The following is a 41,692-nucleotide window of genomic DNA, read 5'->3' on the forward strand; positions in this document are numbered from 1 at the left end:
TAACGAGAAATAACCGCCTCAGGCTTGAGGATTTTGTAGCTGCTAAAATCCTGTGCAGCTGTAAGGCCTGTACCCGTCAAAATATCGAGTTGTGTGGTGATTCTCACGAACTTATCCGTATAAATACGTTTTTCGATGTGGTTGAATTTAAGCTCTTCACTTTCAAGTTTTTGCTTTTCCACAAAGTTTTCCACAACTACATTTCCTGTGGCAAAATAAATACCTGCTTGCTTGTCGTAGCGGGCATAATTGGCCGTTAAATGGGTAGTTTCCACACCTTTTGGGTCAAAAAAATCTATTTCGATACCTTTGTTAAACTCGCGGTCGCCTGTCTGAAACTCGGTTTGCAACGGAGCTTTCACAATAAGTTTGAGACGCGCCGAATCCGAATACACCGTTTCTACATTTTCGGCAATAGCCACAGGCCCCGTATAAATTTTAATTTCATCTAATTGCTTGGTTTTGTGTTCGTTACACGCCCCAAAAGCCACAGCCAACAGCATTACGCCCAGCCCACGCCCCAAATAATTCATGCGATATTTTTTATAAAATGAAATACAATGTCTTAGCAGTAGTCCCGCGAACGGTGGGCAAAGTTACAACCTTGATGCCAAAGTTTGCACAAAGGATACATTTTTAATGCTAAAGAATAAGGCTTCAGGCCAAACGCTGCCGCTTATCCGCTAAAAATAGCATTAGTAACATAATAAATTGTTGGCTACCAAAACTTTTTCGTAAATTTTCCGTTGGTAATAAAAAGGCACAAACAAAGGCCTTCGTTGCCAAAAGGTTTTTTATCAACAACATAAATATTTGATTATGAGCAAAAAAGCCGCCGCCGCAGAGGAAACTTCCCTACGCGACAAAATCCGTGACAATTACATTGACTTCATACTCACCAACGGCCAACGCCCCGCTTCGGTGTACGCTTTTGCCAAGCAATTGGGCATTTCGGAGGCTGATTTTTACACAGAATTTGCCACTTTCGAGGCCATCGAAAACAGCGTTTGGGCAGATTTGTTTCAGACCACCCTCACGCGCTTGGAAGGCGATGCGCAGTACCAACAATATGGCGCACGCGAAAAACTGCTGGCCTTTTACTTTACTTGGATAGAAAGTCTCAAAACGCGCCGCAGCTATGTTACGCATTTGCTTGACTCCCAAAACTTGCTTATTACCAAAGATTTAGGTTTCAAAAAACGTTTTGTGGCCTACGTGCAGGAAATCGTCAATACAGGCGTAGAAAGCGGCGAAGTACAAAAACGTGCTTTTCTGGCCGACAAATACGCCGATGCGCTTTGGTTGCAACTGCTTTTTGTGCTAAATTTTTGGGTAAAAGACAATTCTACCAATTTTGAACAAACCGATGCGGCCATCGAAAAAGCAGTAAATCTTTCGTTTGACCTGATGGGACACAACGCTTTAGATACGGTTTTCGATTTTGCTAAATTTCTGGTACAGAGTAAATAGTATTTTCGTTATAAATTCTCAATAATTCTCCACTATGTAAAAAGTCTGTCGGCAATTTCGGCAGACTTTTTTATTGAGGGAATAATGGCTGTGTTATTGGTTTTTTGCTACATTTGAAACATTCGGTATTTTTATAACAAAGTATTTGGCTTTTCTAAAATCTTTACCCTAACCCCCAATAACAAAACTTATGAAAGCTATTCTCAATTATCTTTTTGGATATAAAAGCCTTTCGCGCGAGCAGGCACAAGACGTACTGACGCGCATGGGGCGTGGCGAGTTCAACGCCTCTCAAATGGCCGCTTTTATGACCGTGTACATGATGCGTAACATTACGGTTGAGGAATTGGAAGGTTTCAGAGCCGCCATGCTGGATTTGTGTTTGCCCGTGGAGCTTTCCGAATACGACCCAATGGACGTGTGTGGCACTGGCGGCGACGGCAAAGACACTTTCAACATTTCCACAACTTCTTCTTTTGTGATTGCTGCCGCAGGCCAACGCGTAGCCAAACACGGCAACTATGGCGTTTCGTCGGCTTGTGGGTCTTCTACGGTGATGGAATTTTTGGGGCATCAGTTTACCAACGACACGGACAAGTTGCGCCACAACATGGACGAAGCAGGCATTTGCTTTCTACACGCGCCACTTTTTCACCCAACCATGAAAAACGTTGCGCCGATTCGGAAAGAATTAGGGGTAAAAACTTTTTTCAATATGCTTGGCCCAATGGTAAATCCTGCCAAGCCGCGCAAACAATTTGTGGGCGTTTTTAGCTTAGAATTAGCGCGACTATACGCATATTTGTACCAACAAACAGACAAGCAATTCGGGATTGTGTATGGTTTGGACGGCTACGATGAAATTTCGCTCACAGGCGATTTCAAACTCATTCGCGCCACCGAAGAGCAAATTATTTCGCCCGAATCGTTGGGGTTTGACCTGCTCAATGCCAATGAGTTGGCGGGCGGGGCTACCGTAAAAGAGTCGGCGGACATTATGCTCAATGTGCTACAAAACAAGGCCACACCCGCCCAAAAAGCGGCAGTAGAAGCCAATGCGGCGGCGGCACTTTATACGGCATCAGACAAAAACATCTCGTTTGAAGAAGCACTATCGCAAAGCCGCGAGGCACTGGAAAGCGGCAAGGCTTGGGCTTGTTTTCAAAAAATGATGGCTAACTGATATTTTTATTTTATTGAAAATCAAATCATTATATTTTTTTATGCTGCTGGCCGTAGCTACGCTGGCGGTGCTGTATGTGGGGCTTCATGTCGGAAGTTTTAGTACGGATTTTCGTACGCTTTGGCAGATTGTGCAGCACTACGACAGCACCGACTCGGCACAATTGGCCATCATCGAACTGCGGTTGCCGCGTATGCTCATGGCTTTGCTTTCGGGTGGTACGCTGGCTTTGAGCGGCTATTTACTCCAAATTCTTATTAACAATCCCCTGACCGATTCTTATACATTGGGCGCATCGTCAGGCGCGTCCTTGGGTATAAACATTGCTTACTTGGGAGCTATTCCCATGAGCTTTGCAGGGCTTTATTTGCCTATTTTGGCGGCCTTTGTGGGAGCTTTGGGCGTAACACTTTTGGTGGTGGCTATTGCTCGCAATCATCAATCTGTCAGCCAATTACTTTTGGCAGGTATCACCATTTCGGCCTTGGCCAACTCCTTTATTAGTCTGATTTCTTACCTTTCGGATAGCGATGGAAAAATCCGTAACATTATTTACTGGACAATGGGCAGTTTTGAAAATGCGCGTTGGTCGTATCTTCCTTCGTTGGCAATTGCGCTGGCAGTAAGCATTGTTTTATTTATTATTTACCAAAAACATTTGTTTGTACTCATGCTGGGGCAGAGTAGGGCAGGGCATTTAGGTTTGTCGGTTAGGCAACTACGGCGTATTATTTTAATTTCAGCCACGCTGCTCACAGCCTTGGCGGTGGCTTTTTCGGGAACGATTGGATTTGTTGGCTTAATTATTCCGCATTTTATACGCAGTTTGTTGGGCGCAAATGGCAAATACAACGCCCTTTGGGTGGCTTGGACGGGCGGCCTGTTCCTGATGGCCTGCGACGTAATTTCCAGAATGTTATATCCGCCTGCGGGTTTGCCGATTGGCATCATCACTTCCTTTGTGGGAATACCTTTCTTTGTATATTTGCTGCTGAAAAGGAAAAGTAGTTTCTAAAAAATGGTTGCCGCGAAGCACTGAAAATCAGATTTTTTGTTTTTAGATAACATTCCTTTATTACACAAAAAAGAATACAAAAATAATGGTTTACGTTTGCCGAAAAGAGCATTTTAATGCTGCTCACAAATTATATAACCCGAACTGGTCGGAAGAAAAAAACCGCGAAATGTTCGGCCCTTGCGCCAACCACAACTGGCACGGCCACAACTTTGTACTGACGGTTTACGTAAAAGGCGTACCGCACCCAGAAACAGGTTTTGTCATTGATTTAAAAGTACTTAGCAAATTGATTAACGAGTTGGTAATCGAAAAACTCGACCATAAAAACTTAAATATGGACGTGGATTTTATGATTGGCAAAATGGCCAGTTGCGAGATTTTGGTAATGGAAATCTGGAAAATATTAGCTCCAGCCATCAGCGCAGCCGCACCAAATGCCCAATTGCACAAACTAGTGTTGGACGAGACTCCGCGCAATTTTGTGGAATACTACGGCGAATAATCAATACACCATCACACAACCCAAACATTAAATGAAATACTACATCATTGCAGGCGAACGATCAGGCGATTTGCACGCTTCTAACCTCATCAAAAGCCTTAAACAAGAAGACCCAAACGCACAAGTGCGTGCGTGGGGCGGCGAACTCTCCGAGCAAGCAGGCGCAGAAATCGCGATGCACTACGAGAAAATGGCTTTTATGGGATTTTTGGAAGTAGTCCAAAACCTAAACACCATCCGAAAGGCGTTGCAGTTCTGCAAAGATGATATTTTGGCCTACAAACCCGACGTGGTGATTTTGGTGGACTATGCTGGTTTTAACATGAAAGTCGCCAAATTCACCAAGTCGCAAGGCATACGCACGTATTATTACATCTCTCCAAAAATCTGGGCTTGGAATCAGGGCAGAGCCAACAACATCAAAAAATATGTGGATAAGATGTTCGTGATTTTGCCTTTTGAAAAAGATTTTTACAAAAAATTTGACTACGAAGTTGATTATGTGGGCAATCCAATAAACGATTCGGTCGCTGCATTTTCACCCAATCCGAATTTTAGGAAAGAAAACGGACTGGACGAACGTCCGATTATTGCCATTTTGCCAGGCAGCCGCAAGCAAGAAATTGAGCAGATGTTGCACTACATGGTAAGCATTGTTCCGAGCTTCGGAGATTACCAGTTTGTAGTGGCGGCCGTACCCAATTTTCCCAAAAAATACTACGAACAATTCCGTCGCAACATCATTACTATTGTCTATGACCAAACTTATGACCTACTACAAGAAGCTAAAGCTGCGTTAGTTACATCAGGTACGGCGACGTTGGAAACGGCCTTGTTTGAAGTACCGCAAGTAGTTTGTTACAAAGGAAGTGTCATTACCTATTGGATAGCTCGCAGCCTGATCAAAGTCCGTTTTATTTCTTTAGTAAATCTAATTGCAGATAAAGAAGTCGTAAAAGAACTTATTCAAGATGACTTTACCCCGAATAACCTACTTGCCGAGTTAAAAAAATTGCTTAGTGGAAGCCCTGCCAGAACACAGCAATTAACTGAATACAAAAAAATTAAAGAGACAATAGGGCAGGCTGGCGCATCTGAAAAAACAGCCAAACTGATTATAAAATACTTAAAGGAAAGTGGCGCGACCAACTGATATTGCATTTGAAATACAAATGTAATATATTTGTACTTTATGTGTCAAAAATAATCTCTTATCAAAGATTAAGACCTAAAAACAGCATTACAAGCCAGAAATTTAATATTATTATATATAACCACTTATTTATTTTCGGTCATTTTTTGGAAAAGATGTATTTTCCTGACTATAATTATGCGCTAATTCTACAAAAGCAGGTATATGAAACATTATAATTCTACCCAATTTTTCATCATGTTGGCCTTTTCGGGCACGATGCTACTAAGCAATTGGCAGCATGCAGTAGCCCAACAAAAACCCAACGACCAAAAAAAAACAGCTACACCAGCCACAACACTAGGCAAACCTTCGGGAGCAATTGTAGCTGCTTTTGGGTCTATTAAGATAGATAATGGGGCTAAGTTTACAACTAATAAGGATAAAAAAGTAAACTTAATCATCAGCCTCCAACGCCCAGATCCTACACGCTACAAAATGATGGTAAGCAACGAACCAAGTTTTGCAGGTAAAGACTGGGAGCATTATTTACAAATGAAGCCATGGGTACTTGACGGAGAAGATGGCGTAAAAAATGTTTTCGTGAAGTTTTTAGACCCAGCGGGTAACGAGTCGGAAGCTATATCATCATCTATTACTTTGGATAGAATACCTCCTTCAGACCTTTCCATTGTCATCAATGAAGATGCACAATACTGCATCGACCCCGCCTTGCGTGTAAAGCTCAAAATTAATGCAAAAGATGCCAAAACAATGCGCATCTCTAATAGCCCAAACTTTGCGGGAAATCCTAATTTTGAAAATTACTCTCCAAGCAAAGATTTTGTTTTAGCTCCACCTACCCCCCCAGAAGGTCGGAGAACAGTTTATGCACAATTCAAAGATGAGGCTGGTAATATTTCAGAATCGGTACAAGATACAATTCGTTTAGATATTAAAGAACCATCAATAGGTTCGGTAAAAATTGCTATTGGCAATGGTGTTAAGCAAGATATAAGCCGACTTGTTTGTAATTCAAAAGACAAAAAAATAACGCTGAATATCAGTTCCGTTGGTGCAACAAAAATGATAGTAGTGCAAGGTTCTGCTGCACCTCCAGCTCTTGTAGCACCCACAACACCACAAACTGGCACAAACAAAGGCAAAACAACTACGCCTGCTGTTGCTACTAAAAAAGTAGAAGGAGTAGAAGCATACGCAACTGTAAAAGAAATTACACTTGATGGAGAAGACGGAGAGAAAACAATTCAAGTTTATTTTGGCGACGAGGCAGGCAACCGTACTAAAATCCCTGCAATAACCAAAATTATCCTTGATAGACAAGGCCCTACAAATGGTCTTTTAAAAATTGATGATAATAAAGAATATACAATTAACCCACAACACAAAGTTAATCTGAAGCTAGAAGCCAAAGGCGAGCCATTTCAGATGATGATTAGCAACAAGCCTGATTTTGCAGGTGCTAGTTGGGAGGGTTATACGACGATCAAAAATCAATGGACATTAGAGGGAGAAGACGGAGAAAAGACAGTCTATGTCAAATTTAAAGATCGTGCAGACAATGAATCTGAGATTTTCTCTGATAAAATCATCCAAGATACAAAGCCACCTATCGTTAATAAATTCGTAATAGATAATGATTCTGCTTATACAACTAATCCTGCTGGTAAAGTAAATATTCAGATAGATGTTACAGAAGCAGAAACTATGATATTGAGCAATACTCCACTCAACCCATTATCTTACTTAAATCAACCAGCAACCAATAGCGGAGCTTGGAAAAAGTACAATACATCCGAATCTAATTATCAATTAGATATGTATGAAGGGGAAAAAACTATTTACGCATTATTTAAAGACAAAGCGGGAAATATAAGCAAACTAGCCTTCGACAAAATTACATTTGATAAAATAGCGCCAAGCTCACCGAAAATTATCATAGAAGATAATGCGCCTTGGATTATCAATGCAGATAAAAAAGTAAAACTAACTCTTTCGGCTGATCAAAGCCCTGCATATGTAATGGTTAGCAATAACGATAAATTCACAGGTGCAAGCTGGGAACATTTTGCTCCAGTAAAAAAAGACTGGGTACTTGATGGCGAAGACGGTGAAAAAACGGTTTATGTAAAATATAAAGACAAAGCTGGTAACATTTCTGCGGTAGCTAATGCCAAAACTAAAATGGACAGAAAAGCACCTACCGAACCGAAGATTATTATTAACAGCGACTCCGTTTATACTCGTTCGATAGAAAAGAAAGTAAACTTAAAAATTTCGGCGAAAGATGCCACACAAATGCGTATTAGCCAGAATCCGAGCTTCCCTCCAGGCTTACAAGGCTGGGAAACTTTTATCACAACTAAACCCCTCATATTAGAAGGAGGAGACGGAAATAAGTCTGTTTATATTCAGTTCAAAGACCAAGCTGGAAATATCTCTGCTACGGCAAGCGATTCTATTCGCCTTGACCGCACAGCTCCAATCCCAGGAACTTTGGTAATTGATGACGGCGCAGAGTTTAGCAACAACAAAGAGAAAAAAGTTAATTTAAAATTCTCTGCAAATGGTGCTAAAGAAATGATGATTTCAGGTTCGGCTGCATTCACTGGAGCTAAATGGGAACCATATTCTCCAACTAAAGCAAATTATGTTTTGGAAGGAAATGAAGATGGTCCTCGTATTATTTATGCTAAATTCCGTGATGATGCAGGCAATGTTTCAAACCCTCCTATTCAAGGTAATATCAAATTAAAGCGTAAGTTTTAACAAATACAGTAATATTTTCCGAAAGGTGGCTTACATTCGTAGTAAACCACCTTTTTTTATGCTAAAAATTATTTAATTTTAATTTTAATTTAATACATTCGCATAAGATAAACGCATTATTGTGTTCTATATAGATATAATGTATGAAATACAAAATATTTACGACCATTTTAATCTTCCTAACCTGCACAACCAATCTTCAGGCACAAAATACAAGTTTGAGTTTGGCACATGCCTTCATGCAAAAAGGTGAACTGGACAACGCCATGCAAGCTGTTGAAGTAGCAGCAGTTCACCCAGAAACTGCCAATAATCCCAAAACTTGGTATTATAAAGGCTGGATTTTGAAAGAGAAATTCAAAAAACAAGGCATGAAAGACGATAATTTTTCTATCAGAAGAACAGGGTCTGAAGCATTTGCAAAATCTATTAGCTTAGATACAAAAGCAGAATATAAATCTGATTGCGCTAAACTTATCATGTACCTGACAGCCAGTCTCTACAACGAAGGAACGGATAATTTTAACGACAAAAAATATAAAGAAGCCATTCCTTTTTTTGATGAGTATATCAAAGAAGTTAGTCTTTTAAGTACCGATTCTCTGGATAATTCAGCGTATTTTTATTTGGGATATTCGTACTATCACGAAAAAAATGAGGCGCAAGCCAAAAAGTATTTGGAAAAATGCCGCCAGTTAAAATACCCTGATGCCGTAGTCTATGATTTCTTAGGTCATATTTATGACAATGAAAAAAAATCAGCAGAAGCACTCAAAACCTTAGAAGAAGGAACAGCGAAATATCCAAAAGACAAGCCGCTGGCTATTACACACGTGAACGTGTTAATGAAAAATCAAAAAAACAAGGAAGCCGTAACGCGTATAGAAAAAGCACTACAATCTGACAGTAAAAACTTAGACTTATATTTAGTATTGGGCACAGCTTGCGAAAGAGCCTCAGCCAAAGACTCTGTGCAGAAAATGATGTACCTTGAAAAAGCACAAAATGCTTATAAAAAAGCCTTAGACTTGGATAGCACCAATTTCATGGCTAATTACAACTATGGTATCATCTCTTACAACAAAGGTGTTGATCAAATCAATAACCAAAGCTACGATATTGATTTATTAGACTTAGATAAAGTTCTGAATCAGAGTACAGATTTGTTCAAAAAAGCGTTACCATATTTAGAAAGAGCAAGCAGACTCAAGCCCGAAAATAAAAATACATTGATGGCCTTAGAAGGTATTTATGTACATATTCAGGCGGAAGACAAACTCGCACAGGTACGAACTAAACTCCAGAAATAATATTATTTTATAGTATTCTAAGAAGTCTAAAATAAGTGACTTCTTTTTTCATGCAAGCAAGAAACTTTTGAATATAAAATTCGTTTCCGTAGTTTTGCATATTCAAACGCACTTACTTTAAAAATAGCTTGTTCTATTATTAAGTTTTTTTTACTTGTTTGGAATTTGGAGACTACGGAGAAAATATTGAGAGGCGCAGAGGAACTATTCATGCGCTACGGGATTAAGAGTATTACAATGGACGAAATTGCCAAGCATTTGGGAATTTCTAAGAAAACTATATACCAATTTTTTGAGGATAAAGACGAAATCGTCTTTATGAGTTGCAAAAAGCATTTGTGTAGCGATGCCGAATGCCTACAAGTTATTAGTAGAGGTGCAGCCAATGCCGTCGAGGAAATCTTTAATTTATCCGAATTTCTGAGAAATACCGTTGTGCGAACGCATCCATCGGTTCTGTTCGATTTGCAGAAATACCACAAAAGCTCTTGGGATTTGTATTTATCACACAAAGAAACGGTGATAGAAAAATATATTAGCTCCAATATCCGACGCGGTATTGAAGAGGGTTTGTATCGGGCAGAAATCAATGTGTCGATTATCTCACATATACGATTGGATATGATTCAGATGGCCTTCAACCCAGACATTTTTCCACCAACACGTTACAACCTCATGGAAGTGCACATGCAGCTGATGGAGCATTTTATTTATGGCTTGCTTTCGCCAAAAGGCTATGAAACTTTACAAGAATTAAAAAACAAAGCACGCAATTTGGCCAATTAACATTCAATTTGCAGGCCTTCGGGTTGGTTTATTTCCACAAAATCGCCTAATTGCATTTTTTCTAAGAGACAACAATTTTCTAATGAGAGGGATTACTATTTGCTATTTGTTGATGTTTTGGGTTGGAATAAATTGCGCCCAAGCACAAACGCCGAACACTTATTCTTTAAAAGAAGCGATTGATTTTGCTATAAAAAATAACATGTCGGTGCAGTCTGCCCAAACAGATAATGCAATAGCAAAGGCCAAAGTAAAAGAAACTGTCGGCATTGGCTTGCCGCAAATCAACGCAGAAGCTAAAATGACGCATCATTTCCAGTTACAGCCTAATTTCTTTACGCCTAACAGTCCATTTTTGAATAAAATGGGCGTTCCGTTTACGGTTAATGATGGGGTTGTAACATTCCCAAATATATTTCAGTTACAAAATAGCGGTACGGCCACAGCCACACTCAACCAACTTATTTTTGATGGTTCGTATTTGGTGGGATTGAAAGCGGCCAAAACTTATACCGAACTTTCGGAACGCAACATTACTGCTTCCAAAATTACGGTAGCCGAAAACGTAAGTAAAGCCTATTACAGCGTGTTGGTAGCCGAAGAAAGAAGCCAACTTTTAGACAAAAATTTGGCACGTCTCGATTCCATGTACAAGCAAACCAAAGCGATGCTAAAAAACGGTTTGGTTGAAAAAATAGACGTGGACAGAATTGAAGTTTCTTTGAATAATATAAAAATTGAACAGCAAAAAACGGCGCGTTTGGTACAGTTGAGTCGCGAATTATTGGCCTTCCAAATGGGACTTCCGTCTGCAAAAGATTTAGTGCTTACCGAGAAACTCGACAAAACTAATTTGGATAAAACAGTAGTTGTAAATAATGAAATTGACTACACACAACGTATTGAATTTCAGACAATAAATACACAAAAAGCACTGAATCAGTTAGAACAGCGCAACATCGTGGCGGGCTATTATCCCAAACTTTATGGCTTTGCTTCTTACGGATACGTTACGGCCAATCCTAAATTTGGGCGTATGTTCGATGTGTCTAACAACTGGTCGGATTACAGCTCGGCAGGTTTAAATTTGCAGATTCCAATTTTTGATGGATTCCAGAAAAAATACAAATATCAGCAATCACGCCTAACCGCCAAAAAATTGGAATTAGGCACGGAGCAACTCAAACAAAGTATCAGTTTGCAAGCCAAACAATCTGAAGCCAATTGGCTTAATAGCTTAGAAACGCTTTCCATTCAGCAACGAAATATGGAGCTTGCCCAGCAAGTCGTGAAAGTTACAAAGTCCAAATATCAACAAGGCGTAGGCTCTAACATTGAAGTTGTAAATGCGGAAACCTCTCTGAAAGAGGCACATACGAATTATTACGGCGCACTGTATGATGCGCTTATTGCCAAAATTGATTTGGATAAAGCATTAGGCAAACTCTATACGGAGCAATAATTTATCGTTTGGCCAGTTCCAAAATATCAGGCACTTCCAACGGCGTATCTTTATCGACTTGGTAAAGCGTCGCGTTTATCATGGCTTGGCCAAGCTGCTGAAGCGTAGAAACATATTTGCCCAAAAACAATCTCAGGGCAGGAAACAGCCAACCCAAATATTTATACATAGGCAGTGTATTTTTTAGGCCCGCTGTTGGTTGCAAATAGCCTGGTCTGAAATTATACACTTTTTTAAACGGCAATTTTTTCAAATCATTTTCCGTGCAGCCTTTCACTCGCGCCCACATTGAGCTACCTTTTTCGCTGCTGTCCGTGCCTGCACCAGAAATATAACTAAATGATATAGAAGGATTTAGTCGTAAAATGGTTTGTGCAAAATTCAGCGTAAGCGTATGTGTAAGTTTTGTATATTCTGGTTCTTTCATGCCCACAGACGAAACGCCCAAACAAAAAAAGCAAGCATCGTAACCAACTAAATAAGGTTCGACATCTTTTAAATCAAAAAAATTGGAGTGCAAAACTTCTTTAAGTTTGGGGTGCGTAACGCCACAAGTTTTACGACCAACTACCAAAACTTGTTCGATGGCTGGATGTTGTAAACATTCGTGTAGCACGCCTTCGCCTACCATACCCGAGGCACCCGTAATTATAACTTTCATAGTGTAAAATGTTTTTGATTGATTGATAATCAATAGGTTTAACAAAAATACACTCAAAATAATTGCAATGTGCAAAAAATCAACTTATTTAAAAGTCTTTCTAAGAGAATGAACTAAAAGCAAGCAAAATGGTGTTTTGTCTATAAAATCTATAAACAACACTATTTTAAATTATGGCTACTGAATATCAAAACGCAATTAATCAAAAGCTCAACGAAGTCGTTTCTCATTCTTCACCCGAAGCTCTTACGCAATATGGCCGCCTTGATGGGGAACTTAAAGAGCGCGACATCAAAAATACCTGCTTTAAAACAGGCGACTATATTCCCGATTTTAGTTTGCCTGATGCCACAGGCAAGTTACAGAATATCAAAAAGTTACATGATAGACAATGGCTTGTTTTGACATTTTATCGCGGACAATGGTGCCCGTTTTGTAACATTCAACTTCGTGCTTTGCAAAAACACATCGTTGATATAGAAAATATTCCTGCGCGTTTGGTAGCCGTTTCGCCACAGTTGCCTGACAAATCGCTTTCGATGGTAGAAAAACATCAACTAAAATACCCTGTGCTCAGCGATGCGGGCAATAAAGTAGGCAAACAATTTGGCTTGGTTTATAAAGTCCCCGAATATTTGCAAAAAGTATATGAAAAAGACGGCTTGCATTTGGAATACTACAATGGAAACGGAAATATAGAATTGCCACTTCCTGCCACTTACATTATTAACAAAGAAGGCAAAATTGTGTATCACTACGTGGAAGTAAGCCCTTCGGACAGACTAGACCCAGAACTTTTGGTTGCAGAACTAAAAAAATTGATGGCCAGTCAGCCTGCTTAATGAACAAAAAAGGAGTAGCACTAAAAATTGCTACTCCTTTTTTGTTATTGGCTATTTTGAAAACTGTTTTGCTTTTTCCCAATACTCATTCATTTCATCTAATGTCATGGTAGAAAGTTGCTTGCCGTCGGCTTTCGATTCGGTTTCTAAATAACTAAAACGCTGAATAAATTTTTTGTTGGTACGCTCTAAGGCTTCTTCGGGGTTTACGTTGATAAAACGCGAATAATTGATAAGAGAAAAAAGCAGGTCGCCAAATTCGCCTTCTACTTTTTTGCTGTCCACAATTTCCGCTTTCGTTTCGGCCTGAAACTCGCCGAGTTCTTCTTGCACTTTTTCCCAAACTTGGTCTTTTTCGTCCCAATCAAAACCCGCGCCTCTGGCTTTTTCCTGAATGCGCATCGCCTTAATCAGGGCGGGCAAAGAACTGGGCACACCAGAAAGCACGCCTTTATTTCCCTTTTCTTTGAGTTTCAAACTTTCCCAATTTTTCTTTACCTGCTCTTCGGTGTCGGCTTGAGCCTCTCCGTAAATGTGCGGGTGTCGGCTCACCAATTTATCGCAAAGGCCATTTAGCACATCAGCAATATCAAAAGTGTTGGTTTCTGAAGCGATACGCGCATAAAAAACTAAATGCAACATAATATCTCCGATTTCTTTCCGAATTTCGGCAAGGTCATTATTCAAAATCGCATCGCCCAACTCATACGTTTCCTCAATGGTCAGGTGTCGCAAACTTTCCATTGTTTGTTTTTTGTCCCAAGGACAATTTTCGCGCAACTCGTCCATAATGGTCAGGAGTCTGTCGAAAGCCGCCAATTTTTCGGCGCGACGCGGGTCTGGAGTACTGATGATTTGAGGCATAATTTTTTTATTCGGGCAGTTCCGAATGGTCTGCGTTTTTATATAAATTTCGGTAATACAATCTTTTTTGCTCTCGTTTGAGCATTTCGGTTGCCAGCAACTCTGGCCAAAGTTCCGAAGGTTGCGTTTTGAAAATTCGCTGCACAATTATTTCACTTACATCAAGTCTATAAAAAATTTGCATGAGCCGCTCCAACTCGCCTTGCTGTAACAAAGCTCCGATGCTTTGCGAAAGATGCAAGTGCAATTTTTCCCAATTTTCTTGGTCAATGCGGTCGGGTAGAGGAGAAGGAAGCAGCGTTTCCATAAATTTTACGATTTTACTTTGATGTCGTGATAAAATTCTTGCGGCTGATAATCTTTGCGAAGCGGAAAACCTTGCCAATCTTCGGGCATCAGGATTCGGCGCAAATCAGGGTGATTTTCAAAAACAATGCCTAACAAATCGTAGGCTTCGCGTTCGTGCCAATCTGCCGTACGCCAAACTTGCACCACCGACGGCACGTGCGGTTTTTCGCGGGGCAATGTTACTTTCAAAGACAAAAAACGATGCAATGGAATTGAGTACAACTGATAAACGACTTCCATTGTGGCGGCTTGCGTGCCATTGTCCAAACCAGTCAGGCAACTGAGCGAATCAAAATAAAAATCGGGACTCGTCCGAAGCCACGCGCAAATTTCCACAATCGCCGTAGGGACAACTTCTACACAAAGCTGATTTTCTGGGAAAATTTGCCAGCGTAACACTTTTTCTCCAAACTGATTTTGAAGCCGCGAAACCATTTCGTCTATATTCATAACACCAAAAGTCTTTGTATCAAAAACTGGGGCAAAGTTACGGAAAAGCCGTAGGGTTTTCAGCAAAAAAATAGCCGAAAATCTGTATTTGTTTTGTAGGTTTGTCTATTCAAAAAAGGACAAGAATTTTGAGTATGACAGAGCAAAAACAATATCAATTTCCCAACAAAGGAAAACGTTTTTTTCATTTGGTTTTCGACGAACTACTTTGCATGGGCATTACTTTCGCAGTTTTCAAATCGCTGCAAATCAATCTTGAGCAAAACGACCCGACAAAGATAGACATCAAAAATACGCTTATCAGCTACGCCATTTCATTTGTATTTTATACTTTTTTTGAATTAATTTTCAAGAAAACACCTGCCAAATTCATTACGCGCACACACGTAGTCAGCGACGACGGCAGCACACCAAGCTTTTTACAAATCGCCACACGCAGTATTTGCCGACTCATTCCACTGGAAGAAATTTCTTTTCTGTTCAATGAGTATCAAGGTTGGCACGACCGTTTTTCCAACACGGTAGTTATAGAAGACGAAATCTCCGAAAAAATAGAATATTAACCTTATCCCCAAAAATAACGTGTCTTTGTATTCGCTCATTCGCCCGATTTTGTTTCGCTTTTCGCCCGAAAAAGCCCATCATCTTACCTTTGGTTTGTTATCCAATTTTTTGGGAAGTGATTTTGCTCGAAAAATGGTCAAACAAAATTTGAAAGTAGCGTCGCCAGCTTTGCGGCGCACCATAGCAGGATTAGAGTTTGAAAATCCAGTTGGGTTGGCTGCAGGACTTGACAAAGATGCCAAACTGACTGACGAGCTGGAAGCCTTGGGCTTCGGCTTTATCGAAATCGGGACACTTACCCCACGACCGCAGGCAGGCAATCCGCAACCGCGTTTGTTCCGACTTCCAACCGACCAAGCCCTTATCAATCGCATGGGTTTCAACAACGAAGGGGTAGAGGTGGCCGCCCAAAGACTCAAGCAACGAAAAGGCAAAATAATTATTGGCGGCAACATTGGTAAAAATAAAGATACGCCCAACGAAAACGCCGTAGAAGATTATTTAATCTGTTTTGATGCGCTATATGAAGTGGTTGATTATTTCGTAGTCAATGTGAGTTCGCCCAACACGCCCAATTTACGCGCGTTGCAAGACAAAGAGCCACTTAAAGCATTACTTGAAACACTCCAACAACACAACGAGCAAAAACCCAAAGCCAAACCCATCTTTTTGAAAATCGCACCAGACCTTACCGAAGGCCAATTAGACGACATCGTAGAAATAGTGTTATCCACAAAAATAGCAGGCGTAGTAGCCACCAACACGACACTTTCGCGCGAAAACCTACAAACTTCCACTTCAGAAGTGGAAAAAATAGGCAATGGAGGACTTAGCGGAAAGCCATTAACCCAACATTCGACCGAAATAATCCGTTATTTGCACCAAAAATCAGGCGGAGCGTTTCCAATCGTTGGGGTAGGGGGGGTGATGACCGCACAAGACGCACTCGACAAGTTAGCCGCAGGAGCAAGTTTAATACAAATTTATACTGGGTTTATTTATAAAGGGCCAGACCTTATCAGAGAAATAAACCAAGCCATTTTGCAGCAAAGCCAACAAAAAAGCCCGCGTTCTTAAAACACGGGCTTTCATTTTTATCACAAGAAATAGTAATTATTTGCTTTGGTTCAAGAAATGGTTGAAGGTATCACCGCGCAAACCAAGACGAATTGTTTCCAAAGGAATCACCTCGTGCGGAGCAATATTGCCCAAGTTCACATTTGCACCCAACAATTTAATGAAGAAAACTTGTTGCGATTTTTGAGGAGCTTCCCAAATAATTTTTTCAAAAGGCACTTGTGTAAGAATTTCTTCTACTAAGCCTTCGCGCACTTCGCCGCTCGAACGGAACAAACCAACGTTGCCACCTTCTCTGGCTTCGCCGATTACCTTCCAAGCTCCCGCCTGAAGCTCATCATTCATCAACTTAATCCATTTATAAGGTGGGATAATTTTCTCCGCATCCTTAGAGCCTACTTCCGAAAGCACGGTTACTTGCTCAGAAAGCAAACGGATATATTCACATTTTTTGTCGTGGTCAAGTTCAATAGAACCGTCCGAAACTTCCGCATAAGTCATTTTATACTTATCCAACACACGGCGGTAATCGTCAAATTGATTACGAATAATAAAAGCCTCGAAAAGTGTTCCACCAAAATAAGTAGGAACGCCAGCTTCGCGGTAAGCAGCTAATTTTGCTTCCAAATTAGGGGTTACGTAGGACGTAGCCCAACCCAATTTCATTACATCAATATAACCCGAAGCAATAGACATCAAATCTTCCACTTCTCTAACGCTAAGACCTTTGTCCATAGCCATCGTAACACCGAAAGGGCGAGGCTTTTCGGTACGTTCGGGTAAGTTATTCAATACGTAATTCTTCATCGAATCATTTATAGTAAAATACAAGAATAAACTATTAGAGTAGCTACATTTTATTTTTGCTATATAAAAATTAAAAGCTACAAAGGTTAAGTGTGCGCTAACAAATGAGGCCACAATTTACAAACAAAATTGCAGTAAATATATTTTCTTTCTACTATTTTTTTAATTAAAGCGACAAAAAGAAGCCAAAAATAAAAATTTAACAAAAATTAATAGGTTTTTCCGAAAACATAGCAACGCTTTTATTTATACTTTTGCAAAACAAATCCAAGACCCACCCAAAGGCAATATGGCAACAACTAAAATTCATTTTTTTGCGGAGGAAATAGAATTTACACTTCCTCAAAAGCAAAAGCACCGCGAATGGCTACTAAACTTAGCCAAAGAAGAAGGCTTTCAGGTCAGAGAGCTTAATTATATTTTTTGCGACGATGAGTATTTGCACAAAATAAACGTGGAGTATCTTGACCACGACACACTAACCGATATCATTACATTTGATAACTCGGAGGTAAAAGGCAAAATCGAGGGAGACATTTTCATAAGCGTGGACAGAGTAAAAGAAAATGCAGGGCTTTTTCAGGGGACATTTGAAAACGAAATGAGGCGCATTTTAGCACATGGGCTTCTTCATCTTTGTGGATACAAAGACAAAAGCGAACAAGAAGAGCAATTAATGCGCCAAAAAGAGAGTCATTATATCGAAAAAATTTCCACGTGGAACACTTGATTTATGATTTAATATCCACGTTTCACAGTACTTGATACGTGAAATTTTAATGATAATCAGCGAAAAAGGCTTTTTTGTATTACCTTTGTAGAAAGAAAAGGCGTACAATTAAAGCCTTTTTTACGTTTATATACTGTAATCATTTTACGGTACCAGTACAATCAGAAACAATTTTCATTTCGCAGATATATGTTTAAAGAATATGATGTAATTGTGGTAGGGGCAGGCCACGCGGGTTGTGAAGCCGCAGCCGCAGCCGCTACGATGGGTTCGTCGGTGTTGCTTATCACCATGAACATGAATACAATTGCTCAAATGTCCTGCAACCCTGCAATGGGTGGCGTGGCCAAAGGGCAAATTGTGAGAGAAATAGATGCTTTGGGCGGGCTTTCTGGAATCATCACGGACAAATCCATGATACAATTCCGTATGCTCAATCTGTCCAAAGGCCCTGCCATGTGGAGTCCACGTGCTCAAAGCGACCGTATGCGCTTTACAGAAGAATGGCGTTTGGCTTTAGAACGCAACCCAAATGTAGATTTTTGGCAAGAAATGGCCGCAGGTTTGGTGGTCAAAAACAATAAAGTAGTTGGGGTTCGGACGTCAATGGGAATAGAGATTTCAGGAAAATCGGTCGTTTTAACTAACGGTACATTCCTGAATGGCGTGATTCATATCGGAGAAAAACAGTTTGGTGGAGGTCGTGCAGCCGAAAAGGCAGCATCGGGAATCACCGAACAACTTGTTGAATTGGGCTTTGAAAGCGGAAGAATGAAGACAGGAACACCGCCGCGCGTAGATGGGAGAAGCCTGCATTACGACCGAATGGAAGAACAATTTGGCGATGAAAACCCTTCTAAGTTCTCTTATTCGGACGAAACAAGCCCGCTAAAGGAGCAAAGAAGTTGCTTTATCACTTATACCAATCACCAAGTACATGAGGTTTTGCGTACAGGGTTTGAAAAATCACCGATGTTTGCAGGCCGTATTCAGGGCAGAGGGCCTCGTTATTGCCCTTCGGTAGAAGATAAAATCAACCGTTTTGCAGACAAAGACCGTCATCAAATCTTCGTAGAACCCGAAGGCTGGAACACAGTAGAGATTTATGTAAATGGATTTTCGACTTCATTGCCCGAAGATGTGCAGTACAAAGCCCTTCGTTTGATACCAGGTTTTGAAGATGCGCGTATGTTTAGGCCAGGTTATGCCATCGAATACGATTATTTTCCGCCGACCCAACTCAAAAATACGTTGGAAACGCACCTTATCGAAAACCTTTATTTCGCTGGGCAAATCAACGGAACGACAGGTTACGAAGAAGCGGCGTGTCAAGGTTTGATGGCGGGCATCAATGCACACAACAAAGTACACGAAAAAGAAGCCTTTGTTTTGAGTCGTTCAGAAGCATATATCGGCGTTTTGATAGACGATTTGATTAATAAAGGCACGGAAGAACCTTACCGAATGTTCACGTCGAGAGCAGAATATCGTATTTTATTGCGCCAAGACAACGCAGATTTGAGGCTAACACCTCGCGGATATGAGTTAGGATTAGCCTCTGAGCAGCGTTTGGAGAAAGTAAAAGCCAAAGAAGCCAATACCGAAAAGCTAAAAAATGCGCTTTCTCAATACAAATTCAGTCCTGAAAGTATCAATCCGCTGTTAGAAGAGCTTGGTTCGGCCAGTATTCGGGAGAAAGCAAGTGTGTATAACTTGCTCAAACGCCCAGATATTGAACTGCAATATCTCTCCAATTTTAATGATGAGTTTGCACAAATGCTCCAAACTTATTCGGCAGACGAGATAGAGCAAGCCTCTGTACTTATCAAGTACGAAAATTATATCGAAAAAGAACAACAAATGGCACAAAAGCTAACCGATTTGGATAGTATGCGCATCAGAGATAATATAGATTATTTCCAGTTGGGTTCGATTTCTAAAGAAGCACGCGAAAAATTGTCCAAAATTCGCCCTGCAACCATCGGCCAAGCCAGCAGAATAAGCGGGGTTTCGCCTTCGGACATATCAATACTTATGGTTTATCTTCAAAAATAATTTCGATTTTCGATGGAATATCTGATTGCCTGCCCCGTGTGCAAGCACCAACACTTTACCAAAGCCTTAGTTTGTAAAGATTTTACGGTTTCAAAAGAAGATTTTGAACTGGTAGATTGCCAAAAATGTGGTTTTAGATTCACCAATCCACGCCCAGAAGCCGACAAAATAGGCCGTTATTATCAGTCAGAAGAATATATTTCGCATTCTGACACGAACAAAGGCTTAATCAGTAAGGCTTATCGCACCGTAAGACAGATTACTTTACGTTCAAAACTCAAATTAATCACTGAAATAAACGATGGAAAAACGGGTAGTTTGTTGGATATTGGCTGCGGAACAGGCTATTTTTTACAAACTTGCCAACAAGCAGGCTGGAAAATAAGTGGGGTAGAACCCGATGCAGGCGCGAGAGCATTAGGCCAACAACAAACAAATATTAAGATTGAGCCAGATTTTTTGGCAGCCAACTACACAGAAAAGTTTGATGTCATTACACTTTGGCACGTGTTGGAGCATATTCATCGCTTAGATGAGAGCATCGCAAAGCTAAAAAACCTTATCGGAGCAACAGGAAAGTTAGTAATCGCAGTGCCAAATCATGCTTCAGGAGATGCGCAACATTACCAAGAATATTGGGCAGCTTACGACGTGCCGCGCCATTTGTATCATTTCACGCCACAAACCATGCAAACTTTGGCTGAAAAAAATGGAATGAAGATTTTGCGCAAAGAAGGCATGAAATTTGATTCATTTTATGTGGCCATGTTGAGCGAAAGATACAAAACAGGAAGTAATAACTACTTATCTGCAATGAGTACAGGGCTACAATCCAACCAAAAAGCCGATTCTACAGGTTTATATTCAAGTGTAATTTATATACTCCAAAATATTTAGGGTAAAATGAAGTATCAGAAAGCTATTTTATTAACAATTTTGTGGATAACCTTCTTTTATAAACAAAGTTATCCACAAACTGATACTGTAATGCACAAAATACCTGTGGAAAACGTGGTTATAACGGTGGATAGTACCCAAAATGCTGTACAACAGCCACAGGATTTGCCTAACAAAAAAGAAAATAAACGTATTCTAATCGGTATAGCACTGCTTACCCTCACTATTTTTCTGATTTACAATGTACGTTCCAATTAAAAAACACTTATCCACAGCCCTCCTGTCGGGGGCTTTATTGTCGGGTTGTGCCAGTGTAAAGCCCCCGACAGGAGGGCCAAAAGACGAAAAAGCCCCCGTATTAACCGAAAGTAACCCCGCCAACAATAGTACCAACTTCAAAGGCAAGGTTGTAAAATTGGAGTTTGATGAAGATGTAGAGCTGAATAATCTCAACACACAGTTGCTCATCACGCCATACATGAACAATAATTACACCACTCACATCAAACGCAACGTTCTGACGCTTACGTTTGAAAAGGAGTTGCCGCCCAATACGACCATTAGTTTGAATTTTAGGGAAGGAATAAAAGATATTCACGAAGCCACCAACAAAACAAAAGACTTGAAATTGGCTTTCAGTACGGGAAATAGCATTGATTCTTTGCAGTGGAATGGTCAAATCTTGGATTTTCAGACCCAAAAACCACAAGCTAATACGTTGGTGGCCTTGTACAAACTATCCGATACGCTCAATATTCGCAAACAAGCACCTTATTATATAGGCAGGAGCAATGACGCAGGCCAGTTTGATATTGCCAATATTGCGGCTGGCGAGTATTTTGCTTGTGCTTTCGACGATAAAAATAATAACTACAAGTACGATGAGCGAACAGAATCCATTGGTTTTTTGAGTGAAAATCTCAAAATCCAGAAAAATGAAAGCTCGGAAATCAGTCTTTTTATGAACGACAATACCGCCCCAAGATTTTTACGCACGAGAAATGTGGGAAAATCGGTTGTATTTTCGTTTAGCGAGGGTTTGACATACATACAAGCAGCAGCCAATCCAAATACTGTATTTGATCAAAGCGAGGATAAAGCAGATATTCGTATGTATCCACAAAATGTGGATAAGTTATCCAAAGATTCGGTAGAAATAGGCTTTACTGTTCGTGATTCTTCTGATAATCAATTAGTTGTCAAAAAAAGAGTGCTGTTTGACGTAAACGGAAATGTGGATAAAACAACTACGTTATCCACAAAACCAGAAAGGAATAGCGTTATAACACCGTATCAGACAATAGAAATAGCCTACGCAAGCCCTATAACGGACAGTAGTTTTTTACAAAAAGTAACTGTTAATCCTGATTCGGCGGGCTGGAAAGCAACTAAAGCAAGGCTTTCAGGAAGCAAAAATACACTCATAATCAGTAACTTACCCGTATTTAAGAAGGATATAAGCCTGATTGTTCCGCCTGTAAAATTGATTAAAGGAAATAGCACAAAGGCTGATACACTGCATTATACGCCAGCCATCGAAACTAATTTCGGAATAATCGGCGGACAAGTTACTTCTGCGGACAAAGATTTTATATTGGAATTGGTGAGCGAAGATTTCAAAGTAGTGCAGTCGGTGCGCAATGCCAAGAAGTTTCGGTTCACTTATGTGCCTGCGGGCAAATATCGTTTGAGACTTATTGTAGATAAAAATCAGAACGGAAGATGGGACGCAGGTAGTTTGGATAAGAAAACCCAGCCCGAAAAAGTAGTTATCCACAAAGAAGTGATTAACCTCAAAGCCAATTGGGAGTTAGAAGACTTCAAATTATAGCTGATTTTCAGTACTTTACAATAAATTTTACGAAGTATAAACATACTAAATGTGGATAAGTGGAGTAAATCACACATTTATCCACATTTTTTTTATACTAATTCATTCAGAATGAGTTTATCCCCTTCCAAAAATATTTTCCAAAAGCTCAAAAAAGTTATCAACAAGCCCTATTTTGGTAACACTGAAAATCAGCAAGTTAAGAATGTCGTTTATGCACACTTTCTGTGTATAAAAAAGAATTTATACACAAACAATACCCCAAAACCAGTGTATAAACCCATGTCTTTAGACACATTCGGGCACATGTGTGTATAACCCACCATAAGATACACACATTATGACCAAAGTTATACACGACCCAAAATGCACATTAAAAGTTATGCACATTTTACAAAAAAAGTGTATATCTTTATAAAAAGCTCAAAATCAATAAATATTGATGTTCATAAGTTCGTTTATAAAAGTGGATAATCATAACACTTATTCACACACCTAAAAAATAGACTTGATTATCCACATATCCACAGCATAATAAAAGCAACAAGCTTTTTATTTAAAAAAAAGATAATTAAGATTAATTAGGGTTGTGAACAATTGGGCTCATAATTGGCCGACAGTTGAATTTATGATTTCTATGATTAAATTTGCCCCCGAAACCAAGAAAGCATTACTAATGCAGAAAAAGACGCTATTAGGCGCAGGTTTGATATTTGTTGGTTCTGTCTTTATTCCGATGGCTGGGTATTCACAAACCCAATCTAAAGATATTGATTTGGCCAATGAGTACTACACACGCCATGATTTTGAAAAATCATTGGAACTTTATGATAAGCTGGCAAAAGACCCTGCTAATGGCAAGGCTATTTATGCCAACTACTTGGCGGTATTGTCCGAACTCAAGCAAGATGAAAAGACTGAGCGTTTTCTCAAGAAAATGGCAAAGGCTTATCCGCAGCAGTTTGAGTATAAGATAGACCTTGCCTTGCTGTACCAGAAACAAAAAAAGGATGATAAAGCGAATAAAATTTTTAGTCGGCTTTTTGAGGACATAGAAAAAAAATCAAACATAGTCGAATATACTGCCGACTATCTCGTGAAAGTGGGTTTGTTGGATAAAGCCGAGCTGCTCTACAAGGAATCGCGCAAAGCCATGTTCGACCCTTACGCCTACAACTTCAAGTTGGCCGAAATTCACAAACGGCGCGGTGAGACTTCGCAAATGATTGATGAACTTTTGTTGTATCTGGACAAAGACCCTTCGGCTATTTTCTTGATAGAAAATTCGTTGCAAACGCAACTGACCAAACCCGAAGAATTGGACATGCTCCAAAAAACGCTTTACGAAAGAGTACAAACCGATGCCAGTAATCTGATTTACAACGAATTGTTGATGTGGTTGTTTTTGCAACGCAAAGATTTTGACGGCGCGTTCATTCAGGCCAAAGCCATTGACAAACGCGGAAAACTGCCCGCAACGAAAGTGTTGGAAGTCGGGACGCTGAGTATGAGCAACAAAGATTACAAATCGGCGGTTTCGATTTTTGAGTATGTGGTGCAAGAGTACGCGGCAGTTCCGTCGGTGTATGCTCCCGCCCAACGGCAACTCATCGAAGCCAGAGAGCAGGCCATAAAAAATGTATATCCTATTGACAAACAGGCGATTAAGGCTTTAGTTGAGGATTATAAAAAATTGATGAAAATTTTGCCAGACCCTTACAGCATGGCCGAAAGCCAACGGAGTATCGCGCTGTTGTATGGTCATTATTTGGGACAACCCGATACGGCAATTTTTTATTTGAACAAAGCCGTAACCGTTCCGCGCTACAATCGGCAATTTGTGTCGAAGTGCAAATTAGATTTGGGCGATATGTATTTGCTCAAAAATGAACCTTGGGAAGCAACTTTGTTGTATTCGCAAGTGGAAAAAGATGAAAAAGACCAACCGTTAGGTTATGAAGCCAAACTCCGAAATGCCAAATTGTCATATTACAAGGGCGAGTTTGATTTGGCGCAAGACCATTTGGATGTTTTGAAATTGGCGACCTCGCGCGAGATAGCCAACGATGCACTGGATTTGAGTTTAATGATTCAGGATAACACGGCTTTCGATTCGACGGGTGCGGCTTTGGCCGAATATTCAAAAATCGAACTTCTTTTATTTGAAAATAAAGATGAAGAGGCTTTGGCCAAATGTGATGAGCTTTTGAAAAAATATCCGAAAAGCAGCCTCGACGATGAAGTGTATTGGTTGCGTGCGAAGGTGTATCGGCGCATGAAAAAATTTGATAAAGCCATTGAAAATCTGGATGTTATTTCCAAAGATTATGCTTCAGATATTTTTGCCGACGACGCTCTTTTCATGAAAGGTGTGATTTATGAAGAAGATTTGCAGGACAAAGAAAAAGCGATGGAAACGTATCAAAACTTGATGAAAACTTTCCCTGCAAGTATTTTTACGGCAGAAGCAAGAAAAAAATATCGTATTTTACGTGGAGATTTTGTAAATTGACCACTGTAAATATAATACTACTTTCAACACTTGAATATATTTGATAGTTAGATACTTATGATATTTTCAACTTGATTAAACCAAATTAACTGATGGAAATCAAACGCATTTTTGAACTGCTGCCGCACCAGCAAGCCCATACTCCGAAGAGTGATATTTTGGCTTATAAAGTAAAAGGCCAATGGGTAAAATACAGTACAGACGAACTTATTCGCAAGGCCAATAGCGTAAGTTTGGGTCTTTTGAAAATTGGCATCAAACGCAACGATAAGGTTGCGATTATTTCCCCGAACCGCCCAGAATGGAATTTTGTGGATTTCGGGATTCAGCAAATTGGAGCTGTGAGCGTACCGATGTATCCGACAATTACGGAAGAAGAATATGCTTATATTTTCAGAGATTCGGGCGTGAAAGTGGTGTTTGTGGCAGACGAAAAACTGTATGCAAAAGCAAGCAAAGTAGCTGCTCAAATACCTGAAATTCAGGTGATTTATACTTTTGATAGAATCGAAGGTGCGAATTTTTGGACAGACCTTACGGACTTGGCCAAAGACGATGACCCCGCGCTTTTGGAACAACACAAAGCCGCCATTCAACCAGAAGATTTGCTGACGTTGATTTATACTTCTGGCACGACTGGCAACCCGAAAGGTGTAATGATTACTCATAACAACTTGGTGGCCAACATAGAAGGTTCGATGCCAGCCGTACCCGTAACCTCGACTTCTATCGCTTTGAGCTTTCTGCCACTTTGTCACGTGTATGAGCGAATGGTACATTATCTTTATATGTACGTGGGTGTTTCGGTTTATTATGCCGAAAGTATGGACACCATCGCCGACAACCTCAAAGAAATTAAGCCAAATATTTTTGTAACTGTTCCGCGTTTGCTCGAAAAAGTTTATGACAAAATCGTGATAAAAGGTTATGAGCTGACAGGTATCAAAAGAGCGTTGTTCTTTTGGGCTTTGGAACTTGGCTTACAGTATGAAGTAGGAACGGACAAAGGTTGGTGGTATAACTTTCAGCTAAAACTTGCCAACAAAATTATTTTTAATAAATGGCGTGAGGCTTTGGGCGGAAACGTCGTGGCGATTGTGTCGGGTGGAGCGGCTTTGCAACCCCGTTTAGCAAGAGTTTTCTGGGCTGCTCAAGTGAAGGTAATCGAAGGTTATGGACTTACTGAAACATCGCCAGTAATCGCCGTAAACCGTGTAGAACCTGAAAATGCACGCGTTGGGACGGTCGGAACGATTATTAATAATGTACAAGTTTCATTTGCTACTGACGGCGAAATTTTGGTAAAAGGTCCTTCTATTATGAAAGGCTATTACAACAAACCAGAACTTACAGCCGAAGCCATTGATGCAGAAGGTTGGTTCCATACAGGCGACATAGGAGAGTTGGTAGAAGGCCGTTTCTTGAAAATTACAGACCGTAAGAAAGAAATGTTCAAAACTTCGGGTGGCAAGTACGTTGCACCACAGCCAATCGAAAACAGCTTGAAGGAATCCGTTATCATTGAGCAAGTTATGGTAGTAGGCGAGGGGCAAAAATTCCCTGCGGCTTTAGTTGTTCCGTCGGTGCAAGGCTTAAAAGATTGGTGTGAGGTAAAACATATTCCTTTTAACTCGTTGGCTGAAGTACTTAAAAATGAACAAGTTGTCTCTAAATTTAATAAAGAGGTACAAAAATGCAATGAGCATTTGGCGCAATACGAACAAATCAAGAAAATTGTAGTGTTGCCTGATGCGTGGGGAGTTGATTCAGGCGAAATGACACCAACACTTAAACTCAAACGCAAATTCATTTCTAACAAATACAAGAAAGAAATTGAAAGTATTTACGAAAATGTTTAAAGTATAGTTTCTTTAAAAAATACAAAAGCCGCTTCTTTCGGGAAGCGGCTTTTCTTATGCCGTAATGACTGTCTGTTCTTGTATTTTCTGTCGGCTAATGTGATTGAAGCGGAGTGTAAGTAAGGTGGCTGCAATAGCAAGGCCAAGCAGTAAGCCGTACCAAATTCCTTGTACGCCCATGTTGGCATATACGGCTAAGGCATAACCAATCGGCAAACCCAATACCCAATAGGCCACGAGTGTAATGGCGGTTGGGATTTTTACGTCCGAAAGTCCGCGCAACGCACCCAAACAAACCACCTGTACGCCATCCGAAATCTGGAAAATAGCCGCAATAATCAGCAGCGAAGAAGCTACTTTAATTACTTCTGTATTGTCTATATAAAATGTTGGTAGCCAGAATCTTCCGATAGTAAATACAATCCCCATCAGTCCCATAAAAGCAACGACGATATGTAGCGCACTAAAGCCCGCCATTCGGCTACTGTGCAAATCGCCACTGCCTACGCCATTGCCGACCCGAACCGTAGCGGCTGCGCCTAAACCGCTGGCCATCATGTAGGTTACGGCGGCCATGTTCAGCGCGATTTGGTGTGCGGCCAACTCATTAGAGCCAAGTTGCCCCACCAACACGGCTGCTGTACTGAAAGCGGCTACTTCAAAAGTCATTTGCATACTCACAGGCACGCCTATATATAATAGGTGTTTGATTTTTGCCCAAGAAATAAATTCCATGTTCCAGCCGAAGCGGTACGGACGGAATTTTTTAGCAAACCAAACATAACCAAACATCGCGACAGCCATCAGGCAACGCGCCGTAAAAGTGGCCAGTCCAGAGCCTTTTATTCCCATTGGTTCAAAACCCCAATGTCCATAAACCCACGTATAATTAAGTAAAATATTGATAGCGTTGGCGGCCAAAGTGATGTACATGGCCGTAACCGTGTCGGAAAGCCCTTCGGCAAATTGCTTGAACGCCGAAAAAAACATAAGCGGCAGCAACGACAATACCAACAGTTGCATAAACGGAATGGCTTGCTCGATTACTTCGGGTTTTTGCTTGAGCAGGTGCATGAGCGGCAACATTTGCCAAAATACAATGACTAAAACTGTTGCTAATAACACATTGATTAACAAGCTATTTTTCAACAAAACACTGCTTTCGCGTTGGTCGTGGCGACCGTCGGCAGCGGCTACCAATGGCGTAAGCCCGTAGGCAAATCCTAAGCCAATCACGAGCATGATACTAAACAAACCCGTAGCCAGCGAAACAGCCGCCAACGGAATTGCGCCCGTGCGGCCAACCATCATGCTATCGGCTACGCTTACGGTAATGTGGCCAGCTTGCCCCAACACAACGGGCATGGCCAATTTGAATGTTTGGCGATAATGCGCCATATACTTTTTCATAAAATCTGGGTACGTTCTGATTTTGGGCTGCAAGTTATCGAAACAAAACGGATTCTGATATTTTGTAGGTAAACGTCTGATTATTTAATACTTTTGTGGCGTTTTGAGCGGTTGAGGATTTTCTGCCGCTTTTTATTTTTTCAATTAATCAAAGCCATGCAAAACAAACCCGTAAGAGTAGGGTTGGTGCAAACAAGCTGCACAGCCAACCCGAAAGAGAATATGGACAAAACCATTGTTCGTATTCGCGAGGCCGCCGCTAAAGGGGCGCAAATTGTTTTTTTACAAGAATTGTTTTTGTCTTTGTATTTCTGCGACGTAGAAGACTACGAGAATTTTAAGTTGGCGGAAGCAATACCCGGCCCTTCTACCCAAACGCTTAGTGCGTTGGCGAAAGAGTTGGGCGTAGTGATTGTTGCTTCGCTTTTCGAGAAACGCGCAGAAGGTTTGTATCATAACACTACTGCCGTTTTGGATGCCGACGGCACGTATTTGGGCAAATACCGCAAAATGCACATTCCCGACGACCCAGGTTATTACGAAAAATTTTATTTCACCCCTGGCGATTTGGGCTACAAAGTATTTGAAACCAAGTTCGCTAAAATTGGCGTGTTGATTTGCTGGGACCAATGGTATCCAGAAGCAGCGCGTATTACTTCGCTGATGGGCGCGGAATTGTTGTTCTACCCGACTGCTATCGGTTGGGCAAAAAGCCAAGACGAAGAAACCAACAAAGAACAGTATAATGGTTGGCAAACCGTACAACGTGGCCACGCCGTAGCCAATGGCTTACACGTGATTGCCGTAAACCGTACAGGTGAAGAAGCCGAAATGCAGTTTTGGGGTGGTTCGTTTATCTCAAACCCAATGGGCAAAATTATGTACCAAGCACCTCATTTAGAGGAAGATGTAACGGTTCATGAAATTAATTTGGCGTTGAGTGATTATTACCGCACACACTGGCCATTTTTGCGCGACCGTCGTATAGATTCGTACCAACCCATTACCAAACGTTTTATAGACAACGACTAAAACACATAAAAACGCCGCATAGCTCAATTGGTTATGCGGCGTTTTTGGTTAATTTATTTGTGCTCTCAATTGCTGGATTTGCTGTGTTGTCAAACCCGTGTAGCTGGCGATTTCTTCGTCGGACAATGGACTTTTCAGTAGGTTTTGGGCAATAGCTAACTTACTTTCTTGTATTCCTTCCAGCTTTCCCTCTAATTTCCCTTCGTCGAAAGCGGTATCAATCACGCCTTTTAAATCTCTGTAAACTTTCAAACTGCTTTCGTATTTGTCCAACTCGGTTTGCCCCAAATTGGCTAATTCAGTCTCAGTTTTGAAAATTTCAGTGTACGGATTAATATATTTAGCCTTCATATCTTTTTTGATAAATCATTTATCAGCTTTTAATAATCGTATTTGTTCAACTGTCAAACCCGTGTAGCTGGCGATTTCTTCGTCGGACAATGGACTTTTCAGTAGTTTTCTTGCAATTTCTAACTTTCCTTCTAACTTTCCTTCGTCGAAAGCGGTATCAATCACGCCTTTTAAGTCTCTGTAAACTTTCAAACTGCTTTCGTATTTGTCCAACTCGGTTTGTCCCAAATTGGCTAATTCTGCTTTGTTGAAGGCTTCTTTGAAAATTTCGTCATTGAAAATCGTGGGAATCTGTTGGAAATCTTCTAAATGTTTGATGAAATACAACCATTTGTCCAAACGCGTTTGTAATTCATATTCTTGCTTGGCAAAATTTGGCATTTCTAAGTAAATGAAATGTAGCTTTTCATAAAAAACTTTATTGTGCTGATTTTTGAGTTTGATGCTGTGTACTACGTCGTTTTGGTTGGGGCTGCTGTCATGGTCATCAAATGTAAAATCAAGAATACCAATACAATAGACTGCCTTTAAGTTATAATTCCAATTCCCTTTTTCGGCCTGCTCACGAATGGGAAAGGTAGAATAATAAACCGTTCTTTCTTTAAAATAATTTTGTTTGGCCTTTTGTAGCTCTACGATAAATTTTTCGCCTTTGTCGTTTTCGCAATAAATATCGTAAATGGCTTTTCTGTCCAAATCGGTAAGGCCGAGTTGTTCGGTATTTTTGAAAGTGAGGTCTGTAATTTTGTGTTGTTCGGGCAAAAGGGCATTGAGAAAGTCAATCAGTAATGGTTTACTGGCTTCCTCCCCAAAAATCTTTTTAAATCCAAAATCAGTGTACGGATTAATATATTTTGCCTTCATGTCTTTTTCGGAAATTGATGTGTAAATATACAAACTTCTTTATTGGCCATAAACATCACATTACAAAGAGTTTTTGAGATTGACTTGTAAGAAAGTTTTGCCAATGAGAGCAGGAGGGAACTTATAATTTCGTTAGTTTTGTAGTACATATATATACTATGTGCGCAACGCCGCCATATATTTGCATTTCCCCCTAATAACTCAAATTAAGATGATAGAATTACCAATTATATCCGCAGATGCCAACAAAAAACCGCGCAAACCAGATTGGTTGCGTGTAAAATTACCTGTTGGGCAGGCTTATGCCAATGTTCGTAAGTTGGTAGATGAATACAAATTGCATACTATCTGCGAAAGCGGCAATTGTCCGAACATGGGCGAGTGCTGGGGAGCGGGTACGGCTACGTTTATGATTTTGGGTAATGTGTGTACGCGTAGTTGCTCGTTTTGTGCGGTGGCTACGGGTCGCCCAAACGAATACGACACCGACGAACCGCGCCGCGTGGCCGAAGCCGTAAAATTGATGGGCGTGAAACATGCTGTTATTACGTCCGTGAATCGCGATGAACTAAAAGACAGAGGTGCGGAAATTTGGTATCAGACCGTGAAAGCCGTGAAAGAACTTTCGCCGAATACCACTATCGAAACGCTTATCCCTGACGTAAAAGGAAATTGGGATGCGCTGGAGCGTATGATTAGCGCAGGGCAAGAGGTTGTTTCGCATAATATGGAGACGGTCGCGCCACTTTACAGAAAAGTGAGACCGCAGGCACGTTACGAACGTAGTTTGGAGCAAATCCAACGTACGAAAGATTACGGCAAACGTACTAAAACGGGTATCATGCTCGGACTTGGCGAAACCAAAGAAGACGTATATAAAGCAATGGACGATTTGGTAGCGCATGGTTTGGACGTACTCACGCTCGGCCAATACCTCCAACCAACCAAAATGCACTTGGAAGTTGCAGAGTTTATTCACCCAGATTTGTTTGCACACTACAAAGAAGTTGGCTTGGCCAAAGGCTTGCCTTATGTGGAGTCTGGTCCGTTGGTGCGCTCTTCGTACCACGCCGAGAAGCACGTATAAAGTCATTTTATAATAAAATTTCATTTAGCGTAAATTTGTTGTACTGATAATCAGTGCTTAACAGATTTACGCTATTTTTTTTCAAAATAAAATTTGCTTTGTAATAAAGAGTTCTTACCTTTGCATCACAAAATCGCGGGATGGAGCAGTTGGTAGCTCGTTGGGCTCATAACCCAAAGGTCGTAGGTTCGAGTCCTGCTCCCGCTACTAAAAAAGAAAAGCCTTTAACTATCAAAAGTTAGAGGCTTTTTTATTGTTATACGAATCGTGTATTTTTCCTCAAAAAAAATACCGCCACCTAACCCAGCGGGCTAAGTGGCGGCTCAAAAATCAAGTTACTCAAAATCGTATTTTCTTAGAACTTCACATTTACACCCAACATGAAATTGATGCCTGCTTGCGGGAAATAAAAATTCTCGTCCGTGCGTACATCATCATAAATGTAACTGTACGTGTAGCCATTGGACACATATTTTACATCAAAAATATTGGAAACCAAGCCCGTAACGGCAATTTCGTTCAGCAAAGAAGTTTTCACAATATAATTAATGCGTAAGTCATTCACCCAATACGCGTCCATTTTGCGGGCTTCGTTTTGGGTGTTATCCAAATATTGCTTGCCAACATATTTACTTTGCCAGTTCAGTGTCAGGTTTTTAAGTGGCGAATAAGATAATACGCTTCCGCCCAACAAACGCGGCGAAAATGCAATGTCCGCTTTTGAATGAACGGTTTGTTGTTGCTCGCCAGAGTCGTAATTGTCCACATATTCATTAAAATCAATCACGCGGTTTTGGCTCAACGTTACATTTACACTCCAACGCAGTTGGTCGGTAATGTTCCAAGCGGCTTCTGCTTCGATGCCTGTGCGGTAACTTTTGGCAATGTTTGTGCGCGTGTATTCGCCGACGTCATTGATTTTGCCTGTCAGAACCAATTGGTTTTTATAATTCATCAAAAAATAATTCGCTGAAAATGAGAGCTTTTTATCTGCAAAACGATAACCCGCTTCTATATTTTGCAAGTTTTCGGCTTTCGGGCGGCTCGTAGGCGTTGAGTTAATCAAATCGTCGCGGTTAGGTTCTTTGTTGCCAATTCCCCCAAACGCATAAACTGAATTGTTCGGGTTAAGGCGGTAAGTAAATCCAACTTTTGGGTTAAAGAAATTGTACGAAACAGATTGTTGCACACTTTCCAAATCGCGGTTATAACCCAAAAACGAATAATAAACGTTGCGATGCTGCAAATCCAAGAACAAATCCACGTTGCTGTTGGCCGCAAAATACGTTTTAAAATACGTGTTGATGTCGTGTTTGCGTGCGCGATTTTCGTAATAACGATGTTCCATTGAACTGTTAGAAGCATATTTTGCCCAAACCACCTCGCCGAAATGGTGGCCTTTGTAGCCATACGCACCGCCACCCAACACAAAATTCCAAGCTCCGTGCTGGTACGCCGACGAGTAAGTAAGTCCGTAATAGTCGGTTTGCAACCAACGACGGCGAATCAAATCTGTACTGGTAATGGTGCTGTCGCCGATAGTTACATTATCCAAACCGTATTTGCTGAAACTTTGGTTGGGTTTTAATTCCTCGTAATAACCGCCGCCTTTGGTATAGTGCGCCGACAAATTCAAATTCCAAACTGGGCTTAATTCTTTGGAATAATGCAACTGGTAATAATCTTGCTGGTAATTATCCGTTTGGTTTTTGTAGGTAAAACTGTTGTAGGTTCTACCCGAATTGAGCAGATTATCAGCATCTTCCGCCGAAAGTCCGTTGCGGTCGATGTAGGCTTGCATGGCGGCTTTGTCGCCTTTTACGCGCGATTCGGGTACGCCGTTCCAAGCCTGATACGTGGTTTCTTTGCCCGACATTACCACGAATTTGAGCAGGCTTTTGTTACCGTAATAAGCTCCAGACGTATAAAAAGATTTGAGGTCAGAATTTGCTCTGTCCATGTAGCCGTCCGACGTAACTTTGGACAAACGCGCATCGAAAGCCCAACGATTGTTGAGCAAACCTGTACCGAAACGTGCCGTATGTTTCCAAGTATTGAAAGAGCCGTAAGTATTGTTTGCTTCAGCGTAAGCGTCGCGCTGCAAAGTCGTTGTCTGGATATTCATGGACGAACCAAACGCGCCTGCGCCGTTGGTGGAAGTTCCTAAACCTCTCTGAATTTGTATGTTGTCCACAGAAGAGGCCAAGTCGGGCAAATCCACGAAATACGCTACGTGCGATTCTGCTTCGTTTACAGGAATGCCGTTTAGCGTGATATTCGTACGAGCAATATCGTTGCCGCGAATCCGAATACCTGTATAGCCCACACCCGCGCCAGCATCGGAAGTAACGACAACCGACGGCGTAAAGTTGGCCAAATAAGGCAAATCTTGTCCTAAATTTTGGGCTTTAATGTCTTTTTCGGAAAGATTGGTGTAAGCCACAGCGGATTTGCTGTTGGCTCTGGTAGCCGACACAATAACGGCTTCATTGAGCTGTTGGCCAGCTTGCAAACTTACCGACAAATCAAGGTCTTTGTCGCTGATAGTAAATGTTTTACGTGAAGTTTCGTAGCCCACGAAAGAGATTTGCAACACATAATCTTTGGCTTTGAGACCAGATAAAATAAACTTGCCATCGGCATCGGAAACGGTAGCTTGTGGGCTGTGCAACAACGAAACGTTTGCACCTGCTACGGGTTGTTGGGTGCTTGCGTCTAACACGCGCCCCGAAATGCTTTGCTGCGCCATCACGCAAAGCGACAACACCGACACAAAGGTCAGCGTAAGTAATGTTTTTTTCATTGGAATTTTGAAAAATTACGGTTAAAGACACGGACGGCCAAGGGGATAGCTGTCCCGTTTATCTTGTTTACCTTTTTCCCTTCGTCGGCATTATCCGTATCAGGTTCAATGGGTATAATCTCAGCCTGCGCAGGCACCCCTTTTCAAGATCCTGCAAAACTATGTCGCTTATTTTGGAAAAACAAACACTCCGCACCATAGCTTTTATAAATTATATTTGAAATAACAAAACACAACAAAATTTCCAGAATCTGATTTCCAAAGATTTTTTGTACCTTCACTTTATGGGAAAAAAAATATTGCTGCTTGGGTTAATAATTTTGCTGCTTTCTGCTAAAAGTTATGGCTATTTTACCATGACTCCCGCCTTAGATATGGCGCATAGCCAGTTATTAGAATTACGGATTTTTTCGGCACAAAAAATTATTCAAGAAGAAAAAATAAAACAGCCTGAAAATAGCCTATGTTATTATCTGGAAAGTTATTTGATGGTTACCAAAATTCTGTTGGAAGATGACAAAAATTTGTATGAAAAATTAGCTAAAAATGAAGATTATTTTTTGAAAAAAACAGCAGAAGATAGCGATAAAAATTCACCTTATTACGCATTCGTGCGAGCAGAAATAAAGTTGCAATGGGCTTTTGTCAAAACCAAATTCGGGGACGAAATCAGTGCGGCGTGGAGTATGCGCCAAGCCTACAAACTTCTTTCCGAAAATACACGTAGTTTCCCTGATTTTTTGCCGCAGCGCAAATCTTTAGGAATGTTGCAAATCTTAATTGGCTCTGTTCCTGAGCAATATACATGGATTGTACATACGGCTGGGCTTTACGGAGACATCAAAACGGGCATGACCAACATGAAAGCGGCCAGCCGTTTGGCGGATAATTTTGGGGAAGAAGCACAATTGCTTACGGCTTTGGTTCAGGTGTATATTTTGCATCAGCCGCAAGAAGCCATCGCCACTTTAGCTGCCAAATACAAAGCCAATTCCAGCAATTTGTTAGTTTGTTTTTTGTACGGGACAGTGCTTTGTAAAAATGCACAAAGTGAAGCGGCTTTGCCTGTATTTTTGAATTATCCGAAAGGCGCAGATTATGGCCATTTGATGACGATAAGTTATATGATTGGTGAAATTTTTTTACAAAAAAGTCAATATGAAAAAGCAATTACTTACTATGATTTTTTTATAAAAAAACATAAAGGAATTAATTATAAAAAAGATGCGCATTACAAAATATTTTTGGCGTATTGGCTACAAAACAAAAGAAAAGAAGCGCAACTTTATTTTGATAAAATACGCACTGAAGGCCGCAGCACGGTAGAAGCAGACCGCTACGCGGCGCAAGTTTATGAGCAAGGCGCGTGGCCAAATCCTGTGCTTATGCACGTGCGATTGGCCACTGATGGCGGCTATCACGAACAGGCTCAAGAAGCACTTAAACAACTGAATACAAATATTTTATCCAAAAATAAAAAGGATTTGGTAGAATATTTTTACAGGTCGGCGCGACTGTATCACCAGACACGCGACACGGCGCAAGCCATTTATTTCTATAAACAAACCGTGGAGCAGGGGAAAGATTTGCCTTACTATTTTGCAGCAAATTCGGCTTTGCAGTTGGGTTATTTGTATCAGGCGCAAGGCAACGCGGCGGCGGCGTGCCAGTCTTTTGAACGTACACTTGCGTTTCGGAAGCACGAGTATAAAAATAGTTTAGACAATAAGGCAAAAGCGGCGATTTCTGCGTTAAATTGTAGGTAGTTGTATATTTTACAAAAACAATAATTGTATATACAACTATTGTTTGTATATTTGCGTCTCTGTCAATCACATATCTGAAATAAAGCAATGCGCATCGAAGACGAAATCAAACAAAAGACATTTAGCAGCGAAGGCCAAAAAGCCAGCATTAATATTATGTTTACGGCCAGTTGGGTACGTGGGCAAGTGAATTGCCAGTTGCGCCCCAACGACCTGACACCCGAACAGTACAATGTATTGCGCATTCTGAACGGGCAACATCCGAATGCCATTTCGCTGAAAGGCATCACCGAACGCATGATAGACCGCAACTCGAACACCTCGCGGATTGTAGATAAGCTAAAAGCGAAGGGTTTGGTCAGTAGAGAAACCGACGAAATAGACCGCCGTGGCTGTAACATTGCCATCACGCAAGAGGGTTTGGACATGCTCAAAGAGATAGAAATACGTTGGCCAGACCACAATGTTATGAGTGAAAAACTCACGGTGGAGGAACTGGAAACGCTTAATAAATTGCTTGATAAAATCAGAAGTTAAGTAGCTTATGAACCAAATAAAATACTACTATTTTCGCAAGAAGGTAGTAGTATTTTTTTATTCATTACACAAAATAAAAAATCGAATACTGCGGCTCCCTTGTTATTCATTTAACAAATAATTAACTTTCAGCTTTAATAACTTTTTTTTTAACTTAACACAAAGCAAATGAAAAAATTACTTACCTTCCTTTGGGTATTGCTGCTTGCACAAGTCAGCATTGCTCAGCAGGTAACCGTACCTTCAGCTAATACGAATGGTACGAGTGACAGAAAACCCTTAACTGGTTGGTTCGGCTATGAGCGTTCGCACATGCTTTATACTGGCTCAGAGATCAATTCTTCTGGCAATATTATCGCAATTAGTTTCTATCTGAATTCTGTAGGTTCTCCTGCAGCATCTCCTGTTGAAGTTTATTTGAAATTATCGTCCAACACTAGTATTACATCTTCCACTGTGGCAAATGCAGAATCTGGTGCTACATTGGTTTGGAGTGGTACAATACCAGCCTCAAGTTTTATTGCAGATTCTTGGGTTACTATTAACCTTACGACCCCCTTTGCCTATAATCCAGGGAGCAATTTGGAGGTTTTGGTTAAAAATAATGCAGGAGGAGCAGGCAACGAGGCTACTTCTACTTCAAAACTGTTTAGGCACTCGGCAACAAGTGCAACACAGTTCCAGTATTGGTATAAAGATAATTCTGAACCAACAGACAATGGAACGACTTCTTCTAATCGTCCTAACATTCGTTTAGATCTAGCTCCAAATGCCACTAATACGGTAGGTATAAGCGGCGTTATTTCACCTGCAGGTTCTTGTAATTTAACAGCAAGTACTCCTGTATCAGTTCGTATTCGTAACAATGGTACTGCAGATCAAAATAACGTAACCATTCCTGTATTCTATAGTATAAATAATGGTACAGCAGTAGCTGGTTCATTCTCTGGCTCTATTGCTTCTGGAACATCTGCCAACTATACATTTGCAACGCCAGCAAATCTTAGTGCACCTGGTACTTATACTTTCAAGTTTTGGACGGCAATGCCTGGCGACGAATCAACAGTAGATGATATTTTGCAAAACTATACTATTACAAAAATTGCTCCTGCAACCATCACTCCTGTAACATTCGACAATTATGATGGATCTAACCTAAGCACTACTTTTACTGGTTGGGCTGAAGGTGCTGGACAAGCAAAACCAATAGGAACTACTTCTTCTTGGGGTAATAATACAGGTTTATTCAATGATGCAATTGCGAGAGTAGAGCTTTATGCTGCTTCTAAGAGAGAATGGATTTATAGTCCAATGTTCGTTCCTTCTGCAAGCAATGGTTTAAGCTTTAAAACAGGCATCAGAGATTATTATACAACTTCACAAACAAGTGCTATGGGTTCTGATGACTCTTTGAATGTAAGAATCACGACAGACTGCGGTGCAACTTGGAAAACTATTTATAGCATCACTGCGGCTAACGCACCTACGGCTCTTGAAAAAACAGAACTTACAATTCCATTAGCAACTTATGCAGGGCAAGAAGTTCGTATTGGTTTCTTTGCCACTGAAGGTGTAGTAAATGACCCAGAAGATTATTGGGTTGCTCTTGATGATATACAACTAGTAACACTAGAAGCGATCAATACAGGTATTACAGAAGTTGTTTCTCCAAAAGGAAATTGTGGTCTGTATGCAGCCACTCCCGTAACTGTTCGTATTCGTAACTTTGGAACGGCAACACAATCAAACATTCCTGTACAATATACTATTAATGGCGGAACACCAGTAACAGCAACCTATACAGGAAGTTTAGTTGCTGGAGCAACGGAATTGTTTACATTCCCAACCCCTGCCAACCTTTCAGTTCCTAGCACTTATGTTGTAGAAGCCAAAACATTACTTGTAGGCGATATTGATGTTACGAATGATGCAGCTTCTGCTACCTCAACAAAAGTAGCGGCGCAACCATTAGCGGCTGTAAACTTTACAGGATTTGATGGAAGCAACCTTAATACTGCATTTCCAGGATGGAGTGAAGCTACAGGACAAGCAAAACCAACTGGGACTACTTCTTACTGGACAAACAATAATGCATTATATGGTAATGATGTAGCAAGAGTAGAGCTTTATGGCTCATCTAGAAAAGAATGGATTTATAGCCCTGTTTATAACCCTGCTACGCCAGACGGCTTGTCATTCAAATTAGGCATCAGAGATTATTATACAACTTCACAAACAAGTGTAATGGGTTCAGATGACTCTTTGAATGTAAAAATTACGACAGACTGCGGCACTACTTGGAAAACTATTTATAGTATCACTGCGGCTAACGCACCGACAGCTCTTACACTTACGGAATATACTATTCCTTTAGCTACTTATGCAGGGCAAGATATTCGTGTTGCATTCGTTGCCACCGAAGGTGTCGTAAATGACCCAGAAGATTATTGGATTTCTCTTGATGATATTCAAATTGTAACGTTATTCCCTAACAACGTAGGTCTTACAAAACTTGTTAGCCCTACTGGCAATTGTGGTTTATCAGCAGCTACTCCAATAACTGTAAATATTCGCAACTTCGGCACTTCGGCACAAACCAATATTCCTGTACAATATACTATTAATGGCGGAACACCAGTAACAGCAACCTATACAGGCAATCTAGCTTCTGGTGCTACAACATTATTTACATTCCCGACAACAGCTGATTTGTCTGTTCCTAGTACTTATAATATACAAGCCAAAACATTGCTTGCCAATGATGCTGATGTTACCAATGATACAGCATCAAGCACTGTAACAAGAGTTGCGCCACAAGCATTATTACCTGTAAACTTTACAGGATTTGATGGCTCAAACCTTAACACTGTATTCCCTGGATGGCGTGAAGGCACAGGACAAACGAAACCAATAGGTACTACTTCTGCTTGGGTAAGCAACAATACCTTACTTAATGATCCTGTAGCAAGAGTAGAGCTTTATGGTTCATCTAAAAAAGAATGGATGTATGGCCCTATTTTCTATCCAACAAGCCTTAATGATCTTAATTTCACAGTAGCACTAAGAGACTATTATACAACTTCACAAACTAGTGCAATGGGCTCAGACGATTCTTTGAATGTAAGAATCACGACAGACTGCGGTGCGACTTGGAAAACTATATATAGCATCACTGCGGCTAATGCACCTACTTCTCTTGAAAAAACAATGTTTACTGTTTCTTTAGCCGCTTATGCAGGACAAGAAGCTCGCATTGCTTTCTTTGCAACAGAAGGTAGTGTTGATGACGCTGGAGATTATTGGGTTCTACTTGATGATATTGAACTAATAACATCAGCTCCTAATAACATTGGTGTTACACAGATTCTTTCTCCTGTAGGTAATTGCGGTCTTTCTGCTACCACTCCTGTAACAGTTCGTCTTCGTAACTTCGGTACAGCAGAACAGTCTAATATACCATTGCAATATACAGTTAATGGTGGAACTCCTGTAACAGCAACTTATACAGGTAGCTTAGCCGCCAATACCAATACAACCTTTACATTCCCTACGCCTGTCAATCTTTCAGCTCCAGGCACATATAAGGTACAAGTTAAAACATTGCTTGCTAACGATGCAGATATCAGTAACGATACAGCCTCTAGTACAGTAACAAAATTAGCACCACAACCATTGGCTGCTGTCAACTTTACAGGATTTGATGGAGCGAACCTTAGCTCGGCATTCCCAGGATGGGCAGAAGGTACTGGTCAAACTGCACCTACAGGTACTACTTCTGCTTGGGGATCAAACTCAACATTATATAATAATGATGTAGCTAGAGTGGAGCTTTATTCTGTCTCTAAAAAAGAGTGGATGTACAGCCCACTTTACACACCTGCAGCAACAGACGGTTTCTCATTCAAAATAGGTATAAGAGATTACTATACAACTGGACAAACAAGCGCAATGGGGTCAGACGATTCTTTGAATGTAAGAATCACGACAGACTGCGGTGCTACTTGGCAAACAATTTATAGCATCACGGCGGCTAATGCTCCTACTGCTCTAACACTTACAGAGATTGCAGTTCCTTTAGCTAACTATGCTGGTCAAGAAGTAAGACTTGCTCTTTTTGCAACGGAAGGTGTATCAAATGATATTGAAGATTACTGGATTTCAATCGACGATATTCAAATTAGAGCATTAGTACCAAATGATTTGGGTGTTATAAAAATTATTAGCCCTAATCAAACTTGTGGTTTAGGTAATAGCACAACAGTTAGCGTAAAAATTCGTAACTTCGGTACAGAAGCACAGTCTAACTTCCCTGTGAAATATAGCGTTAATAATGCTACTGTAACAGAAACATTTGCAGGTACACTTGCTGCTGGCGATTCGGCAACTTATGATTTCACAACTCCTGCGACTGTTAGCGTTCCACAAACTTATAATATACAAGCTTGGACAGCTCTTAGTACAGATGTTATCAGCAATAACAATACGGCGACATATTCATTTGTGATTTACGGTTCACCATTGAATGTAGTAACCTTCGCGAACTATGCAGTTGATAATGTTATTGGCGAAGGTTGGTCTGAAGCCATTGGAGGTACAGCTGTACAGGGTGATTCTCCATGGAAAACGGGTGGAATCAGTGGAAATGCAACAGGTCGTGTAACACTTTCTGGAGACAGCATTACCGCATGGATA

34 protein-coding genes, 1 tRNA gene and 1 riboswitch (1 of these 36 cut by a window edge) are annotated in these 41,692 nt (G+C 40.7%); of the genes, 25 read left to right on the plus strand and 10 right to left on the minus strand.

What is annotated here, in order from left to right; translation table 11 throughout:
* Window positions 1–533 carry the 5' portion of an LPS export ABC transporter periplasmic protein LptC gene (gene lptC / locus BM090_RS12545; protein ID WP_091513461.1) on the minus strand. The gene continues 1 nt to the left of window position 1, outside the view, so the window shows 533 of its 534 coding nt (coding positions 1–533); it begins with the start codon at window positions 531–533; its stop codon straddles the left edge of the window (only 2 of its three bases are visible, at window positions 1–2).
* A 286-nt stretch (window positions 534–819) separates the two neighbouring features.
* Between lptC and BM090_RS12550 the strand changes: the two genes are divergently transcribed.
* From BM090_RS12550 to BM090_RS12590, 9 genes are all read left to right on the plus strand, one after another.
* Window positions 820–1,470 (plus strand): TetR/AcrR family transcriptional regulator, encoded by a 651-nt coding sequence (locus BM090_RS12550; RefSeq protein WP_091513464.1) that lies wholly within the window; start codon window positions 820–822, stop codon window positions 1,468–1,470.
* A 190-nt stretch (window positions 1,471–1,660) separates the two neighbouring features.
* The gene (gene trpD, locus BM090_RS12555) at window positions 1,661–2,653 is read left to right on the plus strand and encodes an anthranilate phosphoribosyltransferase (protein ID WP_091513467.1); all 993 of its coding nucleotides are present in this window, start codon (window positions 1,661–1,663) and stop codon (window positions 2,651–2,653) included.
* Window positions 2,654–2,693: 40 nt separating this feature from the next.
* Window positions 2,694–3,668: a FecCD family ABC transporter permease gene (locus tag BM090_RS12560; protein ID WP_091513471.1), complete on the plus strand. Its 975-nt coding sequence runs from the start codon at window positions 2,694–2,696 to the stop codon at window positions 3,666–3,668.
* A gap of 85 nt (window positions 3,669–3,753) precedes the next feature.
* Window positions 3,754–4,173, plus strand: a complete 420-nt coding sequence (locus BM090_RS12565; protein WP_091513474.1) for a 6-pyruvoyl trahydropterin synthase family protein — start codon at window positions 3,754–3,756, stop codon at window positions 4,171–4,173.
* 31 nt (window positions 4,174–4,204) lie between these two features.
* Window positions 4,205–5,326, plus strand: coding sequence for a lipid-A-disaccharide synthase (gene lpxB, locus BM090_RS12570; protein ID WP_091513477.1), 1,122 nt, complete (start codon window positions 4,205–4,207; stop codon window positions 5,324–5,326).
* A gap of 204 nt (window positions 5,327–5,530) precedes the next feature.
* The gene (locus tag BM090_RS12575; protein ID WP_143083966.1) at window positions 5,531–8,095 is read left to right on the plus strand and encodes a hypothetical protein; all 2,565 of its coding nucleotides are present in this window, start codon (window positions 5,531–5,533) and stop codon (window positions 8,093–8,095) included.
* Window positions 8,096–8,238: 143 nt separating this feature from the next.
* On the plus strand, window positions 8,239–9,405 hold the full coding sequence (locus BM090_RS12580) for a tetratricopeptide repeat protein (RefSeq protein ID WP_091513486.1): 1,167 nt from the start codon (window positions 8,239–8,241) through the stop codon (window positions 9,403–9,405).
* A gap of 165 nt (window positions 9,406–9,570) precedes the next feature.
* The gene (locus BM090_RS12585) at window positions 9,571–10,191 is read left to right on the plus strand and encodes a TetR/AcrR family transcriptional regulator (RefSeq protein ID WP_143083967.1); all 621 of its coding nucleotides are present in this window, start codon (window positions 9,571–9,573) and stop codon (window positions 10,189–10,191) included.
* Window positions 10,192–10,273: 82 nt separating this feature from the next.
* Window positions 10,274–11,653 carry a TolC family protein gene (locus BM090_RS12590; protein ID WP_091513493.1) on the plus strand — a complete coding sequence of 460 codons (1,380 nt, stop codon included), beginning with the start codon at window positions 10,274–10,276 and terminating at the stop codon, window positions 11,651–11,653.
* A 1-nt stretch (window position 11,654) separates the two neighbouring features.
* Here BM090_RS12590 and BM090_RS12595 read toward each other — a convergent pair whose 3' ends face one another.
* Window positions 11,655–12,314, minus strand: a complete 660-nt coding sequence (locus BM090_RS12595; RefSeq protein WP_091513496.1) for an NAD-dependent epimerase/dehydratase family protein — start codon at window positions 12,312–12,314, stop codon at window positions 11,655–11,657.
* Window positions 12,315–12,487: 173 nt separating this feature from the next.
* Here BM090_RS12595 and BM090_RS12600 point away from each other — a divergent pair, with 173 nt between their 5' ends.
* Window positions 12,488–13,156 carry a peroxiredoxin-like family protein gene (locus tag BM090_RS12600; RefSeq protein WP_091513499.1) on the plus strand — a complete coding sequence of 223 codons (669 nt, stop codon included), beginning with the start codon at window positions 12,488–12,490 and terminating at the stop codon, window positions 13,154–13,156.
* Window positions 13,157–13,207: 51 nt separating this feature from the next.
* Here BM090_RS12600 and mazG read toward each other — a convergent pair whose 3' ends face one another.
* Genes mazG through BM090_RS12615 form a run of 3 tightly spaced genes read right to left on the minus strand, consistent with a single transcriptional unit; the run spans window position 13,208 to window position 14,818 of the window.
* Window positions 13,208–14,020, minus strand: a complete 813-nt coding sequence (gene mazG, locus BM090_RS12605; protein WP_091513501.1) for a nucleoside triphosphate pyrophosphohydrolase — start codon at window positions 14,018–14,020, stop codon at window positions 13,208–13,210.
* Window positions 14,021–14,027: 7 nt separating this feature from the next.
* Window positions 14,028–14,327 carry a hypothetical protein gene (locus BM090_RS12610; protein WP_091513505.1) on the minus strand — a complete coding sequence of 100 codons (300 nt, stop codon included), beginning with the start codon at window positions 14,325–14,327 and terminating at the stop codon, window positions 14,028–14,030.
* A gap of 5 nt (window positions 14,328–14,332) precedes the next feature.
* Complete coding sequence (locus BM090_RS12615; RefSeq protein WP_091513509.1) at window positions 14,333–14,818, minus strand: NADH-quinone oxidoreductase subunit C; 486 nt, start codon at window positions 14,816–14,818, stop codon at window positions 14,333–14,335.
* 134 nt (window positions 14,819–14,952) lie between these two features.
* Between BM090_RS12615 and BM090_RS12620 the strand changes: the two genes are divergently transcribed.
* Both BM090_RS12620 and BM090_RS12625 read left to right on the plus strand, forming a co-directional pair.
* A complete protein-coding gene (locus tag BM090_RS12620) occupies window positions 14,953–15,381 on the plus strand; it encodes an RDD family protein (RefSeq protein ID WP_091513512.1) in 429 nt (142 codons plus the stop codon).
* A 25-nt stretch (window positions 15,382–15,406) separates the two neighbouring features.
* A complete protein-coding gene (locus BM090_RS12625; protein ID WP_091513609.1) occupies window positions 15,407–16,459 on the plus strand; it encodes a quinone-dependent dihydroorotate dehydrogenase in 1,053 nt (350 codons plus the stop codon).
* A gap of 36 nt (window positions 16,460–16,495) precedes the next feature.
* Here BM090_RS12625 and BM090_RS12630 read toward each other — a convergent pair whose 3' ends face one another.
* The gene (locus BM090_RS12630; RefSeq protein ID WP_091513515.1) at window positions 16,496–17,266 is read right to left on the minus strand and encodes a phosphosulfolactate synthase; all 771 of its coding nucleotides are present in this window, start codon (window positions 17,264–17,266) and stop codon (window positions 16,496–16,498) included.
* A gap of 289 nt (window positions 17,267–17,555) precedes the next feature.
* On the opposite strand from BM090_RS12630, the gene ybeY reads away from it, so the two are divergent.
* From ybeY to BM090_RS12670, 7 genes are all read left to right on the plus strand, one after another.
* Window positions 17,556–17,996 (plus strand): rRNA maturation RNase YbeY, encoded by a 441-nt coding sequence (gene ybeY, locus BM090_RS12635; RefSeq protein ID WP_091513518.1) that lies wholly within the window; start codon window positions 17,556–17,558, stop codon window positions 17,994–17,996.
* Window positions 17,997–18,185: 189 nt separating this feature from the next.
* The gene (mnmG, locus tag BM090_RS12640; protein WP_091513521.1) at window positions 18,186–20,051 is read left to right on the plus strand and encodes a tRNA uridine-5-carboxymethylaminomethyl(34) synthesis enzyme MnmG; all 1,866 of its coding nucleotides are present in this window, start codon (window positions 18,186–18,188) and stop codon (window positions 20,049–20,051) included.
* A gap of 12 nt (window positions 20,052–20,063) precedes the next feature.
* Window positions 20,064–20,948 carry a class I SAM-dependent methyltransferase gene (locus BM090_RS12645; RefSeq protein ID WP_091513524.1) on the plus strand — a complete coding sequence of 295 codons (885 nt, stop codon included), beginning with the start codon at window positions 20,064–20,066 and terminating at the stop codon, window positions 20,946–20,948.
* A 90-nt stretch (window positions 20,949–21,038) separates the two neighbouring features.
* The gene (locus tag BM090_RS18410; protein WP_177199925.1) at window positions 21,039–21,206 is read left to right on the plus strand and encodes a hypothetical protein; all 168 of its coding nucleotides are present in this window, start codon (window positions 21,039–21,041) and stop codon (window positions 21,204–21,206) included.
* Complete coding sequence (locus BM090_RS12655; protein ID WP_091513530.1) at window positions 21,190–22,779, plus strand: Ig-like domain-containing domain; 1,590 nt, start codon at window positions 21,190–21,192, stop codon at window positions 22,777–22,779. The genes BM090_RS18410 and BM090_RS12655 overlap by 17 nt, the downstream gene beginning before the upstream one ends.
* A 637-nt stretch (window positions 22,780–23,416) precedes the next feature.
* Window positions 23,417–25,291 carry a tetratricopeptide repeat protein gene (locus BM090_RS12665; protein ID WP_221405397.1) on the plus strand — a complete coding sequence of 625 codons (1,875 nt, stop codon included), beginning with the start codon at window positions 23,417–23,419 and terminating at the stop codon, window positions 25,289–25,291.
* A gap of 92 nt (window positions 25,292–25,383) precedes the next feature.
* A complete protein-coding gene (locus tag BM090_RS12670; RefSeq protein ID WP_091513538.1) occupies window positions 25,384–27,150 on the plus strand; it encodes an AMP-dependent synthetase/ligase in 1,767 nt (588 codons plus the stop codon).
* 54 nt (window positions 27,151–27,204) lie between these two features.
* Here BM090_RS12670 and BM090_RS12675 read toward each other — a convergent pair whose 3' ends face one another.
* On the minus strand, window positions 27,205–28,560 hold the full coding sequence (locus BM090_RS12675) for an MATE family efflux transporter (protein ID WP_091513613.1): 1,356 nt from the start codon (window positions 28,558–28,560) through the stop codon (window positions 27,205–27,207).
* 156 nt (window positions 28,561–28,716) lie between these two features.
* Here BM090_RS12675 and BM090_RS12680 point away from each other — a divergent pair, with 156 nt between their 5' ends.
* Window positions 28,717–29,592, plus strand: a complete 876-nt coding sequence (locus BM090_RS12680; protein WP_091513542.1) for a carbon-nitrogen hydrolase — start codon at window positions 28,717–28,719, stop codon at window positions 29,590–29,592.
* Window positions 29,593–29,640: 48 nt separating this feature from the next.
* On the opposite strand, the gene BM090_RS12685 is transcribed toward BM090_RS12680, so the two are convergent.
* On the minus strand, window positions 29,641–29,943 hold the full coding sequence (locus BM090_RS12685; protein WP_091513545.1) for a hypothetical protein: 303 nt from the start codon (window positions 29,941–29,943) through the stop codon (window positions 29,641–29,643).
* A gap of 15 nt (window positions 29,944–29,958) precedes the next feature.
* Window positions 29,959–30,807: an Rpn family recombination-promoting nuclease/putative transposase gene (locus tag BM090_RS12690; protein ID WP_091513549.1), complete on the minus strand. Its 849-nt coding sequence runs from the start codon at window positions 30,805–30,807 to the stop codon at window positions 29,959–29,961.
* A 211-nt stretch (window positions 30,808–31,018) separates the two neighbouring features.
* On the opposite strand from BM090_RS12690, the gene lipA reads away from it, so the two are divergent.
* Together lipA and BM090_RS12700 are read left to right on the plus strand one after the other, a co-directional pair.
* Entirely contained in the window at window positions 31,019–31,894 is an 876-nt protein-coding gene (lipA, locus tag BM090_RS12695; RefSeq protein WP_091513552.1) for a lipoyl synthase, read from the plus strand.
* Between the two features lie 134 nt (window positions 31,895–32,028).
* Window positions 32,029–32,101 (plus strand) — tRNA-Met (locus BM090_RS12700).
* A 148-nt stretch (window positions 32,102–32,249) separates the two neighbouring features.
* Here the strand turns inward: BM090_RS12700 and BM090_RS12705 are convergent.
* The gene (locus BM090_RS12705; protein ID WP_091513554.1) at window positions 32,250–34,697 is read right to left on the minus strand and encodes a TonB-dependent receptor; all 2,448 of its coding nucleotides are present in this window, start codon (window positions 34,695–34,697) and stop codon (window positions 32,250–32,252) included.
* Between the two features lie 59 nt (window positions 34,698–34,756).
* Window positions 34,757–34,848: riboswitch (TPP riboswitch) on the minus strand.
* Between the two features lie 133 nt (window positions 34,849–34,981).
* Here BM090_RS12705 and BM090_RS12710 point away from each other — a divergent pair.
* From BM090_RS12710 to BM090_RS12720, 3 genes are all read left to right on the plus strand, one after another.
* Entirely contained in the window at window positions 34,982–36,463 is a 1,482-nt protein-coding gene (locus BM090_RS12710; protein WP_091513557.1) for a tetratricopeptide repeat protein, read from the plus strand.
* An 87-nt stretch (window positions 36,464–36,550) separates the two neighbouring features.
* On the plus strand, window positions 36,551–37,000 hold the full coding sequence (locus BM090_RS12715) for a MarR family winged helix-turn-helix transcriptional regulator (protein ID WP_091513561.1): 450 nt from the start codon (window positions 36,551–36,553) through the stop codon (window positions 36,998–37,000).
* A 168-nt stretch (window positions 37,001–37,168) separates the two neighbouring features.
* On the plus strand, window positions 37,169–41,692 hold a 4,524-nt coding region (locus tag BM090_RS12720), incomplete at its 3' end, for a CARDB domain-containing protein (protein ID WP_143083969.1).

This window comes from Flexibacter flexilis DSM 6793 (assembly GCF_900112255.1).
In the GTDB taxonomy this organism is placed as follows: domain Bacteria; phylum Bacteroidota; class Bacteroidia; order Cytophagales; family Flexibacteraceae; genus Flexibacter; species Flexibacter flexilis.

Coding starts and splice junctions, on each gene's coding strand:
- BM090_RS12550 (WP_091513464.1), top strand. CDS start 820: ATGAGCAAAAAAGCCGCCGCCGCAGAGGAAACTTCCCTACGCGACAAA.
- trpD (WP_091513467.1), top strand. CDS start 1,661: ATGAAAGCTATTCTCAATTATCTTTTTGGATATAAAAGCCTTTCGCGC.
- BM090_RS12560 (WP_091513471.1), top strand. CDS start 2,694: ATGCTGCTGGCCGTAGCTACGCTGGCGGTGCTGTATGTGGGGCTTCAT.
- BM090_RS12565 (WP_091513474.1), top strand. CDS start 3,754: ATGGTTTACGTTTGCCGAAAAGAGCATTTTAATGCTGCTCACAAATTA.
- lpxB (WP_091513477.1), top strand. CDS start 4,205: ATGAAATACTACATCATTGCAGGCGAACGATCAGGCGATTTGCACGCT.
- BM090_RS12575 (WP_143083966.1), top strand. CDS start 5,531: ATGAAACATTATAATTCTACCCAATTTTTCATCATGTTGGCCTTTTCG.
- BM090_RS12580 (WP_091513486.1), top strand. CDS start 8,239: ATGAAATACAAAATATTTACGACCATTTTAATCTTCCTAACCTGCACA.
- BM090_RS12590 (WP_091513493.1), top strand. CDS start 10,274: ATGAGAGGGATTACTATTTGCTATTTGTTGATGTTTTGGGTTGGAATA.
- BM090_RS12595 (WP_091513496.1), bottom strand. CDS start 12,314: ATGAAAGTTATAATTACGGGTGCCTCGGGTATGGTAGGCGAAGGCGTG.
- BM090_RS12600 (WP_091513499.1), top strand. CDS start 12,488: ATGGCTACTGAATATCAAAACGCAATTAATCAAAAGCTCAACGAAGTC.
- mazG (WP_091513501.1), bottom strand. CDS start 14,020: ATGCCTCAAATCATCAGTACTCCAGACCCGCGTCGCGCCGAAAAATTG.
- BM090_RS12610 (WP_091513505.1), bottom strand. CDS start 14,327: ATGGAAACGCTGCTTCCTTCTCCTCTACCCGACCGCATTGACCAAGAA.
- BM090_RS12615 (WP_091513509.1), bottom strand. CDS start 14,818: ATGAATATAGACGAAATGGTTTCGCGGCTTCAAAATCAGTTTGGAGAA.
- BM090_RS12620 (WP_091513512.1), top strand. CDS start 14,953: ATGACAGAGCAAAAACAATATCAATTTCCCAACAAAGGAAAACGTTTT.
- BM090_RS12630 (WP_091513515.1), bottom strand. CDS start 17,266: ATGAAGAATTACGTATTGAATAACTTACCCGAACGTACCGAAAAGCCT.
- ybeY (WP_091513518.1), top strand. CDS start 17,556: ATGGCAACAACTAAAATTCATTTTTTTGCGGAGGAAATAGAATTTACA.
- mnmG (WP_091513521.1), top strand. CDS start 18,186: ATGTTTAAAGAATATGATGTAATTGTGGTAGGGGCAGGCCACGCGGGT.
- BM090_RS12645 (WP_091513524.1), top strand. CDS start 20,064: ATGGAATATCTGATTGCCTGCCCCGTGTGCAAGCACCAACACTTTACC.
- BM090_RS18410 (WP_177199925.1), top strand. CDS start 21,039: ATGCACAAAATACCTGTGGAAAACGTGGTTATAACGGTGGATAGTACC.
- BM090_RS12655 (WP_091513530.1), top strand. CDS start 21,190: ATGTACGTTCCAATTAAAAAACACTTATCCACAGCCCTCCTGTCGGGG.
- BM090_RS12665 (WP_221405397.1), top strand. CDS start 23,417: ATGATTAAATTTGCCCCCGAAACCAAGAAAGCATTACTAATGCAGAAA.
- BM090_RS12670 (WP_091513538.1), top strand. CDS start 25,384: ATGGAAATCAAACGCATTTTTGAACTGCTGCCGCACCAGCAAGCCCAT.
- BM090_RS12675 (WP_091513613.1), bottom strand. CDS start 28,560: ATGAAAAAGTATATGGCGCATTATCGCCAAACATTCAAATTGGCCATG.
- BM090_RS12680 (WP_091513542.1), top strand. CDS start 28,717: ATGCAAAACAAACCCGTAAGAGTAGGGTTGGTGCAAACAAGCTGCACA.
- BM090_RS12685 (WP_091513545.1), bottom strand. CDS start 29,943: ATGAAGGCTAAATATATTAATCCGTACACTGAAATTTTCAAAACTGAG.
- BM090_RS12690 (WP_091513549.1), bottom strand. CDS start 30,807: ATGAAGGCAAAATATATTAATCCGTACACTGATTTTGGATTTAAAAAG.
- lipA (WP_091513552.1), top strand. CDS start 31,019: ATGATAGAATTACCAATTATATCCGCAGATGCCAACAAAAAACCGCGC.
- BM090_RS12705 (WP_091513554.1), bottom strand. CDS start 34,697: ATGAAAAAAACATTACTTACGCTGACCTTTGTGTCGGTGTTGTCGCTT.
- BM090_RS12710 (WP_091513557.1), top strand. CDS start 34,982: ATGGGAAAAAAAATATTGCTGCTTGGGTTAATAATTTTGCTGCTTTCT.
- BM090_RS12715 (WP_091513561.1), top strand. CDS start 36,551: ATGCGCATCGAAGACGAAATCAAACAAAAGACATTTAGCAGCGAAGGC.